We start from the raw sequence: 55,701 nt of genomic DNA, 5'->3' as shown, positions 1-55,701 counted from the left end.
TACCCTAGCCTGGATAGTGCCACTTTGTTTCTAACTTGATTGCTGATCAGGTAAATCCGCTTGTCAATAGGGTTTGAGACGCGCTAACCCTGATAGAGCTAGCATCAGAGATAATTACAGAATTAATGGAATCAGGGTTCAATATTGAATTAGTACTGGCTGATAGTTTATATGGTGAAAGTAGCCAATTCATTAGAAAAATTGCTGAATATAACTTAGGTTATGTGGTGTCAATTAGAAGTAATCATGGAGTCTGGCTACCAGCAGGGCAAAGGGTTAGGGCAAATAAGTGGTGTAAATTTGAGAGAACATTTAGCAATCAAAAATCAGAGACAAGATATATTAGAGAAATAATTTATGGTAAAAAAAGAGCCATAATTTACTGGGAAATAACTACTGATCCAGAAACCATGCCGGAAAATTCTACCTCCTTCGTGATGACGAATCTGCAAGGTAATCTCAAGAAAATATTAGGTGACTTATATGGATTAAGAACCTGGGTAGAATATGGGTTTCGACAGTGTAAACAGGAACTAGGATGGACAGATTACCGTTTTACTGATTTTCAACATATTGAGAGATGGTGGGAAATTATTTTTTGTGTTTATACGATGATTAGTTTAAATTCTTCAGTCTTATTAGGTTTAAATCAATCTTGTCAATTTGAGACTAAGACACAAGAAAATAATGATGTTGATTTTTCTAATCATCCACAATGGAACCATGAATCTGGATGGAAGAATACTTTAAATAATCTACGTCTCATTATCCAACCACTTTTACTATTTTGGTTGATTTATCCCTGGTTAAGTATTTTCCCTAATTCACATTTATTATTGGGATTCAATCATTTAATTGCTGCAATGAATCAATTTAAACCCTCTTATGCTTATGGATGATTTAGCTCCTGAACTACTTGCTTATCTCGGAAAGTGACAGAAGAGGGATATTAATTTTTAATAAGAATTAATAAATGTATTCTTTGTGGCGTTAATCAACCAAGTATCAAGTAACTGGATGTAAATAAAATAATCATCAGACTGGTTAGTAGTTAGTACGACTGACGACTGACTACTTAGGGTTGAAGGTGATAATGAGCATCTACATTTTTCTAGCCTACTTATGTCGACTATGTTAAATATTTCAAAAGTTAAAAAGGGGGATTGTAATAAGTTCGGTATGGTATTGCTGGAAGCCAGCAATATGATGATGAAGCCATGAACAAAACCGTTGAAGTTCTACCGGATCAGCCGGCGCTGGTTGCACGAGCGCTAGAATTAATTCTGTCTAAGTTAGAAACTGCTATTGAGCAGCGTGGGCAGTTTACTATCGCCTTGTCTGGTGGCAGTACACCTAAACCGTTATACGAAGCAATCGCTACTCAAAAACTACCTTGGGATAAAATTCATATATTCTGGGGAGATGAGCGCTACGTACCACCAGATCACCCCGATAGCAATGAACTGATGACGCGTCGTGCATGGCTAGATCGTGTTGATATCCCAGCAGCCAACATTCATCCTGTATCGACTTTAGAAGCTAATCCAGAGCTATCTGCTGCGAAGTATGAACAACATCTCAAAGAATTTTTCAATTCTTCTGGGGTTGAGTTTCCTGCATTGGATGTAGTATTACTAGGAATAGGTGATGATGCACATACCGCATCTTTGTTTCCCCACACAGAAGCTCTCAAAGTACGCGATCGCCTAGTGACTGTGGGTAACAAAGACGGAAACCCCAGGATCACCTTCACATACCCCTTCATCAACTCTGCTCGCAGCGTAATTTTTCTGGTTGCTGGTGCTAATAAACGACCAGCTTTAGCGCAAATCTTTGCACCTGTGGCCGATGATTTCACTTACCCATCCCGCTTAATTCGGCCCCAAGGAGAACTTTGGTGGCTGCTGGATGCAGCAGCAGGTTTGGAAATCCAACAATAATTGGGTATTGGGTATTGGGGACTGGGTATTGGGTATTGGGGACTGGGCAATAATCAATAGTTTTTCTTCCCCTGCTCCCCCTGCCTCCCCTGCTCCCTGCTCTCTTCCCCCCGCCCCCTGCGTAAGAGTGTCCAATTCATTGTTCCATTTGCAGTAATTGCTAGAATCTAAAGTTAGGGCCGCCCTCTGCTTGCCAGTCCTACCTATATTTATGATGATCTTGAACAAAGGCTAAATATCGATGATCGTCTGCCCTAATTGCAATCATCCCAACCCTGATGGTGCTGTCCAATGTGAAGCTTGTTATACACCGTTACCCGCGACTACTAATTGTCCCAGTTGTGGGGCAAGTGTGCAGGCAGATGCTGCATTTTGCGGTCAGTGTGGCTATAACCTTCACTCAGCAGGAGTTCCACACGTTCATACCGCAGTAGCTACAACAGTCACTCCAGATATTTCTGTGGAAGTACCGCCGTTAGTACCACCCGATCCACTACTAGAACTTTTACAACCAAATGCTTTGGGAATCGGTGAATCTACTAACTCTCGTCCCTCTGAATCATCTTTACCACCAACAGAGGTAGCAGTTCCCCCAGAACCAGCGCCACAGATACCTGTTACACCAACCAGCCCGCCAGAACCAGCGCCAACCATCGCAATTCAACCTGTAGTTTCTGTACAAAGTATTCCTACTCCACCACCTTTGGAACCAGAACCGACCTCTGAAGCCGAAGTATCCCCGCCACCAGCAACAACTGCAACTGCCGCTAGAACGCAATTGCAGCAGGTTACAGCGCGGTTAATCCACGTTCAAAGCGATCGCTTAATTGAATTGCCGCAAAATCTCTCTGTGGTTCATATCGGTAAACCAAATGACCGGATTCCCCCTGATATAGATGTTTCAGGATTTACTAATTCAGAAATTGTCTCGCGGATTCATGCAGATATTCGCGTCGAGGGAGATGCCCATTATGTAGAGGATGTGGGAAGTTCTAATGGCACTTATATTAATAATTTGCCACTTTTACCAGGCAACCGTCATCGCTTGCGACCAGGCGATCGCATCAGCTTAGGTAAAGGAGACTTGATGACATTCCTCTTTCAACTTGCTTAACTGATTTCGCTCAATTGTGACATCAGTCTAAGTACTTTCCGCCCATCCTCCAGCATCGCTTTTGGAGGAGAAACAAATAAACAGCATCAGACAAGCGACGGATGGCTATGTTGCTCTTGATAGCACCATAGGTTACAGCCGTCGCTTCGATGTACGAATTGTTGCATTTCTCAGCAACCCTAATACTTCAATAATTACATTAGGATAGATGAAAATACGCCGTCAATTTTAAATTTTGAATTCTAGATTTTAGATTGAAGGAATAATCTAAAATCTAAAATCCAAAATTGAATGCCCCACGAATTAATCTGGGGAATAATCTAAAATCTAAAATCTAAAATCTAAAATCAAGTGTCCTATGAGGGAATCAAGTAAAAATTTTGAAACCTTACTTACCAAAGAAGCCCCGCCAGTTGTTGAACGTATGGGACTTACCTGGCTAGTTGCCGCAGCGATCGCAACTGCTTTATTGTGGCAAATACCAGGAGGTGACTATATCTTATACCCATTTACAATTCTGGCAACTTGGTTTCATGAAATGGGTCACGGCTTGATGGCACTGCTATTAGGGGGACAGTTCCAAAAATTAGAGATTTTTAGCAATGGTTCTGGTGTCGCAACTTATGGCATCCGGTCGTTATTTGGGCCAATTGTCCCGGCAATAATCGCCGCCGCAGGCCCAATGGGGCCACCGATTGCCGGTGCAGTGTTGATTCTGGCTTCCCGCAGTTTTACAGCAGCAACCCTCTGTTTAAAAATATTAGGGAGTTTTCTACTATTTTCGACATTAATTTGGGTGCGTTCTTGGTTCGGATTAGTGGCAATTCCCTTACTGGGTTTAATAATCTTAGGTATCGCCCTGAAAGCACCTCGTTGGGCGCAAGGTTTTGCCATTCAAATTCTGGGTGTGCAAGCTTGTGTAAGTACGTACCATCAACTTGATTATCTATTTAGCAGTTCGGCTGGCCCCCTTGGAATCTCTGATACAGCACAAATGCAGCGATACTTGCTTCTACCTTACTGGTTTTGGGGCGGATTAATGGCGATCGCATCTCTGGTAATTTTAATCCAAAGTCTCCGTGTTGCTTATCGCTCTAAGTAATGAGTAAGAGTGAGTAAGAGGCAGTATTAAAGCGATTACAGAACTAAAGAAAAAATTTATCGGTATAATAGCCTGGATATTGTAAAAAAAATTCGCCGCTAATAACTCTTGCCTTCGCGCTTCGATACTCTAAGCATGTCCACCCAACCCACAATTCAAAGCATATACACCGATGGTGCTTGCACCGGTAATCCTGGCCCTGGTGGTTGGGGTGTAGTCGTCTACTTCAGCGATGGCTCAATCCACGAAATAGGTGATGCATCCCCTCATACCACTAATAATAAAATGGAGATGCAGGCTGCGATCGCCGCTTTGCAATTCCTGCAAACGTCTCAACAAGCCCAACCTATCACCCTTCATACCGATAGCGAATACCTGATTAACTGCGTTACCAAGTGGGTGAAAGGCTGGAAAAAGAAAGGCTGGAAAAAAGCAGATGGTAAACCCGTCCAAAACCAAGACCTTTTAGAAATCTTAGATGAACTCAATACCCAACAGGTAAAATGGCAACACGTCCGGGGACATTCTGGTAACATAGGTAACGAACGTTGTGATGCGATCGCTCGCACCTATGCAAGTGGCAAAACCCCTACTCTACAACAATTATCTTCCACAGATTTTTATAAATCTTTACCTTCCACAAATGAACTAAATGTAGCAAAAGTAGCTGATTATGAAAAAAAACCTAGAATAATTAACCAAAGTCCGCAAGAAATCAGTACTTCTGCACCAGAAATAACCGTTATGGAACCATCAACCGGGCCAACTGCGGCCGTAACCGATGAAAAACCGCCAGAAATGAGGGTTTCGCAACTCCGCAGCTTGGTCGAAACTCTGCGTATAGCTGACGAAATTTCTGAAAAAGGCTACTTAATCACCAGTTCTGAGTTAGCAGACTTGATGGATGTCCACGCCAGCGCTGTCACCAGTCGTGGAGATCAATGGCGCTGGCGAAACTGGATAGTGTCACGGGTACGCCGTGAAGGAAATCAAATTCTTTGGGAATTGGAACGCGGGGATCAAGTAGGAGGGGAAGAGGACTAGGGGGCAGGGGAGCAGAGGGGCAGGGAGGCAGGGGAGAAAGTTCAGTAAGTTTTTCCCCTCTGCCCCTTTGCCCCTCCGCACCTCTGCCTCTTGTGCCCAATACCCAATACCCAATACCCAACTATATATATTTGCGTCCTCGCCACTCGCGCGGTGTGTGGAATGCAGATAAGAAGATTCGCAGTACAGCTAAGGGATCGGCAAAAGGAGAAAGCCAGAATAACCAGCCGCCTTTAGCAATTGTGCGATCGTAGGAAGGTGCGATCGCGATCAGCATAGCAAAGCGAATTACCACCAAGAATAAATTCAGTCCCAGCAGCAAGAGTGGGGGAGTGGGCAAATGTGAGAGTGGGGGAGAAATCAACAGAAAAGTGAGAACAATTAACAAGGGTAGACCTTGAACAGACGTGAGTAACCATAAATCTCCCCACAACTGAGAACTAGAAGTCGCATCCTTGAGATCGAGACTCCGCCCCCATTCTTTCCATGTCTCCATTGCCCCTTCATACATCCTTACCTTTAGTACCTTTGCACCGTCTAAAAAGCCTACCTTATAACCTTGAGCAGCAATATTTCGTGCCAAGGTAACATCATCACAAAAAGAACTCTTCGCACTGCTATAACCACCTACAGCCGCTAAAACCGAGCGACGACACAAAAAACACTGCCCATTTGCCATTACCCTTTCTGGCTGCTCTGTATTGATCCCCGCTGGGTCAAATCGGTAAAGTAGAGTCATCAACAAAGCAGGTTGTAGCCAGCACTCCCCAGGATATTTGAGAATGAATTGGGGTGAAAGGGAAACGAGATCATAGCCTTGTGCTTCGGCTGTCTTCACCAAACCAGCAACTAAACCAGGATGTGGTTGGATATCAGCATCCAACCCCAGAAACCACTGACTCGCTTCTGAGCTATATAGAAAACCATTATGCAACGCCCAAGGCCGCCCCACCCAACCAGAGGGTAAGGGATCATCTGTCATCAGGCGAAAGCGCGGATCTTTATGCTGTGAGGCTTTTACCAAGTCGGGAGTACCATCACTGGACTTACTATCTACAACCATAATTTCCCGAACTTCATAGCTTTGCTGACTTAAACCAGCCAACAGAGGGCTAATGCGAAGCGCCTCGTTGAGTGTAGGAACAACTACGCTAACCTTACCCAAAAGCTCAGGTGTTGGCTGTTGGGGTTCTATTGGAGGATGGCGTCTTGGCCCCTTTAATAGGCGCGAAAACAGAATCGCCGTTGCTGGTAATTGGATAAGTAGCAGAAAAAGGGAAATGGCGCTTTCTAATATCAAAGCGTTGTCATTATTCATTATTCATTGGGCATTGAGCATGGGGTATTGGGCATTGGACATGGAGCATTGGGCATTAGGTGGGTATTCTCCTAGTTTCCCCAGTTCCCAATCCCCAGTTCCCAATCCCAAATAGACTTATTTCAAGGCGACTTCAACCTTGGCTACTGATACTTCTTTGGTTACTGGTTCAAAAGTAACTTCAGTAGGTGTGGTTGAACTCCTGAACCATAGCGCTATGGCAGGAGTTACACCTAGCAATAAACCGAGTAATACAGGAATAGAGAACCCAGCTGCCAAGCTAAGACCGGCGGCGAAGGCAAAGTTAGTTAAATAAACTACTAAAGGCAGATTAAGTTGCGATCGCTCTAATTTAATCGAGGTATTTCTCCACAATAATCCTGCCACACTCATAAACAGAGCGCTAGTACCAAACCAACCTGCATAGTTCTGGTAAGGTGTCCCAAAAAAAGCTCCTGGTTGTTCCCAATACCAGAAGGGCAGAGAAGATTGACTCATAGCTGGCTCAAGGGCAAAATCCCAGCAAGTGAAGAGTAAAGCACCAACAGCTATAGCAGCAATATGGCGTCCCCAACTGGGTTTTTGAGCTACTTTCAAACCAGTTCTAGCAATTAAGTAAGACGACAGCCCAACATAGAACCAAGATAAGGGAATTGTGAAAGGAACTAACCCCCCAATCTTATAACCCAAGCCACTCAAGTAACTATAATCACCAAATGGAAATCCTGTACTAGTTCCCAGTAGTTCACTCCCCAAGGAGATAAACACAGCCGGCAACATAAATGCTAGCCAAGTTCTTAATCCCAACGTCCGGTAAGCATAAATAGAGACAGCTATTGTCCCCAAGATGATATCAACAACACCACCGCCAGCCATACTTAACTCTATGGCGGTTTCTCCAACCTGCGATGAGTTTAAAATTATTTCGGCATTAGGTACGACCAGTAGCATCCCTACTAGTCCAAAGGCTTTTGACACGATATGACCAATGAGGCATACGCGTTCAGCAATAACAAGTTGTCTCATGATAATTCCTTAAACAAGATGTGACACGCGGCTACTCGGCTGCTAACAGTTTACAAATCTTTAACAACATATTTAACTACTTTGTACCGCAATTATCGACAAACTTGTTTGGCTTTCTTGGGAAGAGCATAACAGCCTATTGATTGAAGCTATAAAAAAATATGATGATAGACTTACCAGTTTAAGCTATATAACCAAAATCTAGATAGTTTCATCTGCAAAAACTTCTGGTTTCTTATCTCATTGATACCCACATCCTGAAAAACTCCTTTTATACTGAGATATCCTTGAGCAAGAACAGCCATCATAAACTGAGCAAGCTCTCAAGCAAAATCAAGTCTTGAGTTACTACACTTAGTTATTGTTAGTTATCGAATAAAATCTTGACTCTGTACTAGGAATATTAACCCATGTCAATTTTGAAAAGAGTTCCTTGGGTCTCCCTGGCGCTAGTACTGCTTAGTTATAGTACTTTGGGTTGGGTAATATCTGAAACTCGTGCCCCTCTGTTTGTGTGGGCGGTAACTGTAGTTGCTATCTTGCTTTTAATCGTAACTTTGACCGCTCCTTGGCCGAGGATGACATACTACTACAGTATTTTACTTAAATCAAATACCAGGACTTTTGGTGTTGCCGTCTTAGCAGCTTTTTTATTTTTTATCATGATTGCCTGGTTTCGGGTATTTCTTGATACCTTACTCATCATTTCAGCGACTATATTAGTCAGGATAGACTTTCAAAGAGCCGGTCTTAGGGAAGGGTTAGCCTTTTCCACTGCGTCTATCTTTTCATTGGGAGGTTTAGCTTTGGGTGGGCTAATTTATAAGTTAATATATTCCCACATTCCTCTAACTTCATGAAGTCTACCCAAAAAAGCTAGCGATACCTGCTGCGGGCTATGCCAAGGATTCAGAATCAGTATTACTTTTGAACCTCACACGACTCAAAGTCTCGTGAGGTTCAATATTTTGCTTTGGGTCTGAATCCACGTACTTACTTATCTTAAGAGACTCCGATCCCCCAATCCCCAGTCCCCAGTTCAATACTTAGGTTCAAAATGCAGGCTGTTCAAACAGCAGTATAGAGAGGAAAAAATCCATAATAAAAATTGATACCCAACTAGTAACAACTGCTTTTGTTGCCGATTCTCCTACTTCTTTTGCTCCCCCTCTAGTAGTTAAACCCCAACTACAGCCAATGACCGCAACCAGCACTCCAAAAATAAACCCTTTTAGTAAAATAATAAACAAATCTGACGGCTGTAAAAAATTTCTGACTGATTCTAAAAATGTTTCGGGAATAATTTGGTAAAACTGTGAAGCGGCAAAAATTCCACCGATAATGCCTGTAACTAAAGCTAAAATCGTCATCAAAGGCACCATCAAACAACAAGCAATTACTCTAGGAAGTACTAAATAATCAATTGGATCAGTTTTCAGCATATAAAGTGCATCAATTTGCTCGGTGACTCGCATTGCACCTATTTCTGCTGCAAAAGCAGAACCTACTTGTCCTGCCATAATACTAGCGGTCAAAATTGGAGCTAATTCTCTACAAAAAGCTAAGGCAAAAGCACCTCCTACTGCATCGACAGCCCCAAATCTGACTAATTCCCTCGCCGTCTGAATAGTAAAAATCATTCCGGCAAAACCACTGACAAGAAGAACTGGAGAGATAGAACCTGGCCCAGCAGTCACGAGATGTTGCAGAATCTTACGATAGTATGTTTTTCCTTGGAGTAAATGTAGCCACACCTGACCAAAGAGCAGTATTGCTGCAAAACAGCGTGTAATCCAAGATTGCTCAAAATTTCTTTTTGGTTGCAATTTTATAGTCCTTACGACTGACTTTTTTTGCACATTCTGTTATTTAAACTCTCCAAAATAAGACTACAGATATAAACAACGGAAACTCAGCTAGGTGTAATCTGACTTTCTCAATTACGTAGATGCACAAAATGTAGCTTCCCGTTCGCGTAGCGTCTCCTGTAGGAGAAGGATATTACGAATTGGTATTAGGGTATGGTACATGAACAGATGCACTAGATGTCTACCCTCAAAGTAGAGGAGGTGTTTGAGCATGGTTCAATTTAGCTTAGTAAACTTGAGCGAAAAATAGCACTTATGGTAGTATCAGCTTTTTTGCTAGTGCTTGCCATATTTTTTGTGCTAGGGAACATGCAATCTCTGGTCTGTCAAACTAGGAAAAGTCGTAGGGGCACAGCATACCTATTGGTGTCAACTTCAGATGGAAATAGCTTATCTGTTGGCTGACATGCCCGCCCGGAAATAAATTTTTTTGGCTTTTAGCTTAAGTCAACTGAAGTAGACTGGAGATTTTTGGCAATATATATTTAGTCATCTTCAGATGACTTTAGCTATGAGACGGGAATTGAAATTCCCGGCGGACAAGCGGTTTCGCGTTAAGTTGACACCTATAAGCAATACTGTGCCCCTACCGTGTGGTCTATTTACCTGAAAATAGCTGTAATTAAATAACTTTTTATGGACAGGATTAGATACATAATATTTTTTGCGTTGCTATTAATACTGCCTTTCTCAGTGGTACATCCGGCTTTTGCAGATGTATGCCGCAATTACGATGTCTACGATGGGCTACGACTACACCACCAGATTTGCATTCTCAGTATCAGCCGAAGTGCAAAAAATTATTGGGAATACAAGGCAGCCATTAGTGTAGATGGAGTAAAAAGACCTACCGAGGTTTACAATTGCCGTGAGCGATTCAAGGTTCAACAGGGTGGAACTGTTTTGCCCTTTGAGCAAAAAGGCCCTGGTGAGATGATATGTAGCTTTTTTAATTCTTCTCGGCGGTAAACACGCGCCAGATAATGAAGACGGTGAAACCTAGATAAGCGAATACTGTTAGCCATTCTTGCCAGGCATTAAATGCATTATTCATCAGCAAAAGCCGGAAAATTAATATTTTTCAATCCTACATGCTGATGTGACCAGTTGGTTGCTGTATTTTGGGAGATAAAATAAGGATAGTCAAAAATTCTTAGCTAATTTTCCGGAATCGATCGCAGCTGGGTGGTAGTACATATCAGAGCATCGATATTATACTGAACTTCTATAACAAACCTTCGGGGAATATATCCCCATTGTTTCCGCCCAAAACCCGGTCTTCATGACCGGGTTTTGATTTTGCTTCTATTTTAAGTTTTATTAACTAGTGGTCTGTCCCAAAAGTTTTGAGAGGTTAGTGGTGTTCAGATCCCCGACTTCTTCAAGAAGTCGGGGATCTAGCGAACAGACTCAAAGACTACTGTCGTCAATATTAAGCAAAGAAGAATCAGCCCACACCGGAAAATAACCCAATATAAAACAAAGGGTAGTAGATTCATCGCAATATGTGAACTTCCAAAAATTGCTGACATAAGGTAAGCGATCGCTAGACCAAATAATCCCAGCGCAAAATATTTGAGAAACCGGGAAGTCAAACGAAATAAAAAGCTGTGACGATTCGTATCCATATTTTCCTCCTGATAAATTAATAAAAAACAGCAGGGTTGATGTGGCACTTTTTAGCACCATATCAACCCTGCTGTAGTCTTTTTCTAGACTCTCTTGGGCTGGAAAGTTATTCACTTGTTAACCTCAATAACGAAAACAATTTTCTACTGTTTCTCTAAAGCTTGAGGTGAAATCAGTGGCTTTTGGTAATTACTTAAAAAACAACCAAATCTTAGTCAATATCCAACAATTCAGATACCATCCAGCCAAATATCGGCGCGGTATTTCCTTTCTTGCATTTAGAAAAGTCTAGGCTGAGTAGTCCAAACCCCTTCTTTAACAATCCTCTCAATCCCACTCGAAAGCGATCGCGATAGATAGATACCTGACTTTGCGTATCTGTTGTATCTGTTGGTAACTCCTCTAAATACCTATTTAGATCCGCATGAACGCAACGAAAAGAACCTCGAAAAGAGATGACACGCACTTCAAACTCATCGGTTCCGATCTTGCGGATACTCACTTCAATCATTCCATCCTTGCAAGTGTGACAAGCAAGAATGTCTTTCTCAAGTAAATCAAATAATTCCTGAGCAGAATTTGAAACGTCAGGTGTTGGCATAGTGTGGGGTACCTCAGTGCTAGTTACTTCAGCTATCCTCGCGATTCACACCTAATTTGTTATCGATTCTACATTTACTTTATTAATCTTGTCAATAAGTTGATAGATGTAAATTGACAACTTGATAATTTAGAGTATAGTTTAGTAGTGTCTTGTCAATTCACTTTTCTGTAAGATGCTAGGCGATGTCCATGATGGGCTACGCTAACGCGCAGAACTGGAGACTGGGAAACCCGATAAATTTATCGGGTTTGTGGTTGAGTCCAATACAGACCTAACTCCCAACCCTTTCCCTACTAGTGTTGGGGAGTAAGAATAAAAAGAGAAGATTTGGGTATAAAGCAGTAAAAATATATCTCACATCTACCTCACATATCGATAAATAGTTTTGGCTGGAGAAATTTATTTCATGACGGAAATTCCTGAAAGTTTCTTGAGAGCGGTTACAGCCGAACACAATGTATCTGAGGCTGAGGTAAGTGCCTTACTTCTAGCTTTAGCTGGCCAAACGGCAGAATCTATTGCCACCACTCTCGAAATTAGTGCCGCAGCAGTGCGAAAGCGGCTTGGTTCGGTTTACCAAAAGTTTGACATTGCTGGGAGTACTCCTGGGAAATTAGAAGTAATCAGGAGTATCTTCCAGGAGAGATATCAGTTATCAACGGTAGTTAATACCTCATCCTGTTATGATTTTGGCGAAGCCCCTGATGTCCCCGTTTTCTTTGGACGTGAGTCGGAGTTAGAGGTTTTAGAGCAATGGGTAAATAAAGATCGTTCCCGACTGGTGGGAATATTTGGGATGGGGGGAATTGGCAAAACAGCGTTATCTATCAAGCTGGCACAGAAAATTCAGGAACAGTTTGAATATGTTATCTGGCGATCGCTACGTCATGCACCCTCTGTTAAGGAGATTTTTGCAGACTTGATTGAGTTTTTCTCCAAAAAGAATGAGCCTAAAGAAGTAGGAATTTCGCAATTGATTGCCTTTTTGCGGAAACATCGCTGTTTATTGGTACTGGATAATGTCGAGTCAGTTTTACTTGGAGGTGATTATGTCGGTCAATATCGAGAAGGATATGAAGAATATGGAGAATTCTTTCGACAAGTTGGGGAAGTGCCTCATCAAAGCTGTTTAGTCTTAACCAGTCGTGAAAGTCCTAAAGAAATTATCACCTTAGAAGGAAACAATCTTAAAGTTAAATCCTTGCAGCTAAGTGGGCTAGAAAATATCGCCGCAAAAAGTATATTTGTGGGCAAAGGTGATTTTTTGGCTTCAGAGAAAGACTGGAACAAGTTAATTAATCAGTATGCGGGTAATCCTTTAGCCTTAAAAATCGTTTGTAATACGATTCAAGAAGTTTTTGGTAGCAATATATCAGAGTTCATTAGTTGTGACATATCTGTACTATTTGGAGATATCCGCAATTTATTAGAACAGCAGTTTAATCGGCTATCAAATTTAGAAAAAGAGATTTTATACTGGCTAGGAACTAATTGCAAACCTACTTCGTTTGTCGAATTACAAGCAGATATTATTTCAACGACATCACAACCAGAATTAATTGAAGCTTTAGAATCACTGCGGCGGCGAGCGCTAATTTTTAACGAGAAGGGTTTGGCGAAATTCATGCTCCAAGCCGTAGTGATGGAATATATCATTAGCCAATTTGTTAATCAGGTTTCTGAAGAAATTGTTTCTGAGGTTACTCTAGAAAATATTTCCTTGTTAAAAAATCATGCCTTACTCAAAGCGCAAACAGAAGGAAAGACTAGAAATGCTCAAATTCGTTTAATTCTAGAGCCAGTTATTGAAAAGCTAATTAATAAATTTGGCAATAAAGACCGGATTAAAGAACATCTCTTAAAAATTATCAAATTGCTGCAAATAAACACTCCTTTAACATCTGGTTATGCTGGTGGGAATATTATTAACCTCCTTTGTCATCTGGGAATTGATTTAAGTGGATGTGATTTTTCTACTTTAAAGATATGGCAAGCATACCTCATCAATGTGAACCTGCATAATGTAAACTTTGCAAACTCTGACTTATCTAAATCTGTATTTACAGGAATCTTCGATAGTATTTTATCAGTGGCATTTAATCCTGTAAATGGAGAAATTGTTGCTACAGGTGACGCTGATGGTCGGATTAGCTTTTGGCAAGCTACTTATGGTGAGCAATTATTTCATTGGAAAGCACATGCTAATTGGGTAAGAACTGTTGCCTTTAGCCCCGATGGTAAAACTTTAGTTAGTTGTAGTGATGACCATACTGTAAAACTCTGGGATGTTGCTAGCCAAAAACACCTCATGACTTTTGAAGAACATACTAGCTGGGTTAGGTCTGTTGTCTTCAGTCCTGATGGCAAAATTGTCGCTAGTGCTAGTAGTGATAAAACTATTAGACTCTGGGATCTGGATACCCAAAAATGTTGGAAAATTTTCAAGGGACATAGCAACTTTGTTCGTTCTGTTGCCTTTAGTCCTGATGGAAAAATACTCGCAAGTGGTAGTGCTGATCAAACTGTAAAGTTGTGGGATGTGAAAACAGGTAAATGTTTGAAAACTCTAGAAGGACATACAAAATTAGTCCAGTCCATAGTTTTTAGTTCTGATGGAGAAATACTTGTCAGTTGTAGCAATGACAAAACTGTAAAACTTTGGGATGTTCAAACAGGGAAGTTATTAAAAACTCTAGAAGGACATACTAACTTAGTCCATTCTATAGCCTTGAGTCCCATCTCTTCTTCACAAGGAAGAGAGATCATCGCCAGTTGTAGCGACGACAAAACGGTGAAACTCTGGGATATTCAAACGGGGAAATTATTAAAAAATCTAGAAGGACATAGTAATTCTATTCTGTCTGTTGCATTTAGTCCCGACGGAAAAACACTTGCTAGTGGTGGCTATGATAAAACCGTTCGGTTTTGGGAGATCGAAAATTATCAATGTATCCAAATCTTGCAGGGATATACCAATTGGGTACACGATCTAGCCCTGAGTCCAGATGGGAAGATAATTGCTAGTAGCAATGATGATAAAACCGTTAGGCTGTGGGATGTTCAGACTGAAGAATGTATCAGTACTTTGGAAGGACACGCTGGCCGCCTTTGGTCTGTTGCTTTTAGTCCGCTAGCTGGGGGGCTATTAGCTAGCGGCGGTGATGACCAAACTATTCGTATTTGGGATACTGAAAGTGGACAGTGCGTGAAAATTTTGCAAAATAGCGATCGCATCCGCTCTATTGCTTTTAGTTATGATGGTCAAATTCTAGCTAGTAGCAGTATTGACTGCAACATCAAGCTATGTAATGTTCGCACTGGCCAATGTTTTGAAACATTACAGGGGCATACAAATTGGGTACAGTCGGTCAGTTTTAGCCCTGATGGTGAAATCCTCGCTAGTGGTAGTGACGATCAAACACTGCGACTGTGGAATCTTCATACAGGGGAATGTATTCGGGTTTTAGAAGGACATACTATGCGAATATGGTCTGTTGCTTTTAGCCCGATTCTCCCTTCACAAGGAAAATTTGGAGGGCTATTAGCTAGTGGCGGTGATGACAAAACAGTACGGCTGTGGGATGTTCAGACTGGCGAATGTTGCAAAGTTTTAGTCAATAACGATTGGATACGTTCTGTTGCTTTTAGTCTTGATGGTAAGATTCTTGGCTGTGCTTGCGTTAATCACACTGTGGAAATTTGGGATGTTGACACAGGTCAACGTCTGATTATTTTACAAGGACATAATAATTGGGTTCGTTCTGTTACCTTCAGTGCAGATGGAACTTTGTATAGTGGTTCCCAGGATGGGGCTATTAAGCAATGGAATGTCACAACTGGAGAGTGTATCAAAACCCTCATGCCAAAAAGACCTTATGAAGGAATGAATATCAAAGGTGTTTCCGGTTTAGGGGAAGAACAAACAAATACACTTAAAGAATTGGGTGCTATTGAAGATTAATCAGTTAATTAAAAATAATGAAAACTATACTCTTTAATTGCACTATTGAAAATGTGTATTAGTTTATTATTGTTGAGTCTCATTAATTTTTCGTGAGGATTGCCATTATGCCAAATTATATCGGCCGGATGATTTTTCAAAACAAACTTGTTTCTACGCTTGCGAAAGCGCCACTATATTTATATTTGCCAGATACTTACCAATACGGTTCGGATAAAACTCGATCCCCCCAACCCCCTTAAAAAGGCTTGCTCAGAACGGCTCTATTTCTCCCTGAAAAAGGGGGACTAAGGGGGATTTTTAAGGACTGTGTACCTTAACCGAACTGTATTGAGATACTTCCAGTATTTTTATGTGAATTAAAAAATAATCATAATTAAATGTCGCAACTTAACCCTAAAAAAATTGAGTTATATGAAATTAAAGATATAGATCGGCTGCCTCAACTGCAAAAATTTTCAACAGCAGATCGCTTGGCGATGAAAGCAGTTGCCCAAGTATTACCGTTTCGTGTCAATAATTACGTAGTAGAAGAACTGATTGATTGGGAGAAGATTCCCGATGACCCCATCTTTCGCCTCACATTTCCTCAAAAAGAAATGTTGGCTCCTGAATCTCTAGACAAGGTTATTTGGCATCTGCAAAATTCTACACCAGAAGAACTGCGTCAAGTAGTAAATACGACGCGATCGCAACTTAACCCCCATCCAGGCGGACAGGCACATAATATTCCCACTTTAGATGGAAAACCAGTACCAGGAATTCAACATAAATATCCCGAAACAGTCTTAATTTTTCCGACAGCAGGTCAAACTTGTCACGCATATTGCACATTTTGCTTCCGTTGGCCCCAGTTTGTAAAGATGGACGGAATGAAATTTGCTACTCGTGAATCAGGGCTTTTTCAAGATTATCTCCGCCAACATCAAGAAGTCACAGATGTTTTAATTACTGGCGGAGATCCAATGACAATGAAAGCTAAACATCTGGCTTTATATATTGAACCATTGCTAAATTCGGGTTTTGAACATATCCAAACAATTAGGATTGGGACTAAATCTGTAGCTTACTGGCCTTATCGCTTTGTTACAGATGAAGATGCTGATGATGTCTTACGTTTGTTTGAGAAAGTGATTAGCTCAGGTAAACATTTGGCTATTATGGCACACTACGATCATCCGACAGAAATCAAAACTGAAATTGCTCAAACAGCAATCCAACGCATTCGTAGTACAGGCGCACAGATTCGTACCCAAGGACCGCTTATGCGGGGAATTAATGATTCTCCGCAAGTATGGATAAAGATGTGGCAAGAACAAGTTCGCCTTGGTTGCATTCCCTACTATATGTTTATGGAACGAGATACTGGAGCAAAACATTATTTTGAATTGCCAATTATTCGCGCTTGGGAAATTTATCAAACAGCAATTCAAAAAGTGTCAGGGTTAGCTCGCACTGCTCGCGGGCCAGTCATGTCAGCACTACCAGGTAAAATTGCAGTGGATGGCGTAACTGAGATTTATGGCGAGAAAGTATTTGTACTTTCTTTTTTGCAAGGACGCGATCCCGATTGGTGTAAACGTCCTTTTTTTGCACGTTATGACGACAAAGCAACCTGGTTAACTGATTTAGTTCCAGCTATGGGAGAAAAGGAATTTTTCTATGAGAAAAAATTAAAGGAAATTTTGAAAACACAAAGTTGAATTGGGGAGCATCTCACTTTCGTAAAAATATATCTAGCTCTGGCGAATAGAATGATGCCTCTGGTACACCAAGGGCGAACGCAGCTATACAAACAAAACCCACCTCCGTGGCAATACGGCTCGGTTAAGGTTTTTTAATGAAAATTCTAGATCGCAAAGACGCGATAAATCGCCGTCTCTACAAAGAACTGAATTCTGAATTCTGAATTCTGTTTTATACCTCTTTTCAGAAACTTTTAAGAGATTTTATTGGTCTGGTTCTTCAAATTCTGCAAAAATCAACCAATGTCATCTTCTGCTCAAGGTATTCCCGGATTACCTGATTTGACGCATCCGATTGAGCTTGTCCAATTTGGAACCCAAGCGCTCAAAACTTCACTTTTATTAGTATTTTTGATTGTAGCTTTAGGAATTGCGATCGCACTGATCAGTTTTTCTCTGCGTCGCAGTCAACCAGAACAACTAATATTCATCGGCGAATGGGCGATTCGTTATTCCCAACTTTTACAGGCATTACAGCATTTAACTCTAATATTAGTTTTATTAGTACCAGGATTTTTTCTCTGTTCAACTTTGAGCAATCGCTATCACTACTGGGAACAAGCAAGGGTGGCTCAAGTAGCTGAAAGTGTCGCAGGTGAAAAACTCGAACAATTTGCGCCTCAAATCCGCTACTCTATTCAAGAGCCATACTCTTATAACACCCAAGTCAATGGCAAAATTGTCAAGGTGAATGAGACACGAGAAATCAACCGTTTCTTAAGGTTGGCTGGTTCGCAAATTCAAGTCAAGCTAGACCAAAGTGTAGATGTTCCAGGTCGCAGTTCAATTTATCAGGCAAACTACACTGCTGATTATAAAGTAATTAACCAACTCAAGGATATTAATAATTTTTTCTTTGAAGCACCACCACCTAACGGCTACACGCTGCTTGCTAGCTACAAAGTTGAGCGTGACGGTACTAGGTTACAACAAACTAATCCGGGAGACTATGGCTTTCCCTTCCAGCTGCAACCAGGTGAAGAAACCACCTTTCGAGTTACCTATCAGGCTCAAGGAGGGCCGCGCTGGGTTTATAGCGCCGCAGGACAGTTGCTTTCTAATTTTAGCCTCACAGCAATTGCTAACTTTGCTCCGGCTGATTTTGCTAGTGGTGTTGTACCGAATGAGATTAAAGTTAATGGACGCAATACGCAATTTACTTGGAAATTTGACGATAATGTTTCAGTCAAAAATCCTTTTGGAGTGTTTACTAACACCGAACCCATTCGTCATACGGGGGTAATTCCGCGTCTTTTATTACTAGCACCAGCAATATTTTTGTGGTGGATATTGTTGTTATATTTATCACTGCCAATGAGTTTCAGAAATGTTGCGATCGCTGCTAGTACTTTCTTTGCTTGTCTATTGACTTTGACCTATCTAGCCCGCGTCATAGATGCTCAGTTAGCTTGGACTTTAATTTCCATTATTTTGCTAATTTTAACATGGGGATTGGGAGCTAGCCGCAGAGCTTCTCTAGCTGCGATCGTCGCCACTATTGCTGGAGCAGTGCTACCTATTTTTGGATTATTAGTACCCTTTAGCGGACTAACCCTTAGTTTAGCGGGTTTGCTTTCGGCCGTTTGGCTGGCAGTTCGTCACTGGTATGGCTGGTACAGTTTGCACCCAGAAGACCAAAGATTGTAGACTCAGAAAAATGCTTCATATTAGGTGATTCCGCTATGATTAGCGAAGTTTGAACTAACAGCACTTATGGATAACGATTTACTGGCTTTCTTTGCGGGCGCTGGATTCCTGATTCTCTATCTTATCTTCTCAGCATTAACTGAAATGGGGACTAAATTGCCTTGGAAGAAATAAGTATAGATAGATAAAAATGGGTAAATAAATTTGTTTTTGTGACTCTACATGACCTTGAGTTCTTTAGAGTACAAAGAGCCTTTGTACAAAATCCTTACTTACATCGAACCTACAAGCTATTTTTCAAGATTGATGTATCGCCTTGAGAGTAAGCGTTAATTATTTTTTCTCGAAAGTCGATGGAGTAAGCTTTCATATACCTGGTTGATGTACCAACGTCCAGTCTTCTCTATCTACCTGCAATCTGCTGTATATTCTTTAAAAAAAGTAAAATACTATTTTTTAACGAGGATTTGTGTGTCCTTTACTTGAATAATTCATCTATCTTGAGAAAGATTTTTAACTTAACTTTTAAATACATATTTGACATATTAATGTCACAACATTGACATAGATATAAATAAAATCTTTAAAAAATAAAAAGTGCGAGTTAATAAATTAATCTACTTACATTCATCACAATTAAGTCAAAAAAATAACTGGCTTAATTGTCAAGAGTTAAGTAAAAGGAAAAGATTGATGAACAAGATTATTGCAGGAATAGTGGCAATACCACTGTTGGTAGCCTCAATGCCAAAACAGGCATCAGCACTCTCAGTAGTCAACCCAGATGTTCAAAAACCACTTGTGGGAACATTACTTGCTCGGCGTTCCCAACGTCGTCGGTGGATAGGTGGACATTGGGTAATCAGAGATCACCACCGTGTATGGGTTAAGGGTCATTATCAGTATTACTAACCATGAATTTGAGATTTAGGCATTTTTGGTGCTAAATCTCAAGTTCGTGATTAGTAATTTGCCCTTAAATGAACTTGGCCATTTATTAAGTGAAAGTGTTTTATCCCTTCTCGTTAATAAAGTTTGAGGGGTTTAAGTTGCATAGCTTCTATCAAGCAGCGTGTGAAAGTTTCGGGGTCTAAATCCCTGTCACTTTCACGTAATTGCTCTCTTCTCTACGAGACGCTCCGTTCGCGGAGCGTCTCCAAGAGTTGCCCATTGCAAATTAAGAAAAAGCGAATTGTTTTAACGTGTGACCCAATCCGAAAAAGCAAATTTTGGGGTTGACAGACCAGTAGGGCGATCGCAGTTGTCTTGATATCAAATTTTATACAACGTCAAAAAATTGGAGTAAGATCAATGTCTACATTTACCGTCGCTAATACCAATAACAGTGGTGCAGGTTCACTGCGGCAGGCAGTTCTAAATGCCAATGCTCTTTCAGGAAAAGATATCATCAATTTTGCTGGACTATTTAATGATGGGCTGGCTCATACGATTAATTTGACTGGTAGTGGTCTGAGTATCACAGACAACCTGACCATTGAAGGTACAAATCCGAGCAAACTAACTATTAAGGATGATAGTGCTGCTCGTATTTTTGACATTGCTAGTGGCGTAACAGCTGCAATCAACGGGCTGACTATTACCAATACATACGATGGCGCAAGAGGAGGCGGTGCGATCTCCAATGAAGGCATCCTGACCTTGAACAATACCATCATCGCTGGTAACACTGTAACCAATAAAAAAGTACTCAATGGAGGACAACAATTGGGCGGCGAGGGCGGCGGCATCTATAGCACTGGCACCCTTACACTCAACTACAGCACTATCAGTGGCAATAATATAAAGAATTTTACCAACACTAATAGTTATTCATCAATCACCCGGGGCGGCGGCATTTATAGTGCTGGCAACCTTACACTCAACCACAGCACTATCAGTGGCAACAATGTAATTTATTATGATTATTCAAATCAAATAGGCGAGGGCGGCGGCATTTATAGCACTGGCAACCTGACAGTGGAAAATAGCACTATCAGTGGCAACACTGCAACATCTACCGAAGTATTAGGTTTTGGTGAGGGCGGTGGCATTTATAGCACTGGCAACCTGACAGTGGAAAAGAGCACCATTAGTGGCAATTCGGCAGATAACGGCGGTGGTATCAATACAGGATATGTCAGCTACAAATTAAGCATCCTTGTGGAAAATAGCACCATTATTGACAACACTGCAACTTATAACGGCGGTGCTATCTATTATAACGAAGGCCACACCAGTACAGTTAAAGTAAATTCTAGCACTATTAGTGGCAATTTGGCGATATATGATAACGGCGGTGCTATCTGGAATGGAGGTCTATTCACACTAAACTACAGCACCATCAGTAACAATAAAGAATACGGCGACTTCCCCGGAAACGCCAACGGCGGCGCTGGTATTTACAACATTGGCACTCTATCAGTGAATTACAGCACCATTAGTGACAACACTGCAAGAGCCAACGGCGGTGGCATCTACAATAATGGCACTCTATCGGTGAGTCACAGCACCATTAGTGACAACACTGTATTTGACAGATCCGGTGAAAACGATGGCGGCGGTGGCATTGCCAATGATTATAATGGCACTCTATCGGTGAATTACAGCACCATCAGTGGCAACACGGCATACTTTGGCGGTGGCATCTACAACTTTGGGTACAGGAACAATCTATTCGGCACCGTTATCGTGAGCCATAGCAGTATAACTGGCAATCAAGCACACTTTGGCAGTGGCATCTACAATAATGGCGGCAGCCTAACGGTTGGCAACAGCATTATTAAACACAATAAAGCTTTCGGCATCGAACTCAGTTCTGGTAAATTCGAGTCTGGCAAGGGTGGCGGGATTTACAACTCTGACTCTAGCTATGCCACTGCCACATTAAACTACAGCACCGTCGCTTGTAACTTTGACACACCTGAAGAGGATTCAAATAAGATTATCAAGCTTGATAATCTTGTAGGTAAATTCATTAACAAAGGTTCAGTCGTGAGAGTTTAAAACGATATTCTTTTTGTCAAGTCTTAGCTTTATGACAGTTGCATAGCAAAGAGAAGCAATCGCAAAGTATAGAGTTTGCGATTGCTTCTCTTCATTTCATTACGATCGCAAGTTTATTGTAAAAACTGGAGGTACAGCGCCAATTTGTATGTACCATAAAAATTTGTATTGCTGTGCTTCTATGGAAAATCAACTAGGATTTGTTCTGAAACTGCTTTTACTCTCAGCTTTCTTATCAACATTAATTAAGTATGCAGGGCCAAGTCTATCAATTCCGGCAACAGCAACCAACGCGCTAATTATAGTATTGTTACCGATTGTAATAATCGCGATCGCGCTACTATGGCGATTCCAAGCACAGAAACAAAATTAGCTCAAACCATGACTACAAGTTACTAAAATCAGTTAACCTAGCTGAATTACCAGAAAATTGCATTTTGCCACCTCTTGGGAGTCAGCCTGTGAAACTTGGTCAATGGATCGGCTTAATCGCCATAGTTCTTTCTTTATACATCCTGTGGCAAATTCGGGAAGTGCTTTTGCTAATGTTTGCCGCGGTTGTGTTAGCTACTACTTTAAATCGGCTAGCAAAACGCTTCCAAAGCTTTGGGATAAAACGTGGATTCGCTGTACTCTTAGCGGTGGCTATCTTTTTTGCAGGTATAGTGGGTTTTTTCTGGCTAATTGTGCCGCCATTTGCACAGCAATTTCAAGAATTAACCAATCAGGTTCCTAAAGGGTTTGAACGCTTTAATGATTGGCTTGATGCCCTGAGAACTCGGATTCCTAACCAATTAGTTACTTACATTCCAGATATTAATAGCCTCATTCAACAAGCACAACCCTTCGTCAATCGGGTGCTAGGAAACTCCTTCGCTTTTGTATCTGGTTCTTTGGAAGTTGTTCTCAAGATTTTGCTAGTCTTGGTTTTAACAGGAATGATATTAGCCGATCCCCTAGCTTATCGCAAAGTATTTGTGCAGCTTTTCCCCTCATTTTATCGGCGGCGGGTAGATGGAATTTTAGATAAATGTGAAGTCTCTTTAGAAGGATGGATTACAGGCGCTTTTATTGCCATTTGTGTCGTAGGGGTGATGAGTTTTGTTGGCTTATTAATTTTGGGTATAAAAGCAGCAGTAGCTTTAGCAGTTTTAGCCGGATTTTTCAATTTGATTCCCAACCTTGGCCCAACAATGAGCGTCATCCCAGCAATGGCGATCGCCTTTTTGGATGAACCTTGGAAAGCCGTCGCAGTCTTGATTGTTTACTTTATCATTCAACAGATTGAGAGTAATTTCATCACACCTGTTGTAATGGCGCATCAAGTCTCATTGCTACCTGCTATAACCTTAATTGCCCAACTATTTTTTGTTACTTTCTTTGGGTTTTTAGGGTTATTTCTGGCGTTACCTCTGACTGTTGTAGCGAAGATTTGGTTACAGGAAGTGTTAATTAAAGATATTTTGGATAAATGGGGAAATGATCACCAACAAGAGACTGAGTTTGTGATAGTTTCTGAATCTCCTGGAGCAAATGATAATTGGACAGCAGAAAGTCTCGATATTAATCATGAGCAACCAATTGATGATGATAATTAGACTGATTCTTGTAGAGATGGCGATTCACCGCGTCTCTTGCCTTAACCGAACAGTATTGTGTAAGTAAGTCGGTGAGAAAAATTCAATGTATATGAAAAAATATAAATTAGCTGTAGCTGTAGTGGCATGGCAAGCTTAAAATAGTGCATTAAATGTAGACGTAGGTTGGGTGGAGCGAGAGCGCAACCCAACATATATCAGGATGTTGGCTTTGGCAAAGCCTCCACCCAACCTACAATTTTTTTGCAACATTTTAGCCTTGTCACGTCAGTAGGGTGTGTTATGCCGTAGGCTAACGCACCTGAGATTGTTGACGGTGCGGCGCTTGGCGTAGCTGGAAATATTAGCACCGACTTACTTAGACTCCTGCAAATGAAAATTTGCTAAGGCTGCTGGAATACTTTTCAGTCTACGGATATATTTTATCCTACTTAATTTAGTGTATTATTCACTACAGGATTGTCCCTGTGAATTTGTTTTAAATACATACTTCCCGCTGGGTACGAGAACTCTTGTATGGGAATTGTATTTGATAGCGTGAAAAACTCGGTTAACACAGGAGACGCGATAAATCGCCGTCTCTACAAGAATCAGTCTTTCGTCTTGACGGCGATTTATCGCATCTTTGCGATCTCATAGTTTTCATCAAAAAACCTGAACCGAACCGTATTAGCATTCCTACATATATTACATCAAATGGTTTGCAATACTTAATGTTCGAGAAACTAATAATTAGTTTTTCATGTTATTGTGATTTCCAGTACATCTTTTTTTGGATTGATCGTGTACGCTCTATCTGCTGGGTAAAATTACTAGATAAATTTATGGTAATTCGATTGCCAAGCAGCAGCATCCCTAATTCTGCTGTGGTATTAACTTTACTTACAGTTCGGTTATTTAATTTTGCGGCAAGTTTGGTTGCTAGAGAGCATTCCATGATTGTATTCAGCGTGTAGCAAGATGTGAATGCCTGAGTGCTTGACACGAATACCTCAAAGTTTTATGGGGGAAAAGATTTTATCGATATGCTATTCGAGCATTTTTCGGACTTAGGGGCTAACAAGAAATAAATTATCCATCTTGTGGGGCGAGCAGCGTTCGACTGATAGCTCATGCCTAAGTCTGCTGAATATGGGATGGGTGTTTTCACCCGTCCCACAACAAAAATTCGGGATGTTTTTTGATTTGAAAGTCCCTTAACGCAATATTAAGAAAAGAAAAAGGTATATGAGTACAACACGCAAATTTCGTTTAGGTGCATTCATTCAAGCCACTGGACACCATGTCTCTGCTTGGCGGCATCCCGATTCACAAGCAGATGCAGGACTGAATTTTGAGCATTACAAAGAAATTACCCAAACTGCTGAACGCGGTTTATTTGATGCAGTTTTCTTGGCAGATAGTCCAGGAATCTGGGGCGGCGCTCCAGAAACTCAGTATCGTAACGGTAAAATCGCCCATTTCGAGCCAGTCACCCTGTTCTCGGCCTTGTCCTCTGTAACCCAAAACATCGGCTTCATTTCCACCGCCTCGACCACTTATGAAGAACCCTACACCCTAGCACGTAAGTTTGCTTCCCTAGACCACTTGAGCAAAGGCCGGGCGGGGTGGAATGTAGTTACTACAGGCAATGAGAATGCTGCACTTAATTTCGGACTTGAGCATCACCCAGAACACAGCGAGCGTTATGAACGTGCTGAAGAGTTTGTAGAAGTGGTGAAAGGTCTATGGGATAGCTGGGAAGATGATGCTTTTATCCGTGACAAAGAATCTGGGGTCTATTTTGACCCGGATAAACTGCACACATTGAACCACAAGGGCAAATATTTTTCTGTAAAAGGCCCTTTAAACGTCGGTCGTCCGCCCCAAGGTTATCCGGTGATTGTTCAGGCTGGAGCCTCCGAATCGGGACGAGATTTAGCTGCACGTACTGCCGAGGCGATTTTCACCGCCAATCAAACCCTAGCTGATGCCCAAGAATTTTATGCTGATATCAAAGGTAGATTAGCACAATATGGGCGATCGCCAGACGATCTCAAAATTATGCCTGGAGCTTTCCCAATCATTGGCCGTACTGAAGCAGAAGCTCAAGAGAAATACGAATTTCTGCAATCGTTAATCCATCCTGATGTCGCTTGGGGCATTTTAAAGAACTATTACAAAGGTGTGGATTTGTCGCAATATTCTTTAGATGATGTGGCTCCCGAACTACCCAGCGACACCAACGCTAACAAAAGTCGTCTCAAACTAGTCAAAGATTTGGCTACTCGTGGCACTCTCACACTGCGCCAGTTGTATCTCTCTCTTGCTACCGCGCGGGGTCATCGCACCATACTTGGTACTCCCGAAACCATTGCCGACCAGCTAGAAGAATGGTTCAACAACGGTGCAGCAGATGGCTTTAATATCATGCCGCCAATCCTCCCCACTGGGTTAGATGACTTCGTTAACCTAGTCGTTCCTGTCCTTCAGAAACGGGGACTGTTCCGTACTGAATACGAAGGAAGTACCTTGCGTGAAAACCTGGGATTGCGTCGTCCTGGCAATCGTTTTGCCGTCAAACAAGTAGATGAGAGATTGGTTTTAGCATAAATAAATTTTCATCTCTGCACTGTGCTGATAAGGCTTTTCAAGTAATTCAACTACACTACTTCCTGTTTGAAGACATGAAAAGCGATTAGCTATATGCAAATCAGTAATAAGCTGTTCCATATTTAAATTGCATAAGTTGGGCGCTCATGTTGCCCACCCCACAAGAGTTATGTCTAATTCGATTATGCAATTTAGATGTTTTTTAGCTTACCGACTGTAATCTTCTCTACGAGACACTCCGCGATCGCTCAGACATTGTAGAAAAAAGCAGATGAGTACAACACGTAAGCTTCGTTTAGGTGCATTTATTCAAGCCACTGGCCATCATATCGCGGCTTGGCGACACCCCGATTCACAAGCTGATGCTGGGCTAAATTTCGAGCATTACAAGGAAATTACCCAAACTGCTGAACGGGGCTTGTTCGATGCTGTTTTCCTAGCCGATAGCCCCAGCTTACAAGATAGTGGTGAACCAGAGGTGCTGAAGCGCAACGGCAAATTAGCTAAGTTCGAGCCAGTAACGCTATTTTCCGCACTGGCCCCACTGACTAAACACATTGGCTTTGTTGCTACCGCTTCGACCACTTATGAAGAACCCTACACCCTGGCGCGTAAGTTCGCTTCACTAGACTATTTGAGTAACGGTCGAGCAGCTTGGAATGTAGTCACCACCGGAAATGAGAATGCCGCAGGTAATTTCGGCCATGACGAACACCTAGAGCATAGCCAGCGCTATGAACGCGCCGAAGAGTTTGTAGAAGTGGTGAAAGGTCTTTGGGATAGCTGGGAAGATGATGCCTTCATCCGAGATAAAGAATCTGGTGTCTATTTCGACCCGAATAAACTGCATACACTCAACTACAAAGGTAAACATTTTTCTGTCAAAGGCCCTTTAAACGTCGGTCGTTCGCCTCAAGGTTATCCGGTGATTGTCCAGGCTGGTGCTTCGGAAGTTGGGCGTGAACTGGCGGCAAAGACTGCTGAAGTTATTTTTACTGCCAACCAAACACTGCAAGATGGGCAGGAATTTTATGCTGATGTGAAAGGTAGGTTGGCTAAATATGGCCGCCAACTAGACGATCTGAAAATCATGCCGGGTGTATTTCCCGTGATTGGTCGCACTGAAGAAGAAGCTCAGGAAAAATACGAATTCCTGCAATCGCTAATTCATCCATCGGTGGCATGGGGTTTACTGCAAACGCGTTACAAGGGCATCGATTTATCTGGCTATTCACTCGACGATCTCGCACCACCATTGCCCAGTGATACTAACGGTGGTAAGAGCCGCCTGAAGTTGCTGACGGATCTCGTAAATCGTGGCAACCTCACGCTGCGCCAGTTGTATCTCTCTGTTGCTACGGCGCGGGGTCATCGCACGATTATCGGTAGTCCCGAAAGTATTGCCGATCAGCTTGAAGAATGGTTTATCAACGGTGCAGCAGACGGCTTTAATATCATGCCGCCAATTCTGCCCACAGGATTAGATGATTTTGTTAATTTAGTTGTCCCCATCTTGCAGAAACGCGGGTTGTTCCGTACCGAATACGAGGGCACTACCTTGCGTGAAAATCTCGGATTGGGTAGGCCGGGTAATGGTTTTGCCGCCAAACAAGTAGACAAGAATCTGGCGGTGGCGTAAATGAATTTTTCATGGATGCTTATGTCATATCTTTTAAAGCGTACTTTCTGTAGATCGCCACCTACAGAAAATTGTAGAGAGACGCGATTGTGTGAAAAGACGCGATAAATCGCCGTCTCTACAAGAAATGTTTTTGTCGCAGCATTGGATGCTGAAAAAAACCTGTAATTTTTGTGCCGTAGGCAAGGAAAAAACATGACTGAATATAGCCGATTGAAGACCTCACGCTCTGCTGCAATCAGAGCCACCCTTGATTATCCAGTAATCGACACCGATGTTCATACCAATGATTTCACGCCAGCTTTTGAAGATTACATCGCTAAGTACGGCGGTGTGAAACTTGTAGATGAGTTACGTAAGACTGAAGCTTCCCGTCTCAACTCTAAGAGTAACGGTAAAGACTGGTATCAACAAACTCCTGAAGAACGTCAATACAACCGGACAATCCGATCGCCTTGGTGGGCTAGAGTTACTAAAAACACGCTGGATCTTGCTACTTACACCCTCCCCGGATTGCTCTATGAGCGTCAAGCGGAGCAAGGATCTGACTATTCAGTGCTGTTTCCTAACAATGTTTTAGCACCAGCTGGAGCCAGTGCAGAGAATCGTCAAGCGCTGCAACGTGCAGTAAATCACTATCATGCTGATATCTACCGGAAATATAGCGATCGCCTAACGCCGGTTGCTGGCATTCCCTTAACTACTCCCGAAGAAGGCATTGAGGAGTTAGAGTTTGCAGTAAAAACACTTGGCTTAAAAGTAATTAATATCACTGGCGGTGTGAAGCGGCCAATTAAAGCGATCGCTGATAAATATCCAGCCGATAAATTCCCCGAAATCGCCAAGTATGCTTCTTACATCGACTTCTACGGACTAGATAGTGAATACGACTACGATCCCTTCTGGGCGAAAGTCGTGGAACTGGGTGTACCCGTCACCACCCATTACGGCAGTCAAGGCTGGACTGGCCGCTCTTCGATCAGTAACTACATGAACAACCACATCGGTCACTTTGCCGATGGTTCGGAAGCATTTGCCAAGGCGCTGTTCTTCGGCGGTGTTACCAAGCGTTTTCCACAGCTGCGCGTAGCGATGCTAGAAGGTGGCGCAGATTGGGGTGCGCGTGTCTACATCCATTTGGTAGATCGGTTCTTGAAGCGCAATATCAAGGCACTGGAAAACTACAATCCAGCGTTAACCAATGCCGATGAGCTATTTGAGATATTTGAGCAATACGGTGCAGAAGTTGCTCAAGGGTATTCCCTTGATAAGGATGAATTGACCAAAACTGTACTGGGAGCTTCATTCAGCCGTCATAGCCGTGCGCCTATCGGTAGCGAATTGAACGATTTTGCAGCCGCAGGTATTGAAACAATAGAAGACATCCGCGATCGCTGGGTGAACAGTTTCTTCTTTGGTTCCGAGTCCGACGATCGCACCATCGCTACGGCATTCAATGACAAAGCCAATCCCCTGGGAGTCAAGATCAACGCCATCTATTCCTCCGATGTTGGTCACTGGGATGTACCAGACCTCACCTCTCCCTTGGCTGAAAGCTGGGATCTCGTACAAGAAGGCGTCCTGACCGAAGCCGACTTCAAATCCTATGTATTCGCTAATCCCTACAAGTTTTACACCCAAGCTAACCCCGATTTCTTCAAGGGTACAGCGATCGAATCTAAGGTGAGTAACACCGAATTTCAACAAGTGGACAAGAGTCTAGTAGTAGCGTAAAAGGCGAGATGAGGGAGTCGGGGAAATTATTCTTCTTCATCTCCCTCATCCTCATAGTGGAATGGCACTAAGAAAAGGGAAAATCTTTGAGGCAGCGGGGGTGCAGAGGAGCAGAGGGGCAGAGGAGCAGGGGAGAAAGAAGAAGTTTAAGGTATACGAACGGATATTTAGAAATTCCCCTCTGCACCTTTGCCCCTCTGTAATCCTTACACTGCTTACTCTCCAATTTAACTTAGTCCCATTCTCCTCATAGTGTTTCACCTTGGGAGATCGACATGACAATAACGACTGATCCTGATATTGGGGCCCGCGAGGCGCTACGCCTAATTGGCCCCGATCCCGATAACTGGATACCCGATCGCCAAGGCGTCGATCACAACGTTACGGTTGTGGGTGGTAGCGGTAGCGGCAGCGTCTTTGCATTTGCACTGCGGCGCGCTGGTATCGGCCGCGTGACGGTGATCGACGCGGCCAAAGATGAAGCCCATGCTGGCGTGTGGCTCAACCGAGCGCGGATGAATAAACTACGCACACCAAAAAACTTGCCCGGCCCTGAACTTGGTATCCCGGCGCTGTCGTTCCAGGCATGGTATGAGGCACGACACGGTGCTGATGCCTACGCAGCGATCGACCGTATCCCCAGATTGCTATGGGCTGAGTACCTCAGCTGGTATCGGCAATTCTTGGGCATCACAGTTCGGTATCAGACACGGCTGGTGCGGATTGAGCCGGCTGAAGGTTTTTTTCGCCTGCACCTTGAGGTGAACGGTGTCCCACAGGTGGAGACGACGCGCAAGATTATCTTTGCTAATGGTGTGGCTGGTACTGGCGGCCCATACATCCCACCAGTGTTAGACAGTCTACCACGCAGGCTGTATGCCCATACCGTCGATACCATCGACTTCGCCGCATTGCGCGGCAAAACTGTAGCAGTACTGGGTGCTGCGGCCTCAGCTTTCGACGCCGCAGGGGTGGCGCTGGAATCGGGTGCAAAGGCGGTACATTTGTTTGCGCGGCGACCAGCGATCGCATCGCTGCCAATAAATCGCGTGCGCGGGTATCCTGGCGCTTACTACAACTATCCAGAACTACCCGATGCAGCCCGCTGGTTCCAAGCTTGGCGTTTTCGTGAAGTTGGTTCTACACCACCAGCTGACGCAATTGAACGGGCGATCGCATTCCCCAACTTCCACCTACACTTATCTGCAAACTGGAGATCGGCGCACGAAGAAGGCGGGCGCATTGTCGCCCAGGTGAACGACGATGTTTTTGAGTTCGATTTTGCGATCGCAGGCACGGGTTACTTTGTTGATCCGACAAAGCGGCCGGAACTAGCTGATTTTGCACAGCATATTGCACTTTGGCGCGATCGCTATCAACCACCAGCCGACCAACGCGCCGACGACTTGGGCACACACCCCTACCTTGGTAGCGCCCACGAATACCAAGAAAAAGTACCCGGTAGCGCACCTTATCTCAAGGATATTCACGTCTTCAACCCAGCCGGTTTTGTGAGCTTCGGTCTGCCCATCGGCGACGTGCCCAGCATCCGGCGTGATGTCCCGGCAATAGTGTCGCGCATCACTCATGACTTATTCTTCACTGACTGGACACAGCACGAGACACGAATCACAAGCAACAACATCGCACCAGACTTCGATGCTTCGCTGTACGCCGCCGCAGTGTGGAAACAGCCTGTTAAGGCAGCAGTTAGTTAGAGGGGAATGGGAAGCAGGGGAGCAGGGGAGAGATTTGTACAAGTTCTTTCCCCTCTGCCCCTCCGCACCTCCGCACCTCTGCCTTTTGTGCCGAATGCCCAATGCCCAAATCAAATTAGGAGTCAAAAGTATGCCTGTTGAACAACGCTCTTACGACACCAACAATGGTTCATTGCCTTATCTTTTTTCGCCTGTTTCTGACAATGCCAACAAACCTGCAACCCTGGTATTGTTTTTGCATGGAGGACGCGATCGTGGCACAGATTTGAATGTGCTACTGAAATGGGGATTACCTCGTTTCGTAGATTCATCCAACTCCTTACCTTATGTATTTGCCGCACCCCAGATTCCGGCTGAACAGACTTGGGCAGATCGAGCCGATGATGTGCTTGCTTTGCTTGATGAATTGATCGCTTCTCAACCTGTCGATCCAGCACGGGTGATCTTAGCTGGGTTCAGCTTAGGTTCGGCGGGTATCTGGCATATTGCTGCTTTACATCCCGATCGCTTCGCAGGTTTAGTACCTGTATCTGGACGAGTACCCAAAACATTAGCAGAAAGCGAACTAGCTGCACTCAAAGATATTCCCGTTCAAATATTCCAAGGTGGACAGGACAAAAATCTGCCGATTGAGGATACAGAGCAATTTGTTGAGCGCTTACGCAAAGTCGGGGGGAAAGTTGATTTGACAATACTGCCCGATGGCGATCATTTTATTGCAGATGAGGTATACGGCGATCCCAAGTTGCAACAGTGGCTAATTTCCCAGAAGCGTCGTGAAATTTCTGTAGTTGCTTGAGATGCAACAATACCCGGATTTCTCACGCATAGTGTAGGCTTCAGGGGAAGAGGAGTGTGGAGAGTGTAGGGGGTAAGACTTCTTCCCCATCCTTCCACACCCCTTGGATTTCTCACAAGTGAGAAATCTAGGAATAGGGCACAGCAATGCTCATAGGTGTCAACTTAGGGAACTCCAAGAAATAAATTAATCCAATATTGTGGGGTGGGCGTCTCGTCCGCCATACAGACTGGGCGCTCATGTTGCCCACCCCACAAGAGTTAATTGAATATTTTTTTATTTGGAAGTCCCTTAAGTTGGAAATAGTTTATCTGTTAGCTTCCATGCCCGCCCGGAAATAAATTTTCGGGCTAATAGCTTAAGTCTACTGAAGTAGACTAGAGATTTTTGGTGATATTTAGTCATCTTCAGATGACTTTAGCTTATGAGACGGGAATTTCAATTCCCGACGGACGAGCGGTTTCACGTTAAGTTGACACCAATGAGCAATGCTGTGCCCCTACAAATGGTCTGTATTCTATGCAATTAAAAACCGCTATATCGTTAGCGAGTCTGTGTACCCCTGCGGGGAAGCAAGCTACGCGCAGCGTCTCGTAGAGAAGCGACGTGACTTATGTCAGACTCTCGCAAAGAAATCAGAATTTGTTTTATTGGTGAATCCTTTGTCAATGGCACAGGCGATCCAGAGTTTCTGGGTTGGACAGGTAGAGTGTGCCGCAATGCTGAATCAAGAGGATACGCTATCACCCATTACAACTTGGGGGTGCGGGCGGAGACAAGTCGGTATCTCAAAAAACGTTGGTACTCGGAAGTTTCCTATCGTCTCCCCAAAGAATCCGATGGTCGAGTAGTGTTTTCCTTTGGGGCAAATGATTCAGGATGGGCGGGTAAACAGCAAGGAATCGAACTTTCTGAGTCGATCGCCAATGCTCACAATATCTTAAGCCAAGCAAAGCAACTCTATCCGATTTTGATGGTTAGTCCGCCGCCTTGTGGTGATGTCGATCAAAAAAAAAGAAATCAAATTCTTGCAAATCTGTCACAGGAATTTGCATTGGTTTGTAATCAACTAGATGTTCCCTATCTTGATGTGTTTTCCAGTTTGGTAAAGTCGCCAATCTGGCTAGCAGAAGCAAAAGCTAATGATGGCGCTCATCCAAAAGCAGATGGTTATGCAGAATTTGCCGCGATCGTCCAAAGCTGGGAAGGTTGGTTAAATTGGTTCACGCCTTAAAAAATGCATTTATTGCATAACGTTTTAGTTCCGCCCCGCTTTGCTAACGCAGACCGCACGTCGCATTCTATTTAAAAATTTTAAAACTTTCTCAATCAACCTCAATCAACAACATATCTATGACCTTACCAACTACCAACCTCGGTAAAACTGGATTGACTGTTTCGCGTCTTTGTCTCGGCACTATGACCTTTGGTTTACAGACCGACGAAGAAACTTCCAGGCAGATCCTTGACACCGCAGCCGATGGCGGAATCAACTTTTTAGATACAGCCGACGTTTATCCCCTCGGTGGTGGGCTTGCTACTGCTGGACGCACCGAAGAAATCGTTGGACGCTGGCTCAAAGGCAAACGCGAACACTTTATCTTAGCTACCAAGTGCGTCGGTCGAGTTGGCCCTGCACCTTGGGATCAGGGGGCTTCGCGGAAACATATTTTGGATGCGATCGATGCTTCTCTACGGCGGTTAGGAACCGATTATATCGACCTGTACCAGTTGCACTCCGACGATGCGTCAACCCCTCTTGATGAAACTTTGGAAGCGCTGGATGCAGTAGTTCGTGCTGGCAAGGTGCGCTACATCGGGGTTTCTAACTTTTTAGCCTACCGACTCGCCCGCGCCTTAGGTCGTGCCGAGACACGCAATTTAACTAAGTTCATCTCAATTCAGCCACGTTATAACCTGTTGTTCCGCGAAATTGAGCGAGAACTATTGCCCCTAGCGAAAGAAGAAGGACTGGGTGTAATTTCCTATAATCCATTGGCGGGTGGTCTACTTACAGGCAAACACATTCTTACTCAAGGCCCCACCTCAGGAACTCGTTTTACGCTAGGTGCTGCCGCAGAACGTTATCAAGAACGCTACTGGCACGATCGCGAGTTCAATACTGTCGAAGATTTACGCACAGTCGCAGATTTGGCTGGATTTTCCCTCACCACCTTAGCAGTAGCTTGGGTTTTATCTAATCCCATTATTACTGCCCCCATCATTGGCGCTAGCCGCCCAGAACAACTTACTGACAACCTCAAAGCATTAGAACTAAAACTTGACGACAGTTTAAAACAAAAATTAGACGACATAACTGCCGAATACCGAAGAGGAGATTCTCTTCGTTAGAAACTAGGAACGCAGCAAATAACTGACGAGTAGTGTAATTGCCGTTCCGCCGGAGTCTAAACTTCAGAAGTTTGAGGATATCAAGGGTCAAGAAGTTTACTTTCAAAAAGGCTCGGCATCGCACTATTTTATTATCAGAGCGTTGCAATCAATCGGCTTGAGCCTTAAAGATATTAAAATCAGAAGTTTGCCAACTATCGAGGCGCGGGCTGCTTTTATTGAAGGTAAAATTCCAGTTTGGATGACAGGAGATCCGCACTATGCGATCGCTCAAAAAATGAATCGAATTCGAGTCCTCAAAGATTCTGTTGGGCTAGATTCTCCTGGTGGCTATTATATTGCTGACAGAAAGTTTGCCGAAGAGAATCTTGGCTTGCTAAAAATTATCATTGAGGAGCTTAATAAACTCGACAAGTGGGCAGAAGCGAATCGAGGTGAAGTTGCCAAATTGATGATCACTGAACAAAAGCTCGACGCGGATGTGGTAGAAAAGGTAATGTCTCGCCGCACTTTTGTGGGACGCAGAGGACTAAGCCCTGCATTGATTAAAGAACAACAGCGGGTGGCAGATTTGTTCTTTGACGAGGGTGTAATCCCAAAGAAAATCAACATTCAGGAAGCCTTACTCCCGCCTGATGTTTATGCTGCTATCACACCATCAGAAATTATGGTCTAGTGGAGTACTTGTAAAAGTCTCTAATGCCATCGGACGGCTGGATCAGTCGTCCATTTTTATCTTGTAGAAAAGCTAAAATGATGCCTAAGAGATCGACTTTCATGACGAAAAAAACTAGACAAGCTAAATCTTTTCAACGTGCCCCTGATGCGCCAGATTTGCCATCAACTCCCTTCAGGTTCATTTTGTATTTCGTTAACCAGTTTCGCTGGTGGTATGTGTTAGCGGTGATCCTGGAGATCATACACGCAACCTGTGGCATTATGTTGCCCTATGCTATTGGCCAGATCATCCGGGGCGTAACGGGATCGGCGGGACACAGCCAGCCCATTTTTGATGCCATGAAGCAACCTCTGATGCTATTCATCGGCTTGAGTGTGGGTGAAGTGGTTTTCGGGCGATCGGCTGGACTTTTGCAGACGATTCTCCATCCCATTCATCGACAGCATATTGTGCGATCGCTATATGCCTACTTGCAACACCATTCGCATCGCTACTTGAGTAGCAGTTTTTCTGGAGCATTGGCACATCGGATTAGTGAAACTTCTCTAGGTGTTACCCAAACGATGCAAATGATGATTACTGAATTTATGCCAGTAATCGTTGTGTATAGCGTTGCTACGACGATACTGTATCGCGCCTACCCTCCCCTGGCTGCACTTGTGGGGATATGGGCGGTTCTCTTTATCAGTATTTCGTTCTGGCTAGCAACTCGCTGCCGAATTTATTCTCGGAAAGCCGCAGCTGCCAGAAGTGAAACAACTGGCATGATTGTAGATGCAGTCACAAATCTCACTAGTAGCCGACTATTTGCTCGTTTTGGTTTTGAACGACGCTATTTGAATGACCAATTAAAGCGCGAAATTAAACACGTGAGAGAGTCCAACTGGTACTCGGAGCGCATTCGCTGGTTTCAATTCATCTCAGCAGCCATTCTGAAAATTAGCACCCTGTATTACTCGCTTTCTCTGTGGAGTCAAGGAAAGATCACTACTGCTGACTTTGTTGTAGCAACCAGCCTGTCGCTATTGATTATCAGTGAAGCGCGTAATTTGAGCCGCCGCTTTCTGGAATTTTTTGAACACGTTGGGAATGTTGCCAATGGTGTTTTCACCATCATTCAACCCCACGAGTTGGTCGATCGCGATAAGGCGATCGCCCACTCAATCACTCAAGGTAAGATTGAGTTTCGGCGGGTGAATTTCAATTACACAGATGAAAAGCAAGTTTTCCACAATCTTTCTGTCACCATCCAACCGGGAGAGCGGATCGGATTAGTAGGCTTGTCCGGCTCTGGAAAATCCACTTTTGTCAATCTGATTCTGCGTTTATTCGACCCACAGTCTGGACAGATTATTATTGATGGGGTCGATATTCGAGATATGACTCAGGATGCGCTACACGCTCAGATCAGTTTGATTCCCCAAGATCCATCTCTGTTCCATCGCACTTTGCTAGAAAATATTCGTTACGGACGCTTGGACGCAACTGATGAGGAAGTGATTGAGGCTTCGCGCAAGGCTCATGCTCACGATTTTATCGTCCAAAGCAAGGATGGTTACAATTCTCTGGTGGGCGAACGTGGTGTCAAGTTGTCTGGAGGACAGAGACAGCGCATTGTGATTGCGCGGGTAATTCTCAAAGATGCGCCGATCCTGATTTTAGATGAAGCCACTTCTAGCCTCGATTCAATCACCGAAAAAGCGATCCAAGATACCCTCGACTTAGCAATGAATGGGAAAACAGTCATTGTAGTGGCTCATCGACTATCTACCATCGTCCATCTAGACCGGATTTTGGTGTTTGACAAAGGTCGGATTATCGAGGATGGTTCCCACGCTAAACTGCTGGCACTCGGCGGCGCTTACTACAGATTATGGAAAATGCAGGCAGGTGGATTTCTCCCAGACAATCTCGACGAAGAAAGCATACGTGTAGGCTCGCACTGACATAAATAACTTTGAAAATTAGATTTTAAATTTTGGATTTTGGATTGAATATTCAAAATTCAAAATTTAAAAAGCCTTATAGGATGCGAATCAATACAGTTAGGTTAAAGTTTTTTGATAAAAATTATAGATTGCAAAAACGCGATAAATCGCCGTCTCTACAAAAGGCGATTTATCGCGTCTTTTACTTCTCTACGAGAGGCTGCGCCAACGCTTAGAGCGAGTCATTGCGCGTCTTGATTCTGACTCCTGTTAGCAATAGCGGAGCGTTTAGCCCATTCTGACTCCTGAATTCTGACTCCTGAATTCTTCTTTAAGCAGTTTTAGCATTTTCATCTGATGCTTGTTCTGCAACATTTTTTAAGCGGCTTGACCGGATTTTGCGGATGCGATCGCTATAGCGAACACCACCTGCCATCTCATATTCGCGGCTGTCTTTGCCGTACTTAATTGCAACCACCATCAGCATTTTCTCAGAAAGCTGACTCAAGTTTTTTTCCATCTCTTCAATTTCAGTTTTAGAAGAGTCAACTACAGACAGAGCAGTATTATAAACATCAATTTTGTTGCGTAACTGGTCAATTGACTCAACTAATTTTTCTAGACTATAATCTTCATCAAATTTGACGCTTGGAACAATTGATTTTAGTCCGGCGGATCTTAACTGAGCTTTTTCTAAAATGCGGGATGTGCGTTTTTTTCGAGACATAAAATTACTCCTTTAAGATGCTGCTAGAGCTAGCTTGGCTCAATTAAACTGCGTTCCGGTTCAGTAAAACTCGCAATTTTTTTTACCAATATTTTTGATTGATGACAGTAATTTTTCGGAACTTAATTACTAGGTTTTGGTATTTCTAAGCTCCCATAAGTTTTGTAGCTGCTCCCATAAGTTTTGTAGCTGCTCCCATAAGTTCTGTAGCTGCTCCCATAAGTTCTGTAGCTGCTCCCATAAGTTTTGTAGCTGCTCCCATAAGTTCTGTAGCTGCTCCCATAAGTTCTGTAGCTGCTCCCATAAGTTCTGTAGCGGTTCCCATAAGTTCTGTAGCGGCTCCCGTAAGTTCTGTAGCGGCTCCCGTAAGTTCTGTAGCGGCTCCCATAAGTTTTGTAGCTGCTCCCATAAGTTAGGGAGTGCATAAACGCAAAATAGCTTGTTAATGAATATTCCTGCGTAGGCAAAACTTTTTTAACAGACTTCCAAATAAAAAAATATTCAATTAACTCTTGTGGGGTGGGCGTCTCGCCCGCCATACAGACTGGGCGGGCAAGATGCCCACCCCACAATATTGGATAATTTATTTCTTAGAGTTTCCTAAGCGATCGCTTAGTATTCTGTAAAAAAGATACAAGCGATGCCTACGGCGGTAAACTACGCAGTTTAGGCAAATCCAATTTCTGCGCTGCACTCCACAAGCGTGAAATACAACCTAAAGGCTTTGGACTTGACAAAAATATAACTGTTAAAATTAGCAAAATGCGAATAAAACACACCCAAAAGGAGAAAAATGCCAGCCATTGTTAAATTACAACTCTCCTTAGAAACTTTAGCAGAAGCAATATCTTCTCTTGATTTAACAGAAAAACGTCAACTTCAAGAGCTAATTGAGCAGCAAATTTTTGAGGACGAAGAAGCGTTGTACGAAGACGATGCAGAAACACTGGCAGAAATTCAAGCAGTTTGCGCTGAGTATAGCAATGGTGAGTCAATGACTCTAAATGAATATCTTGCTAACTGGTCAAATTAGAGATAATGTAAAAAATTTCGGAGAACAAGTTTTGACAACTATTACTGATATTGGCACACTCATTAACCATCATTTTGAAATACACGGCGGTTGTCCGATTGTTGCTGGTACAGGGGTTACAGTAAGGCGCATAGCTATCTGGTACAAACAAGGTTATAGCGCCGAAGAGATTGCAGATCAAATTAGTCATCTGACTTTAGCGCAGGTTTATGCAGCTTTAGCTTATTATCATGCTAACCGCGACCAAATTGACGCTGACATTGCAGCAGAAGAAGCAGAGGGAGACAGATTAGAGAAACTGCATAAAACTCAAAAACTTTCATGAGCCAAATTCGTTTGTACGTGAATAAAGTAATATCATGAACACAGCCAAACTTAGCACTGATGGCACTCACCAAATCGTTATTTTGCCCGAAGATTTTCAACTTACTGGCACAGAAGTCTATATCAAAAAAATTGGTAACGCTATTGTTCTCATTGCCAAAGATAACCCCTGGCGATCGCTCATCGACAGTCTAGACAATTTCTCTGATGATTTTATGACTACTAGAGAGCAGCCACTCATGGACACCAGAGAGAGTTTGTAAATGCGATACCTGCTTGATACCAATATTTGCATTTACCTTATCAAGCAAAAGCCCCAAAAAGTGCTAGATAAATTTCAAACCCTGAGCATTTCTGATGTGGGTATTTCCTCTATCACTGTTGCCGAACTTGAATATGGAGTAGCTAAAAGCCAACAGCAAGAGAAAAACCGCACCGCCCTGCTACAATTTTTGCTACCTCTAGAAATTGTTGAATTTAATCAAGCATCTGCAACAATTTACGGCAGTATTAGAAGCGATCTTGAAAATAGAGGACTTATCATTGGTGCAATGGATATGCTCATCGCTGCTCATGCTATAAGTTTAGGAGTTACTCTCGTCACCAATAATTTGCGCGAATTTTCTCGCATTCCTGGGCTTTTGTTAGAAAACTGGGTTGAGTAGCTGTTAAATCTAACTCTCTTAAATTACGAATTACGAATTACGAATTACGAATTATTTCCACCATCGCGCCACATCCACAATTACACGAGCAATTTCTGCCGTTGCTGCTTCACCACCTAATGCAAAGATAACTGGAAACAATGCTTTGATATTTTGCAGCAAATTAGGGCGAGTGCGAAGGCATAACTTATCAAGTGTATCTCGCCAGAGAGGGAAAAGTTTGGCATTTGGCATTTGTGACAGACCGGAAGCTAATGCACTCAGGGCTAGGGCGCGATATTCCTCATCCTGAATTGCCCTAGTGGCTTCGAGTGCTTCTGGTAACAATTCTGGCAGTTTGTCGGCTAATACTATCAGGGCATGGGCGCGAGATGTCTCAGACTGAATTGCCCTAGCGGCTTCGAGTGCTTCTGGTAACAACTCTGGCAGTTTGTCGGCTAATACTATCAGGGCACGGGCGCGATATCTCTCAGACTGAATTGCCCTGGCGGCTTTGAGTGCTTCTAATAACAACTCTGGCAGTTTGTCGGCTAATACTATCAGGGCACGGGCGCGATATCTCTCAGACTGAATTGCCCTGGCGGCTTCGAGTGCTTCTGGCAACAACTCTGGCAGTTTGTCGGCTAATGCACTCAGGGTCAGGGCTAGGGCGCGATATCTCTCATCCTGAATTGCTCTGGTGGTGGAGAGCTGAAGGGGCGACAACTCTGGTGGCAGTTTGTCGGCTAATGCACTCAGGGCTAGGGCGCAATCGCTCTCAGACTGAATTGTCCTAGCGACAAAGAGTGCTTCTGGTAAAAACTTTGGTGTTAGTTTGTCCGCTAATGCAATCGGGAAATTGGCGCAATCGCTCTCAGACTGAATTGCCCTGGCGGCAAAGAGTGCCTTTTGCAGTGCTAAGTCTTGAAGATTTGGTGGCAAATAAGCGACTAGTTCTGTCAGCGAATTAATTTTCTGATTGGGATTTGGGTTTTGTAGAGCGTAAGCCAGTCCTTGTTCAGGAGTCCAAAAATTGTTTTTGACTAGTGCAACCAGCAGTTCTGCTGGTACATTAGCTGCCAGACTATTAAGAGATGCAGTAATCAAAGCATAGCGACACTGCAAACTCACAACTTGCGGTAAAGTTGATTCATTCCAATTCGCTTCTGCTAATTCCCAAGCACGAGAAATATCTGTGATATAACCGCCAGTTTGTGCCAATTGTTCTCGCACTTCATACCAGCCATTGCTTCCAGTTGCAGACTCTTCCCGCAATAACTGGTGAATCTCTTCTAACTGTCCAGCCTTTTGCAAATGCCAAACTAAATACTGATGAATGTAACCATCATCGAGTAAAGTATGCCATAAACCATTCTGGGTTTTCTGCCGATATTTCTCCAACAAACCAGCATGAGCATCAGCAAGGTTTAAACCCAACCCAGCCAAATCTCCTGGGCGCTTTGGCTCAGAGGGAGCAGTTAACAAATTACAAGCTAAATCGTGGAATAAGTCATGTAAGCGATAGGTAGGCGTACCATCAGCAAGCGGTACTCCTTTTAATAGCAATGCTTTATTCCGTAAATATTGCAACATCTTGGCAGCATCACGCTTATCCATCTGCCACAGCGTTGCCGCCATCATCTTATTAATGTTGACATCCTCCGGCAATACCCCTAACCAAGAGAAATGCTGCTGCTTTTCTGGTGGCATTCTCTTGACACTTAAATTTAATGATGCGGTTAAACTCAGGCGTTTTAAACTAGCCTCATCAGTAATTTCTTCAGCTTCCGGTCGATCAAAACTTGTTAATCTCGCTACTTCTTGCTGAATATCCGCCAACAGTTCATTCCAAGTCGTACCACAGGCAACTTCGGCGGCTGCAAGTTCCAATGCTAGGGGAAGATAACCAACGCCTTTGGCTAAATTTTCTGCTGAGTGACGTTCTATGCCTGTAATCTCGCGTCTTAATTTCTTGGTCAGCAATTCCATTGCCTGGTCTGGTTTCATTATATCCAGACTGTAGGTATTGGCTGCTAAGGCATCGGCAATAGAACCTTCACGAGTAGTTACTAAAACTTGACAACGCGCCCCACCAAAATTAAATGCTTGTGCATCTTCGGTATTCCAAGCATCATCCACCACCAGCAACACAGCCTTGTCATAAAGCAGAGTCCGCAAATGCAAGGAAGTTGCTTCAACACTTGTAGGCTTAAAGCTATAGTCTCCTAATGCTTGCACCCAGCCACTAAGTAAAGCCAGCACATTGGGTTATTGACCTAATGTTGCCCAAAGAATGCCATCACAAAAACGAGATTGTATTTCTGCATTATGGGCTAAAGCCGCAGCTAAAGTAGATTTGCCCACCGAACCCAAACCGTGAATCGCAGTAATTACCAAAGTGCGACTATCAGACAATGAACCATTTAAAAGACGAGTCTTTAAATCATCGCTGTACTCTGGGCGTTCTACAAAGTATGTGGGTAAAGGTGGCGCTTGAAATATACTTGTGTGACTTAACCCCCTAACCCCCTTCCCTACAAGGGAATGGGGAAAATTCAAAGCCTCTCTCCCACAGGGAGAGAGGTTTGGAGAGGGGTTATTTAATTTTGATTTCTCTGGTCTACTACTTTCCCACGCTTCATCAAACCTTTTCAGGTTCTTCTCTCTATCCTTTGACCATAGCTTTAAAGTAAAACGCCAGTCATCAGAACCTTGAGTTTGGAGACGGTTATCTTCCAGAATCTTCAAAAAATCCTTCAGCAAATTCAGCGCTTCTCGAATTTGCACTTTAGTTAACTTGCCAGGATATTTATCTTTTTGCGTCAGTAACTCCAACGTAACTAACGTAGTCTGCACAGTTAGCTTGGGGTTAGCGCTGTCTGCTTCTTTCCAGTCGGACTCAATTTTAAAGTTATTGTCCTCAAATTCTCCATCGACAAAACAAAGCAACGCCTCTAGCAGACGCTTGACTCGTTTCTCAATTACAGGGCCTTTAGTAGATTCTCGTGGCATTACATCCAAAAAATTGAGTAAGAAGTTTGGGGCTACCCCAGATTGAAACTACCACCCCAAACTCATGTAATCCAGATTCTAAGGCATTTTCAGCGACATTGGGGTATTTGCATAAGGGCACAACCCCAAAGAGAACCTATATCTATCAACTCTTTGGGGCATAACCAAATGCAAGTCCGTCAAATTCTCGGTAAAACCATTGCTTTGTTGCTGGCAATGCAACTATTCTTGATTGGTTTACAAGCTAAAAGCCAGATTGACCAAGGTAAATCATCCATTGAGGTGTTGATTTGGATGACTCAACAATATATTTCAGTGCTGGTTAAAATTCGCAGCTTACAGGATAAAAGGGAAAGAAATGATTCTCCAAAGCTCAAAAGTAAAAGATGAAGTGGTAGGGTGTGTTAAGCAGAGGCGATGCCGACGGCGGTAGACTACGCAGTTTATCAGAGATAGTAGCGTGTTGTGGAAGTGCGATCGCCATTATCATGACTTCAAAGGTTACGCTTTCCCTCACGTCTTCGCAAGCAAAGAAAGTTTGGGGGTGGGGTGTTAGGAAGCTTTCTTCAAGACTAAACTCCTCTCTTAACAAATCCAGATTTACTTTTAGAAAGTAAAAGTAGTTCTCAATGCACCAATGACAGCATCATTGTTATTGCTGTTGTTATCCGGCGAAGTCAACCAAATAACTCCAGGAGTAATGGTAATATTGTCGCTCATCTTATACTGGTAGAACGCTTCTAGATGATAGGAATTGTTCTTATCTTTGCCAATTTGGGCAACACTGGAACTTGTTACATAAGGTTCCATGCCAACCACAATACCGCTAGATTCCCTTTTTTACCAAGGTCGGGGAATGCTAAAGTAACTGCCCAGTTCCAGATATCCAGACTTCCCCGATTAATTCCACTGCCATTACTTGCCAAGATCCGAGTGTTAGTATAGCCAGCCCAGCCACCCAAGATAAATTTATCACTCAGTTGTAATGATGCTTCTGCACCATAAGCATTAATGGATACTGGCAAATTAGCGCCAGAACAAGCACAACAAATGGAGCCTGCTGAAGAAAACTCCAGAGAACTTTTGCTTTTAACATTTTTATTTTTCACACAAAAAATTAATCAGGACTAGTACAATGTCTAAGTTAATTTTGATAGTTTGTAGTAAGCACTTTAGTGCTTAAAATAATCAGGACTAAAATCCTTACTACAAACTTGCTTATCCATCAATTTCAACTTGACGTACTACTAGCAAACTAGCCAACAAATACTTAGTCTATGTATTTAGCTCTTAAGGCTTGGCTACACTAGTGACATCCTTATTAAGAACCCCTAAAGCTGTTGACAATTTCTGTTTATTTGGTGCAGAGGCTTTCAGTCCTGCCTTAATCTCATCGGCTTTATCTTCAATTTCTTTGTAAGTCGTAGGAGATTTAGCTTTAACTCCATCCTCAACCTTTGACCAGAAATCTTCAAATTTATCAAATTCCCCTTTAGCTTTGGTAAAATTTCCTCCCTCAACTGCGGCCTTAGTATTGGTTACAACACCCTGTAGACCTTGAAATTCAGTTGTTTTAGTGGGAGTGGCTATTGCACTAGGGGTAGTTGTTGCAGCGGGAGTGGGAGTGGCTGCTGCATCAGGGGTGGCTGTCGCAGCGGGAGTGGGAGTGGCTGTTGTATCGGCAATAGAACTCCCGGTAGGTGGTGTCTGTGCAGTAGGTTCATCACCCTTACTGCATCCAACCAAAGTCATCATGCTGATTGCAGCAACTATCAGTACTGGATTAAAACGATTCATTGTAAACTCCTCATCAAAACTCGTTTGTGTAGATTAGTACCGCAATGTGGAAATCAAAAGTCTTTCATTTTGGGCCTTCTGGCTGTAATAAAATAGTAAATTTATTTCCGCTGACTTGTACTAGCGTTCATATTTTACGCTGACTATGAACAAAAATATTAGGTAATATTTTTGTAATTTAAATATTAAAGCCATCAAGGTAAAAAACTCGGAAAGAACTAATATTTTCTCTTTCCGAGTTTTTTACTTGTCATGCCTTACCTTAAGAACAGAGTCTATCAAGACTCCTCACACCAATTGCTGACTTTGAGTTTTGTCAGACAAAACTCGATTTTTCTGATCTCATTTGCATTTCAGGTAATATTGAGCCTACATTGTATTGTTGAAGAAGAATTCAGAAGTCAGAATTCAGGAGTCAGAATCAATCAGTCGGGGATTCATACCGCGCAGGAATTGAAGACCACTAAATTGAAAATTTAGTGGGGGTTTTAAACCCGGTTATTCAGACGTTCCTACGTCGCTAACGCTGTGCTATCCGCCAGTCGTACAAAATTCATTCTGACTCCTGACTCCTGAATTCTGTTCAATAAAAAGTTTCTACTACCGGAAAAATACTATGAAACGTTCATTTCGTAAGTATCATCGTATCCTTGGCATCATCCTATCTGTGCCACTGATGTTAACCGTGCTGACTGGGATATTAACAACCTTTGTCCGCGAGTGGTCTATTGGTATAGGAGTTCCAGCTAGCTTCCTCTTGAGTATCCATACAGGCGAAATCTTTCATCTGCAAGGAATTTACCCAATTTTGAATGGATTAGGATTTTTGGGATTGTTGGTGACAGGATTAAATATGTCTGGTTTATTTGGTAAAAAAACTCGGCAAAACCCTAAGAATTAAACTAAGAAGCTAATGGCAAACGTACCTGAAAGCAGCTACCAACACCGATTTCACTGGTGACGGTAATATCTCCTCCATGAGTTCTAGCGATCGCTAATGCAATAGCTAATCCTAAACCTAAGCCTCCCTCTCGCTGGTTTCTAGCCCGATCTGCTCTCCAAAAGCGATTAAAAATTAACGGAATGTGTTCTGGAGCAACACCAATACCAGTATCTTGAACATTTATGGCTACAAACCGCTCAAGTTTCACCAGAGAAACTATGACAGTCCCTCCTTTAGGTGTATAGTGCAAGGCATTTTGCAACAGATTAGAAAATAATCGCTTTAGTTGAATAGCTTCACCTTGAATGAAGACTTCTGTTGATATTTCTGATTTGAGAGTAATTTCCTTAGATACTGCTTGCGGTTCCAAAAACTCCACCAAATCCTCTAATAATTCATCTAAAGGAATACTAATCCATGCAATCATTTTAGTACTCGTTACTGCATCGGTTCGAGCTAATAAAAGTAAATCTTCTACTAATCGAGTCATTTGATTACTTGCAGATGATATTGCTTCCAATTTATTTAAATTAGCTGGATGAATTCTCTCTGGATAATTCATAATCACTTCAACTGAAGTTTTAATAATTGTTAAAGGACTACGCAACTCGTGGGAAGCATCGGCAGTAAACTGTTTTAATTGCTCGATACTTTGCTCAATTGGCTGTAAAGATTGTCTTGTTAGCCACCAACCACCTAAGCCGCTAAGAATTATGACAATCAATCCTCCTAACTCAAATCCCCATAAAACTCTATTTAGTTCTTCTTCTAATTCTTCTGTCGATTCACTTACCCGCACATAGCCTTGAAGCTTTTTTTTTCTTCCACTTGCACTATGCAGATAAACAGGAATAGTAATACTGCGAACTTTATGGTGTTGGCTGATATCAAAGTTAGCAGTAAAAGACATTCGAGAAATAGTAGTTCCCGCTTTAGCCAATAGCCGACCATTAGCATCAAACCATTCTACTCCTTGATGATTTTCACGTAAATCTTGCCAAGGAATATCTAAATCTCCATCATCATCATTATCTAAAATTCGAGGTATTTTAGTATTAATTGCTTTTTTGTCTACTGGCGCTGCTATTAAGTTGTGAGCAGCTGCATTTGCTAAATTGACAATTTCGTTATCTAACTTTTGATAAAGATTATAAGATAAAAAATGGTAAACAATTGTGGTAGCAGTCCCCCAAATTGTTACCATTACACCTAAATATGAAAATAAAAGCCGCCTGCTTAAAGCCTGAAGCATCAATTTAAAAAGTTTGTTTGAGTCGATAACCTAAACCGTATATTGTCTCAATAAAATCAACATTAGCTCCAGCAAATTTCAGTTTTTGTCTTAAACTCCGAATATGAACCTTGATTGTTTCTTCTCCTGGTGGCTCTTCAAAAGACCAAAGATGTTTCAGAATTTCGTTGCGATTAAACACTTGATGGCTGTGACGTAAAAACAATTCCAAAATTCTATATTCTTTGGGAGTCAGATGTACTGGTTGTCCATTATATGTAACTTCATAATTACTTGGATCTAAACGCAACTTTTCCCACTCAAACACAGGGGGTAAAATAGTAATTCCCCGCCTTAATAAAGCGCGAATTCGAGCCATTAGCTCTTGTAAATCAAAGGGTTTGACAACATAATCATCCGCTCCGGCATCTAACCCAATTACTTTATCTGTGCTACTGTCTTTTGCAGTTAGTAACAAAATAGGTATAGAATAGCCTGCTTGCCGTAGTTGCCGACACAAAGTTATACCATCCAACTTTGGTAGCATCAAATCTAATACTATTAAGTCATAAGGAAAAGCTTTAGCAAACTCCCATCCCACTTGACCATCATTTGCAATATCAACAAGATAATTTTGGTCAATTAGTACTTCTGCAAGTGCTTTTGCAATCCGATATTCATCTTCTACTAAAAGGATTTTCATAACTACCCGACTAGCTGGTAATTTCAAGACTCCATTTCAGCCAATTCTAACCAGCGTTCAGTCGCCACATCGATCGCGTGCTTGAGCTTTTCTACACGATCGTACAATTTCTGCACTTCGCTATAATTACCCGGTGAGACATTCCCTAGTGTTTTCTCGGTTTCTGCCTTCTCAGCCTCTAACTCGGCAATTTTACCTTCCAACTGCTCAAATTCTTTTTTCTCCCAATTGGATAACCTCCGGCGCTTGGTATTCTCTCCATCCTTGGGTGAAGCTGCACCATTCTGGGTTTCAACATTTTTCGGCTTCTCCTTAGCGTTCGCAGCCTGTAGCTGTGCCTCTTCAGCCTTCTTATAGTCCAGATAAATCGAGTAATTACCTGGATATTGCCGCAGATTACCGCCTTCCTCAAAGGAAAATACTGTGTCGATGGTGCGATCGAGAAAGTAGCGATCGTGAGAAACTACAATTACACACCCGGCAAAGTCTTCTAAATAATCTTCTAATACTGCCAATGTCTGAACATCTAAATCGTTTGTCGGTTCATCTAAAATTAAGACATTGGGCGCACCCATCAAAACCCGCAACAGAAATAAACGGCGTTTTTCCCCACCAGAAAGTTTACTAATTGGGGCATACTGCTGATTACCAGGAAACAAAAACCGCTCTAACATTTGCGAAGCAGTAATTTGAGTTCCATCGGTAATTTTGACAAATTCTCCTTCTTCTTTGATATAGTCAATCACGCGCTGACTTTCATTCAATGCTGTGAGCAATTCTTCCGAATGTTGGTCAAAATAACCGATGTGAATTGTAGTCCCAATTTCTGCAATGCCGGAATCTGGCTTAACCCGTCCAGTAATGATATCCATTAAAGTCGATTTACCAGCACCGTTAGCGCCAATAATGCCGATGCGGTCTTCTGGACTAAATTCGTAGGTGAAATTATTAATCAGAGTGCGTCCATTGTATGCCTTAGAAACGTTATCTAATTCAATAACTTTTTTACCGATGCGACGACCAACTGTCGAAATATCAACTTTACCCTGAACTTGTTTAAATTCAGTATCCCGCAGAGCGTGAGCGCGGTCAATTCTCGCTTTTTGCTTGGTACTTCTGGCTTTCGGCCCTTTTTTGAGCCATTCTAACTCGCGGCGCAACAAGCCTTGGTGTTTGCGTTGACTACTTACGGCAGATTCTTCAGATAAAGCTTTCTTTTCGAGGTAATATGAATAGTTACCTGTATAGGTGTAAATGTCGCCTCGGTCGATTTCAATAATCCGGTTGGTAACGCGATCTAGAAAGTAGCGATCGTGAGTAATCAAAAACAATGCGCCGCGATAGCGATTTAAATAACTTTGTAACCACTCTACAGAAAGAGCATCAAGATGGTTTGTCGGTTCATCCATGAGCAAAGCATCTGGTTCTGATAGCAAAGCTGATGCTAAAGCAATGCGCTTGCGATAGCCTCCAGATAAAGTGCCTATCTTGGCATCAAAATCAGAAATTCCTAATTTTGTCAGGATGATTTTGGCATTTGTTTCTAGTTCCCAAGCACCACTCGTATCCATCCGTTGCATCACCACAGAAAGGCGAGACATCAGTTGACTATCATCTGGATAGTGAACCAATTTATCAGAAAGTTCTTCATACTCGCGTACTATAGCAATATGTTCGCCACTGTCAGCAAAAACTTGCTCTAAAACTGTGTGATTTTCATCTAAATCTGGCTGCTGCGGTAAGTAGATGATTTTAGAACCAGAGTTAATTAAAATTTGACCGCTATCAATGGATTCTAACCCGGCGATCATTTTTAATAGGGTTGATTTCCCAGAACCATTAGTCCCAATTAATCCAACTTTATCGGTAGCATCAAGGCTAAAACTCGCATCTTTTAAAATTTCTTTGATACCAAAGTCTTTTTTTACTGATTGTAGTGTAATAATACTCATAAGATTAAAGTCATTAATTATTTTTCATTAGTGAGTAGGTAAGATATTTGTCTTACCTACATTGCCAAATTCTATACAAATAAGTCCAAGGGAAGGTGTCCATACATTTCGTTGATTCCATCTTCGTCATAAGACTGGCAAGATACTAATACACCACGATGATGTCCATCATAGGAATCAAGATAACACAAGCCGTTTTTACCATTTAATTTGATATAAACTGGGCCTTCGGGTGTCAGTAAATTATTTGGTGGTTCATAACCCAAAGCCAGAGAATAGGTTTTCATCGCCAATATTCCCTCTTCTGCTGTATCAGCACAAATTCCTAATATTTGGTAATCAGTAAGCTTGGCGAGCAAAATTAAGGCATTACGAATTACTACTTTTTCTGATGAGTTGAGGATAGGAGCAATGTCTAGACAGTTGAATTTGTTCAGTAATTTTTTCGCTTCTTCGGCGGTGAGATTCTGAGGATTAGGGGTTGACATAAACTTCGACTATTATCTGGTTGGTTTTTCTGTGGTGTTTGAGTTGGGACTACTACCGCAAGGCGGAAGTCAAAAGTCACTCATGCTTTAATTACGGGTTTTCTGGCTGCTGTAATGAAATAGTAGGTTTATTTACATCAACCTCTACTAGCCCAACTCATCCCATTTTGGATTTTAGGTTTTGAATTGGAAATAGTCCAATGTATTGTAAAATTTGTCTGAGGTCAGAGCAAACTCCATAATTTTAGACCTTGTTATCTCATGCCCACTTCCCTTTTACGGCTGATTTTGGACATTCCCAAGGTTGAATATAAAGGGTACACCATTTTTTGAGTCATTACCCATAACCAAGACTTTGGGCATCTGAGCGCCGCCAGTCTTCCAAGCTTCAATGGCTTCTTTTTGCAGAACTAACTGTCCTCCTTGGGCTTTGAGTGTCTCTGCTAAGAGTCTTTGAGCTTCTGCCCTACCTTTGGCACGATTAATGTCTGCTTGTGCTTCTTGTTCAGCTTCCCGTGCTACGTAAACGGCTCTTTGCGCCCGTTGTTCAGCAATTTGCTTTTCTTCGACTGCTCTGGCAAATTCTGGCGAGAATGCTAAATCAACTACGCTAGTATCTAATACAATTATCCCATATTTGTCTAAGCGATCGCCTAAGGCTTGATCAAAGTCTTCTTTCAATTCACTTCGTTTCGTAATCGCTTCTTCTACTGTCCTTCTAGCTGCGGCAATTTTAAATGCTTCTTGTGTCTGAGGTGCAATGATTTTTGAGACAATATTCTCTAATGTTCCTTGTTTTCTTCTAACTTCAACTACCTTTATCGGATCGAGGCGAAAGTTAATTGCAAATCTCGCAGATAAATTTTGCAAATCTTTAGTGGAACTCTCCGCTGGCACTTCAAATTTTTGCACTGTTAAATCATACACATCTATCACAGTGATAAAAGGCGGTTTCACGTGAATACCTTCCAATAAAGCGCCATCTCTGGCTTTACCCAAGATACTGATTACTCCTGCTTGTCCTGGGTTAATAATGATAAAGGAATTTAGCCCGATAATCACTAGTATTGCTAACACAATTACGAAAACTGTGGTTTGCCAATTACCCAATTGCTGATTTTTCAAATTCCTTTCTCCAATATTTAGTTATTTGTCATTGGTCATTGGTCATTTCTCATTAGAGGATGTCTGAAAAGTTTTTTTGTATACATCTAACCCTTGGAGATCCCCCTAAGTCCCCCTTCAAAAGGGGGACTTTAAGACTCTTGTTCCCCCCTTTTTTAAGGGGGTTAGGGGGGATCAAGAAATATTTGATACTTCTCAGACATCCTCTTAGGTATGGTTATTTCCCCAGTCCCCAGTCCCCAATTTAAGTGTCTCATTAGTCTGTCTGAATCAATCTTCAGACTCAAGACTTAGAACTCAAGCTTTGTTCCGTGCTAATATCAGTGGCACAAAATCGCAAAAAGCCGTGGCTACTGTCTTAAAATCTCATCGGGCATCAAGAAGGCGTAAACATTCAGCGCATCCTCTCCAGCGTTTGCTGGACTATGGACACCAGTATCGTAAACAAATTTGGCTGGCGACTACTTATTCTACCCTCAATAAATTTTTCGATTTAGCACCACCCGGCTTAATTGGCGTGGCGGTAGATGTTGTAGTTAAGCAACAGGATTCCATAATTGCACAGTTAGGGGTACGGGATGTCTTTCAACAATTTTTGATTATTTCCTTCCTGACTGTGGTCATTTGGATACTTGAATCGGTTTTTGAGTACGCCTACGCTCGACTTTGGCGGAATTTGGCTCAGAATATTCAGCATGACTTGCGTTTGGATGCATACAAACATTTGCAAGAGTTGGAATTGGCTTATTTTGAAGAACGCAGTACTGGCGGTTTAATGTCTATCCTCAGTGATGATATTAACCAATTAGAACGGTTTTTGGATGGGGGAGCGAATGATATCATCCAAGTTTCTGCAACTGTTCTAATTATTGGCGCTGCTTTCTTTATTTTGGCTCCTAGTGTAGCGTGGATGGCTTTGTCACCGATGCCATTTATCCTCTGGGGTTCCTTTGCTTATCAACGACTGCTTGCGCCTCGCTACGCTGATGTCCGCGAAAAAGTAGGTTTTCTCAATTCGCGGTTGTCAAATAATATCAGCGGGATTACTACTATTAAAAGCTTCACTTCTGAAGCTTATGAAGCCTCTCGTTTGGAATTAGATAGTGACGCTTATCGTCACAGCAATTCTAAAGCAATTACTCTTTCTGCTGCTTTTGTGCCACTAATTCGGATGCTGATTTTGGTGGGTTTCACGGCATTACTTTTGTATGGCGGGATGGCAGCGGTTTCGGGAACAATGTCTGTAGGTACTTACAGCGTATTAGTGTTTTTAATTCAGCGATTGCTGTGGCCTTTAACTAGATTAGGCGAAACTTTTGACCAATATCAAAGGGCAATGGCTTCTACTAATCGAGTCATGAATTTATTAGATACTCCTATTGCTATTCATACAGGTGATGTAGCTTTACCTGTGAATGAAGTGCGCGGTGAAGTGCAATTTAACAATGTTTATTTTGCCTATAAAGATAGATTTCCAGTAATTAAAAATCTGTCTTTGGATATTCCAGCGGGGAAAACCATTGCAATTGTCGGTTCAACTGGTTCTGGAAAAAGCACTTTAGTCAAACTTTTGCTGCGGTTGTATGAGGTGCAAGCTGGAAGCATTACTCTCGATGGCATTGATTTGCAAAGTTTGAATTTGCAAGATTTACGGCGCTGCATCGGTTTAGTGAGTCAAGATGTGTTTCTATTTCATGGCACTGTAGCGGAGAATATTGCTTATGGTAGCTTTGAGACTACAGAACAAGAAATCATCACGGCAGCGAAGATAGCCGAGGCGCACGAATTTATTATTGAATTGCCCGAAGGTTATGAGACAATTGTGGGGGAAAGAGGACAAAAGTTATCTGGTGGACAAAGACAACGGATTGCGATCGCACGCGCAGTCTTAAAGAATCCCCCCATTCTGATTTTAGACGAAGCTACCTCGGCGGTGGATAATGAAACAGAAGCGGCAATCCAGCGATCGCTAGAACGGATTACAGTAGATAGAACTACAATTGCGATCGCTCATCGTCTTTCCACTATCCGCAATGCCGATTGCATTTATGTCATGGAACATGGGAAATTAGTAGAGTCGGGAACCCATGAGCAATTGCTGGAGAAAGACGGTATTTATTCCGGCCTCTGGCGTGTACAGTCAGGTTTGAGATAAGTTTCGCCTATTGTCTGTGTCTTCATTACGAATGATTTATGTTTTTTGGTAATAGTCAACCAGAATCAGGTGATACTAAGTGGCGTCGCCAGTTGGATAAGTTTGTCAAAGCAAATCAGCAAGAATTGGCGGCGCTGTTTTGGGGATTGTGGTTAGCAAATGGTGACAGTCAGGGTACTGTTGGTATTGATTTGCAACCAACGCCACATTTTGTTTATTGTCCGAAAGAACAGATAGAGAATTTAAATATTAGAGTTGAGAATCGGCTTCAGGAAATTTTGGGAATTGTGGAGAATCACAAGCCGGATGTGGAAGTTGTGATGATTGGAATTGGGAAGGGGGAAATTAAGTTAATTCAGTTTGCACCGGAACCAGCACCACCGATTTGTTTTGAGGAAGTTGGGAAGGATGTGGATGGGTTATTGGATGTGTTGGAGGAGAGGATGAGGGAGGAGATTGTTTTTTAACGCAAAGGGACGCGGAGGAGGAGAAAGAACTCTGCGCTTGTTGTTTAGTTGATTGCTTTGTGGAAGTCTGGGTAAGTTAGATTTTCGGCACAATGCCAGATAATGTTAAATACGGCTTCGTAGCGATACGAATTGTTTTTGTAGAACTGTTTACCTAGATAGTCTTTTAGGGTTATGACTACTTGTGGTAAATGTTCGCTTTGGAGGATTTTTGTCAAACTATCAGCTATATCCAAGAGACAGGATTCATAGGGTAGAAGAATAGTGGCGTTGTTGCAGCAGTTTTTATTGTCATCATCTTGTTGAAAAATTTGAATAAATCGGAGCAGAGTAGGGATAACTTCGTTGAGCTTCTCTTGAACCAATTTGTTTTCTGGATCGAGTTGTTCTAAATTTTGAACTGCATCTGTGAAGATTGATTCATGTTCATACGGATTGCTTTGCCGTATTTGACATAAGGTAGCGATCGCCTTTGGATTACCAGGATCAATTTTTACTAGGCTTTTGGCTGCATACAAACGCCCACATTTATATTGAGATGTTTGAATCCTCTCTAATAGAGCCGGAATCACTATTTTATTACCTGGATCAATTTTTTCTAAACTCGCAACTGCATTGCATAATAGGTAATCATCTTTAGTCGAGGCAATTAACTCGATTAAAGTTAGAATTGCAGCTTCATTACCAGCACCAAAAAGCCCTAAGTCCTTCACTGCTAGGTTGAGATAAGAATGATCGTCAGCAGTCCTAATCATCTCAACTAGAGCATTAATTGCAAGTTGATTACTGGGGTCGATTTGCGATAGAACTCTAGCTGCTCCGTCCGCGATATACTGGGCATCATCTGGATGTTTTGGGGATTGTCCCAGATTTTTAACTAGCCCGAATAGGACATTAATTGCAACTTGATTATTAGAGTCTACTTGTAGGAGACTTTGAGCTGCTTGCAAACGTTCGTTATCAGACTGTGAGGTTTCAAGTGTTTTTGATAGAGTGGCGATCGCAGTTTTATTCTCTGGCTCAATTTCCAGTAGATATGTAGCCGCGCGATTTATAAGAGATATATTCGCAGAAGTTTCGATTATGTGGATTAAACTCTTGATTATAGATGCATTACCAGGATCAATTTGCCACAAAGCTTGACTTGCATCAAAACAGATTCTATCACCCTGGTTTATCTGTAAGAATTTGACGAGGGCTGCGATCGCAGTTTGATTACCCACAGCAATTTTTCCCAATGCTGCGATCGCATTACAACAATTGTCCTTATTCAGTGTTGTCTCCATAAGGTGAACTAATGCAGCGATCGCAGTTTCATCACCAACTGGTATTTCCCCAGGATTTTGATTTATCTGACAAAATGTTTGTGTATTTTCAACAACTGGTGTTAGCAGTGTCAAGGCTGCGATCGCACTTTTATTACCCGGATCGAGTGTTCCTAATTTCTCGGCTGCAACTCTAAGAATTGAACGACTTTCAGTAGTATGAACCAGATGGACAAAAGCGGCAATTACCCGTTTTCTGTCGGTTAATTCCAGGGTTTTTCTAGCTGTCTGCACCAATGGTTTTGGTAGTATCTGCCAATCTCGCTTATCTTGCCGAAAATAGGCATAACTCCATTTGAGCAGTTGTTCTACAATTGCATCACCCAAACTACATTCTGGGAACTGGGATAAAGCCTCAGCCGCCAAAAAATAGGCGCGATACCGATAAAAATCGCCGCAACCGTCATCAAAATCTATTAAAGCTTGGATAAAATCTTCTTTTTGCTGCCTATCTACATCCTTTTGGCTGAACCAGTGGAGAATCTCTGCTTTCCACTCCGGCTCAAAGATGCGGTAAGTGCCTTGATTTAAATTGCTGCGATCGTGGTTAAAGAAATACTGCCAATCATGCATTGCCTCCTACCCACTGCGAGATGTGGGACGAAAGGGATTTAAACGAATCTTGCTACATCAGTTGCCTTTCACTCTAGACAATTAGGGAGAGAGTTTAAAAACTTGAGTGCATATTTTCAGATGCCCCTGTATTGCTTCATCCCAGGTGGGGTAAAAGTTTCT

At 42.5% G+C, this 55,701-nt stretch carries 48 protein-coding genes and 2 pseudogenes; 33 read left to right on the top strand and 17 right to left on the bottom strand.

From position 1 onward, the window contains the following. Positions 1-86: 86 nt before the first annotated feature. The 6 genes and pseudogenes from V7L31_RS04130 to rnhA all read left to right on the top strand — a co-directional run. Positions 87-899, top strand: a pseudogene (locus V7L31_RS04130) (transposase); the annotation flags it as partial. A gap of 318 nt (positions 900-1,217) precedes the next feature. Further along, positions 1,218-1,940 carry a 6-phosphogluconolactonase gene (gene pgl, locus V7L31_RS04125; protein ID WP_334695072.1) on the top strand — a complete coding sequence of 241 codons (723 nt, stop codon included), beginning with the start codon at positions 1,218-1,220 and terminating at the stop codon, positions 1,938-1,940. Positions 1,941-2,181: 241 nt separating this feature from the next. After that, positions 2,182-3,054, top strand: coding sequence for an FHA domain-containing protein (locus V7L31_RS04120; protein ID WP_334695071.1), 873 nt, complete (start codon positions 2,182-2,184; stop codon positions 3,052-3,054). Positions 3,055-3,115: 61 nt separating this feature from the next. After that, positions 3,116-3,262, top strand: a complete 147-nt coding sequence (locus tag V7L31_RS04115) for a hypothetical protein (RefSeq protein ID WP_334695070.1) — start codon at positions 3,116-3,118, stop codon at positions 3,260-3,262. Positions 3,263-3,412: 150 nt separating this feature from the next. Next, positions 3,413-4,156, top strand: coding sequence for a M50 family metallopeptidase (locus tag V7L31_RS04110; protein ID WP_334695069.1), 744 nt, complete (start codon positions 3,413-3,415; stop codon positions 4,154-4,156). Positions 4,157-4,291: 135 nt separating this feature from the next. After that, positions 4,292-5,200, top strand: a complete 909-nt coding sequence (rnhA, locus tag V7L31_RS04105) for a ribonuclease HI (RefSeq protein ID WP_334695068.1) — start codon at positions 4,292-4,294, stop codon at positions 5,198-5,200. 121 nt (positions 5,201-5,321) lie between these two features. Here the strand turns inward: rnhA and cruG are convergent, their stop codons facing one another. Both cruG and cruF read right to left on the bottom strand, forming a co-directional pair. After that, complete coding sequence (cruG, locus tag V7L31_RS04100) at positions 5,322-6,518, bottom strand: 2'-O-glycosyltransferase CruG (protein ID WP_334695067.1); 1,197 nt, start codon at positions 6,516-6,518, stop codon at positions 5,322-5,324. Between the two features lie 117 nt (positions 6,519-6,635). Further along, a complete protein-coding gene (gene cruF, locus V7L31_RS04095) occupies positions 6,636-7,544 on the bottom strand; it encodes a gamma-carotene 1'-hydroxylase CruF (RefSeq protein WP_334695066.1) in 909 nt (302 codons plus the stop codon). Between the two features lie 410 nt (positions 7,545-7,954). On the opposite strand from cruF, the gene V7L31_RS04090 reads away from it, so the two are divergent. Continuing rightward, complete coding sequence (locus V7L31_RS04090; protein ID WP_334695065.1) at positions 7,955-8,404, top strand: hypothetical protein; 450 nt, start codon at positions 7,955-7,957, stop codon at positions 8,402-8,404. Positions 8,405-8,596: 192 nt separating this feature from the next. Here the strand turns inward: V7L31_RS04090 and V7L31_RS04085 are convergent, their stop codons facing one another. Continuing rightward, positions 8,597-9,370 carry an MlaE family ABC transporter permease gene (locus V7L31_RS04085; protein ID WP_334695064.1) on the bottom strand — a complete coding sequence of 258 codons (774 nt, stop codon included), beginning with the start codon at positions 9,368-9,370 and terminating at the stop codon, positions 8,597-8,599. A 678-nt stretch (positions 9,371-10,048) separates the two neighbouring features. Between V7L31_RS04085 and V7L31_RS04080 the strand changes: the two genes are divergently transcribed. Then, positions 10,049-10,381 (top strand): hypothetical protein, encoded by a 333-nt coding sequence (locus V7L31_RS04080; protein WP_334695063.1) that lies wholly within the window; start codon positions 10,049-10,051, stop codon positions 10,379-10,381. Between the two features lie 441 nt (positions 10,382-10,822). On the opposite strand, the gene V7L31_RS04075 is transcribed toward V7L31_RS04080, so the two are convergent. Both V7L31_RS04075 and V7L31_RS04070 read right to left on the bottom strand, forming a co-directional pair. Beyond that, positions 10,823-11,155 carry a hypothetical protein gene (locus V7L31_RS04075; protein ID WP_334695062.1) on the bottom strand — a complete coding sequence of 111 codons (333 nt, stop codon included), beginning with the start codon at positions 11,153-11,155 and terminating at the stop codon, positions 10,823-10,825. A 97-nt stretch (positions 11,156-11,252) separates the two neighbouring features. Then, entirely contained in the window at positions 11,253-11,642 is a 390-nt protein-coding gene (locus V7L31_RS04070; RefSeq protein WP_334695061.1) for a hypothetical protein, read from the bottom strand. A 409-nt stretch (positions 11,643-12,051) separates the two neighbouring features. Here V7L31_RS04070 and V7L31_RS04065 point away from each other — a divergent pair, with 409 nt between their 5' ends. The 17 genes from V7L31_RS04065 to V7L31_RS03985 all read left to right on the top strand — a co-directional run bounded on the left by V7L31_RS04065 (position 12,052) and on the right by V7L31_RS03985 (position 37,058). Beyond that, positions 12,052-15,606, top strand: a complete 3,555-nt coding sequence (locus V7L31_RS04065) for an NB-ARC domain-containing protein (protein ID WP_334695060.1) — start codon at positions 12,052-12,054, stop codon at positions 15,604-15,606. A 380-nt stretch (positions 15,607-15,986) separates the two neighbouring features. Further along, positions 15,987-17,309 carry a KamA family radical SAM protein gene (locus tag V7L31_RS04060; RefSeq protein ID WP_334695059.1) on the top strand — a complete coding sequence of 441 codons (1,323 nt, stop codon included), beginning with the start codon at positions 15,987-15,989 and terminating at the stop codon, positions 17,307-17,309. A 285-nt stretch (positions 17,310-17,594) separates the two neighbouring features. Beyond that, positions 17,595-18,998 (top strand): DUF456 domain-containing protein, encoded by a 1,404-nt coding sequence (locus V7L31_RS04055; protein WP_334695058.1) that lies wholly within the window; start codon positions 17,595-17,597, stop codon positions 18,996-18,998. A 693-nt stretch (positions 18,999-19,691) separates the two neighbouring features. Beyond that, positions 19,692-19,910, top strand: a complete 219-nt coding sequence (locus V7L31_RS04050; protein ID WP_334695057.1) for a hypothetical protein — start codon at positions 19,692-19,694, stop codon at positions 19,908-19,910. Between the two features lie 399 nt (positions 19,911-20,309). Further along, positions 20,310-22,001 carry a beta strand repeat-containing protein gene (locus V7L31_RS04045; RefSeq protein WP_334695056.1) on the top strand — a complete coding sequence of 564 codons (1,692 nt, stop codon included), beginning with the start codon at positions 20,310-20,312 and terminating at the stop codon, positions 21,999-22,001. Between the two features lie 181 nt (positions 22,002-22,182). Beyond that, positions 22,183-22,374: a hypothetical protein gene (locus V7L31_RS04040; RefSeq protein ID WP_334695055.1), complete on the top strand. Its 192-nt coding sequence runs from the start codon at positions 22,183-22,185 to the stop codon at positions 22,372-22,374. Positions 22,375-22,462: 88 nt separating this feature from the next. Further along, positions 22,463-23,599 (top strand): AI-2E family transporter, encoded by a 1,137-nt coding sequence (locus V7L31_RS04035; protein WP_334695054.1) that lies wholly within the window; start codon positions 22,463-22,465, stop codon positions 23,597-23,599. Positions 23,600-24,115: 516 nt separating this feature from the next. Then, positions 24,116-24,238 (top strand): hypothetical protein, encoded by a 123-nt coding sequence (locus V7L31_RS04030; RefSeq protein WP_334695053.1) that lies wholly within the window; start codon positions 24,116-24,118, stop codon positions 24,236-24,238. Positions 24,239-24,826: 588 nt separating this feature from the next. Beyond that, positions 24,827-26,191, top strand: coding sequence for an LLM class flavin-dependent oxidoreductase (locus V7L31_RS04025; protein WP_334695052.1), 1,365 nt, complete (start codon positions 24,827-24,829; stop codon positions 26,189-26,191). 271 nt (positions 26,192-26,462) lie between these two features. Beyond that, positions 26,463-27,830, top strand: a complete 1,368-nt coding sequence (locus V7L31_RS04020; RefSeq protein WP_334695051.1) for an LLM class flavin-dependent oxidoreductase — start codon at positions 26,463-26,465, stop codon at positions 27,828-27,830. A 195-nt stretch (positions 27,831-28,025) separates the two neighbouring features. Next, a complete protein-coding gene (locus V7L31_RS04015) occupies positions 28,026-29,564 on the top strand; it encodes an amidohydrolase family protein (RefSeq protein ID WP_334695050.1) in 1,539 nt (512 codons plus the stop codon). A gap of 275 nt (positions 29,565-29,839) precedes the next feature. Continuing rightward, on the top strand, positions 29,840-31,282 hold the full coding sequence (locus V7L31_RS04010; RefSeq protein ID WP_334695049.1) for an FAD-dependent oxidoreductase: 1,443 nt from the start codon (positions 29,840-29,842) through the stop codon (positions 31,280-31,282). 130 nt (positions 31,283-31,412) lie between these two features. Then, the gene (locus V7L31_RS04005) at positions 31,413-32,081 is read left to right on the top strand and encodes a dienelactone hydrolase family protein (RefSeq protein WP_334695048.1); all 669 of its coding nucleotides are present in this window, start codon (positions 31,413-31,415) and stop codon (positions 32,079-32,081) included. Between the two features lie 613 nt (positions 32,082-32,694). Beyond that, the gene (locus tag V7L31_RS04000; protein WP_334695047.1) at positions 32,695-33,315 is read left to right on the top strand and encodes a GDSL-type esterase/lipase family protein; all 621 of its coding nucleotides are present in this window, start codon (positions 32,695-32,697) and stop codon (positions 33,313-33,315) included. A 119-nt stretch (positions 33,316-33,434) separates the two neighbouring features. Then, on the top strand, positions 33,435-34,433 hold the full coding sequence (locus V7L31_RS03995; protein ID WP_334695046.1) for an aldo/keto reductase: 999 nt from the start codon (positions 33,435-33,437) through the stop codon (positions 34,431-34,433). Positions 34,434-34,455: 22 nt separating this feature from the next. Then, on the top strand, positions 34,456-35,109 hold the full coding sequence (locus V7L31_RS03990) for an ABC transporter substrate-binding protein (RefSeq protein WP_334695073.1): 654 nt from the start codon (positions 34,456-34,458) through the stop codon (positions 35,107-35,109). A 101-nt stretch (positions 35,110-35,210) separates the two neighbouring features. Beyond that, positions 35,211-37,058 (top strand): ABC transporter ATP-binding protein, encoded by a 1,848-nt coding sequence (locus V7L31_RS03985; protein WP_334695045.1) that lies wholly within the window; start codon positions 35,211-35,213, stop codon positions 37,056-37,058. Positions 37,059-37,371: 313 nt separating this feature from the next. Here V7L31_RS03985 and V7L31_RS03980 read toward each other — a convergent pair whose 3' ends face one another. After that, entirely contained in the window at positions 37,372-37,767 is a 396-nt protein-coding gene (locus tag V7L31_RS03980; protein WP_292877320.1) for a hypothetical protein, read from the bottom strand. A gap of 145 nt (positions 37,768-37,912) precedes the next feature. Next, positions 37,913-38,176: a hypothetical protein gene (locus V7L31_RS03975; protein ID WP_334695044.1), complete on the bottom strand. Its 264-nt coding sequence runs from the start codon at positions 38,174-38,176 to the stop codon at positions 37,913-37,915. A 384-nt stretch (positions 38,177-38,560) separates the two neighbouring features. Between V7L31_RS03975 and V7L31_RS03970 the strand changes: the two genes are divergently transcribed. The 4 genes from V7L31_RS03970 to vapC are packed head-to-tail and all read left to right on the top strand — an operon-like array spanning position 38,561 to position 39,789. Continuing rightward, complete coding sequence (locus V7L31_RS03970) at positions 38,561-38,800, top strand: hypothetical protein (RefSeq protein WP_334695043.1); 240 nt, start codon at positions 38,561-38,563, stop codon at positions 38,798-38,800. 31 nt (positions 38,801-38,831) lie between these two features. Continuing rightward, the gene (locus V7L31_RS03965) at positions 38,832-39,125 is read left to right on the top strand and encodes a DUF433 domain-containing protein (protein ID WP_334695042.1); all 294 of its coding nucleotides are present in this window, start codon (positions 38,832-38,834) and stop codon (positions 39,123-39,125) included. 34 nt (positions 39,126-39,159) lie between these two features. Then, complete coding sequence (locus V7L31_RS03960; protein WP_334695041.1) at positions 39,160-39,387, top strand: antitoxin; 228 nt, start codon at positions 39,160-39,162, stop codon at positions 39,385-39,387. Further along, positions 39,388-39,789, top strand: coding sequence for a type II toxin-antitoxin system tRNA(fMet)-specific endonuclease VapC (vapC, locus tag V7L31_RS03955; protein WP_334695040.1), 402 nt, complete (start codon positions 39,388-39,390; stop codon positions 39,787-39,789). A 51-nt stretch (positions 39,790-39,840) separates the two neighbouring features. Here the strand turns inward: vapC and V7L31_RS03950 are convergent, their stop codons facing one another. After that, positions 39,841-42,030, bottom strand: coding sequence for an NB-ARC domain-containing protein (locus V7L31_RS03950; protein ID WP_334695039.1), 2,190 nt, complete (start codon positions 42,028-42,030; stop codon positions 39,841-39,843). A 6-nt stretch (positions 42,031-42,036) separates the two neighbouring features. After that, on the bottom strand, positions 42,037-42,780 hold the full coding sequence (locus V7L31_RS03945) for a hypothetical protein (RefSeq protein WP_334695038.1): 744 nt from the start codon (positions 42,778-42,780) through the stop codon (positions 42,037-42,039). A gap of 168 nt (positions 42,781-42,948) precedes the next feature. Here V7L31_RS03945 and V7L31_RS03940 point away from each other — a divergent pair, with 168 nt between their 5' ends. Beyond that, entirely contained in the window at positions 42,949-43,170 is a 222-nt protein-coding gene (locus tag V7L31_RS03940) for a hypothetical protein (protein WP_334695037.1), read from the top strand. A gap of 216 nt (positions 43,171-43,386) precedes the next feature. Here V7L31_RS03940 and V7L31_RS03935 read toward each other — a convergent pair. Together V7L31_RS03935 and V7L31_RS03930 are read right to left on the bottom strand one after the other, a co-directional pair. Continuing rightward, positions 43,387-43,808, bottom strand: a pseudogene (locus V7L31_RS03935) (iron uptake porin); the annotation flags it as partial. Between the two features lie 262 nt (positions 43,809-44,070). Then, a complete protein-coding gene (locus tag V7L31_RS03930) occupies positions 44,071-44,577 on the bottom strand; it encodes a DUF4363 domain-containing protein (protein ID WP_334695036.1) in 507 nt (168 codons plus the stop codon). Between the two features lie 616 nt (positions 44,578-45,193). Between V7L31_RS03930 and V7L31_RS03925 the strand changes: the two genes are divergently transcribed. Next, positions 45,194-45,478 carry a peptidase gene (locus V7L31_RS03925; protein ID WP_334695035.1) on the top strand — a complete coding sequence of 95 codons (285 nt, stop codon included), beginning with the start codon at positions 45,194-45,196 and terminating at the stop codon, positions 45,476-45,478. 1 nt (position 45,479) lies between these two features. Here V7L31_RS03925 and V7L31_RS03920 read toward each other — a convergent pair whose 3' ends face one another. From V7L31_RS03920 to V7L31_RS03900, 5 genes are all read right to left on the bottom strand, one after another. Continuing rightward, positions 45,480-46,724, bottom strand: a complete 1,245-nt coding sequence (locus V7L31_RS03920; RefSeq protein WP_334695034.1) for a sensor histidine kinase — start codon at positions 46,722-46,724, stop codon at positions 45,480-45,482. Positions 46,725-46,776: 52 nt separating this feature from the next. Then, positions 46,777-47,454, bottom strand: coding sequence for a response regulator transcription factor (locus V7L31_RS03915; protein ID WP_334695033.1), 678 nt, complete (start codon positions 47,452-47,454; stop codon positions 46,777-46,779). 23 nt (positions 47,455-47,477) lie between these two features. Next, on the bottom strand, positions 47,478-49,406 hold the full coding sequence (locus tag V7L31_RS03910) for an ABC-F family ATP-binding cassette domain-containing protein (RefSeq protein ID WP_334695032.1): 1,929 nt from the start codon (positions 49,404-49,406) through the stop codon (positions 47,478-47,480). Positions 49,407-49,477: 71 nt separating this feature from the next. Beyond that, a complete protein-coding gene (locus V7L31_RS03905; protein ID WP_094352421.1) occupies positions 49,478-49,894 on the bottom strand; it encodes a DUF1824 family protein in 417 nt (138 codons plus the stop codon). A gap of 276 nt (positions 49,895-50,170) precedes the next feature. Then, positions 50,171-51,019, bottom strand: coding sequence for a prohibitin family protein (locus tag V7L31_RS03900; RefSeq protein WP_334695031.1), 849 nt, complete (start codon positions 51,017-51,019; stop codon positions 50,171-50,173). 346 nt (positions 51,020-51,365) lie between these two features. On the opposite strand from V7L31_RS03900, the gene V7L31_RS03895 reads away from it, so the two are divergent. Beyond that, positions 51,366-53,174 carry an ABC transporter ATP-binding protein gene (locus tag V7L31_RS03895; protein WP_334695030.1) on the top strand — a complete coding sequence of 603 codons (1,809 nt, stop codon included), beginning with the start codon at positions 51,366-51,368 and terminating at the stop codon, positions 53,172-53,174. 38 nt (positions 53,175-53,212) lie between these two features. Continuing rightward, complete coding sequence (ccmS, locus tag V7L31_RS03890) at positions 53,213-53,641, top strand: beta-carboxysome assembly chaperone CcmS (protein ID WP_292740741.1); 429 nt, start codon at positions 53,213-53,215, stop codon at positions 53,639-53,641. A 44-nt stretch (positions 53,642-53,685) separates the two neighbouring features. Here the strand turns inward: ccmS and V7L31_RS03885 are convergent, their stop codons facing one another. Further along, positions 53,686-55,539: a HEAT repeat domain-containing protein gene (locus tag V7L31_RS03885; protein ID WP_334695029.1), complete on the bottom strand. Its 1,854-nt coding sequence runs from the start codon at positions 55,537-55,539 to the stop codon at positions 53,686-53,688. Between the last annotated feature and the right edge of the window lie 162 nt (positions 55,540-55,701).

Source organism: Nostoc sp., from assembly GCF_036916655.1.
Classification (GTDB): Bacteria; Cyanobacteriota; Cyanobacteriia; order Cyanobacteriales; family Nostocaceae; genus Nostoc.
The sequence above is the reverse complement of the archived record's forward strand: the minus strand, read 5'-3'. Positions and strand labels throughout refer to the sequence as shown.

Excerpts from the sequence above, each read along its gene's own strand:
- pgl (WP_334695072.1), top strand. The coding sequence starts at position 1,218 with ATGAACAAAACCGTTGAAGTTCTACCGGATCAGCCGGCGCTGGTTGCA.
- V7L31_RS04120 (WP_334695071.1), top strand. The coding sequence starts at position 2,182 with ATGATCGTCTGCCCTAATTGCAATCATCCCAACCCTGATGGTGCTGTC.
- V7L31_RS04110 (WP_334695069.1), top strand. The coding sequence starts at position 3,413 with ATGAGGGAATCAAGTAAAAATTTTGAAACCTTACTTACCAAAGAAGCC.
- rnhA (WP_334695068.1), top strand. The coding sequence starts at position 4,292 with ATGTCCACCCAACCCACAATTCAAAGCATATACACCGATGGTGCTTGC.
- cruG (WP_334695067.1), bottom strand. The coding sequence starts at position 6,518 with ATGAATAATGACAACGCTTTGATATTAGAAAGCGCCATTTCCCTTTTT.
- cruF (WP_334695066.1), bottom strand. The coding sequence starts at position 7,544 with ATGAGACAACTTGTTATTGCTGAACGCGTATGCCTCATTGGTCATATC.
- V7L31_RS04090 (WP_334695065.1), top strand. The coding sequence starts at position 7,955 with ATGTCAATTTTGAAAAGAGTTCCTTGGGTCTCCCTGGCGCTAGTACTG.
- V7L31_RS04080 (WP_334695063.1), top strand. The coding sequence starts at position 10,049 with ATGGACAGGATTAGATACATAATATTTTTTGCGTTGCTATTAATACTG.
- V7L31_RS04070 (WP_334695061.1), bottom strand. The coding sequence starts at position 11,642 with ATGCCAACACCTGACGTTTCAAATTCTGCTCAGGAATTATTTGATTTA.
- V7L31_RS04065 (WP_334695060.1), top strand. The coding sequence starts at position 12,052 with ATGACGGAAATTCCTGAAAGTTTCTTGAGAGCGGTTACAGCCGAACAC.
- V7L31_RS04060 (WP_334695059.1), top strand. The coding sequence starts at position 15,987 with ATGTCGCAACTTAACCCTAAAAAAATTGAGTTATATGAAATTAAAGAT.
- V7L31_RS04055 (WP_334695058.1), top strand. The coding sequence starts at position 17,595 with ATGTCATCTTCTGCTCAAGGTATTCCCGGATTACCTGATTTGACGCAT.
- V7L31_RS04050 (WP_334695057.1), top strand. The coding sequence starts at position 19,692 with ATGAACAAGATTATTGCAGGAATAGTGGCAATACCACTGTTGGTAGCC.
- V7L31_RS04045 (WP_334695056.1), top strand. The coding sequence starts at position 20,310 with ATGTCTACATTTACCGTCGCTAATACCAATAACAGTGGTGCAGGTTCA.
- V7L31_RS04040 (WP_334695055.1), top strand. The coding sequence starts at position 22,183 with ATGGAAAATCAACTAGGATTTGTTCTGAAACTGCTTTTACTCTCAGCT.
- V7L31_RS04030 (WP_334695053.1), top strand. The coding sequence starts at position 24,116 with ATGGGAATTGTATTTGATAGCGTGAAAAACTCGGTTAACACAGGAGAC.
- V7L31_RS04025 (WP_334695052.1), top strand. The coding sequence starts at position 24,827 with ATGAGTACAACACGCAAATTTCGTTTAGGTGCATTCATTCAAGCCACT.
- V7L31_RS04020 (WP_334695051.1), top strand. The coding sequence starts at position 26,463 with ATGAGTACAACACGTAAGCTTCGTTTAGGTGCATTTATTCAAGCCACT.
- V7L31_RS04015 (WP_334695050.1), top strand. The coding sequence starts at position 28,026 with ATGACTGAATATAGCCGATTGAAGACCTCACGCTCTGCTGCAATCAGA.
- V7L31_RS04010 (WP_334695049.1), top strand. The coding sequence starts at position 29,840 with ATGACAATAACGACTGATCCTGATATTGGGGCCCGCGAGGCGCTACGC.
- V7L31_RS04005 (WP_334695048.1), top strand. The coding sequence starts at position 31,413 with ATGCCTGTTGAACAACGCTCTTACGACACCAACAATGGTTCATTGCCT.
- V7L31_RS04000 (WP_334695047.1), top strand. The coding sequence starts at position 32,695 with ATGTCAGACTCTCGCAAAGAAATCAGAATTTGTTTTATTGGTGAATCC.
- V7L31_RS03995 (WP_334695046.1), top strand. The coding sequence starts at position 33,435 with ATGACCTTACCAACTACCAACCTCGGTAAAACTGGATTGACTGTTTCG.
- V7L31_RS03985 (WP_334695045.1), top strand. The coding sequence starts at position 35,211 with ATGACGAAAAAAACTAGACAAGCTAAATCTTTTCAACGTGCCCCTGAT.
- V7L31_RS03980 (WP_292877320.1), bottom strand. The coding sequence starts at position 37,767 with ATGTCTCGAAAAAAACGCACATCCCGCATTTTAGAAAAAGCTCAGTTA.
- V7L31_RS03975 (WP_334695044.1), bottom strand. The coding sequence starts at position 38,176 with ATGGGAGCAGCTACAAAACTTATGGGAGCCGCTACAGAACTTACGGGA.
- V7L31_RS03970 (WP_334695043.1), top strand. The coding sequence starts at position 38,561 with ATGCCAGCCATTGTTAAATTACAACTCTCCTTAGAAACTTTAGCAGAA.
- V7L31_RS03960 (WP_334695041.1), top strand. The coding sequence starts at position 39,160 with ATGAACACAGCCAAACTTAGCACTGATGGCACTCACCAAATCGTTATT.
- vapC (WP_334695040.1), top strand. The coding sequence starts at position 39,388 with ATGCGATACCTGCTTGATACCAATATTTGCATTTACCTTATCAAGCAA.
- V7L31_RS03945 (WP_334695038.1), bottom strand. The coding sequence starts at position 42,780 with ATGCCACGAGAATCTACTAAAGGCCCTGTAATTGAGAAACGAGTCAAG.
- V7L31_RS03940 (WP_334695037.1), top strand. The coding sequence starts at position 42,949 with ATGCAAGTCCGTCAAATTCTCGGTAAAACCATTGCTTTGTTGCTGGCA.
- V7L31_RS03930 (WP_334695036.1), bottom strand. The coding sequence starts at position 44,577 with ATGAATCGTTTTAATCCAGTACTGATAGTTGCTGCAATCAGCATGATG.
- V7L31_RS03925 (WP_334695035.1), top strand. The coding sequence starts at position 45,194 with ATGAAACGTTCATTTCGTAAGTATCATCGTATCCTTGGCATCATCCTA.
- V7L31_RS03920 (WP_334695034.1), bottom strand. The coding sequence starts at position 46,724 with ATGGTAACAATTTGGGGGACTGCTACCACAATTGTTTACCATTTTTTA.
- V7L31_RS03915 (WP_334695033.1), bottom strand. The coding sequence starts at position 47,454 with ATGAAAATCCTTTTAGTAGAAGATGAATATCGGATTGCAAAAGCACTT.
- V7L31_RS03910 (WP_334695032.1), bottom strand. The coding sequence starts at position 49,406 with ATGAGTATTATTACACTACAATCAGTAAAAAAAGACTTTGGTATCAAA.
- V7L31_RS03905 (WP_094352421.1), bottom strand. The coding sequence starts at position 49,894 with ATGTCAACCCCTAATCCTCAGAATCTCACCGCCGAAGAAGCGAAAAAA.
- ccmS (WP_292740741.1), top strand. The coding sequence starts at position 53,213 with ATGTTTTTTGGTAATAGTCAACCAGAATCAGGTGATACTAAGTGGCGT.
- V7L31_RS03885 (WP_334695029.1), bottom strand. The coding sequence starts at position 55,539 with ATGCATGATTGGCAGTATTTCTTTAACCACGATCGCAGCAATTTAAAT.